General features: G+C 66.9%; 27 protein-coding genes, 3 pseudogenes and 1 CRISPR repeat array. Of the genes and pseudogenes, 16 read left to right on the forward strand and 14 right to left on the reverse strand.

Going from position 1 to position 46,917, the window contains the following annotated elements; translation table 11 throughout:
• The first annotated feature begins 49 nt into the window (after nucleotides 1-49).
• Nucleotides 50-147: direct repeats of the CRISPR family, unit length 30 nt; unit sequence GTTGGTACCCCTCCGAGGGGCGATGAGGAC.
• 6,179 nt (nucleotides 148-6,326) lie between these two features.
• From ACO1BR_RS34580 to cas3, 5 genes are all read left to right on the forward strand, one after another.
• Entirely contained in the window at nucleotides 6,327-6,965 is a 639-nt protein-coding gene (locus tag ACO1BR_RS34580; protein ID WP_426799064.1) for a CRISPR-associated endoribonuclease Cas6, read from the forward strand.
• Nucleotides 6,966-7,011: 46 nt separating this feature from the next.
• Nucleotides 7,012-8,400 carry a hypothetical protein gene (locus ACO1BR_RS34585; protein ID WP_426799065.1) on the forward strand — a complete coding sequence of 463 codons (1,389 nt, stop codon included), beginning with the start codon at nucleotides 7,012-7,014 and terminating at the stop codon, nucleotides 8,398-8,400.
• Between the two features lie 47 nt (nucleotides 8,401-8,447).
• Nucleotides 8,448-9,470, forward strand: coding sequence for a type I-B CRISPR-associated protein Cas7/Cst2/DevR (gene cas7i, locus ACO1BR_RS34590; protein WP_426799066.1), 1,023 nt, complete (start codon nucleotides 8,448-8,450; stop codon nucleotides 9,468-9,470).
• 144 nt (nucleotides 9,471-9,614) lie between these two features.
• Nucleotides 9,615-10,292: a CRISPR-associated protein Cas5 gene (cas5, locus tag ACO1BR_RS34595; protein ID WP_426799067.1), complete on the forward strand. Its 678-nt coding sequence runs from the start codon at nucleotides 9,615-9,617 to the stop codon at nucleotides 10,290-10,292.
• A gap of 8 nt (nucleotides 10,293-10,300) precedes the next feature.
• Nucleotides 10,301-12,679 (forward strand): CRISPR-associated helicase Cas3', encoded by a 2,379-nt coding sequence (gene cas3 / locus ACO1BR_RS34600; protein WP_426799068.1) that lies wholly within the window; start codon nucleotides 10,301-10,303, stop codon nucleotides 12,677-12,679.
• A gap of 1,547 nt (nucleotides 12,680-14,226) precedes the next feature.
• Here the strand turns inward: cas3 and ACO1BR_RS34605 are convergent.
• The 4 genes from ACO1BR_RS34605 to ACO1BR_RS34620 all read right to left on the reverse strand — a co-directional run bounded on the left by ACO1BR_RS34605 (nucleotide 14,227) and on the right by ACO1BR_RS34620 (nucleotide 23,320).
• Nucleotides 14,227-17,316 carry an RNaseH domain-containing protein gene (locus ACO1BR_RS34605; protein ID WP_426799069.1) on the reverse strand — a complete coding sequence of 1,030 codons (3,090 nt, stop codon included), beginning with the start codon at nucleotides 17,314-17,316 and terminating at the stop codon, nucleotides 14,227-14,229.
• A gap of 61 nt (nucleotides 17,317-17,377) precedes the next feature.
• Complete coding sequence (locus ACO1BR_RS34610) at nucleotides 17,378-20,689, reverse strand: hypothetical protein (RefSeq protein ID WP_426799070.1); 3,312 nt, start codon at nucleotides 20,687-20,689, stop codon at nucleotides 17,378-17,380.
• A complete protein-coding gene (locus ACO1BR_RS34615) occupies nucleotides 20,686-21,957 on the reverse strand; it encodes a hypothetical protein (protein ID WP_426799071.1) in 1,272 nt (423 codons plus the stop codon). The genes ACO1BR_RS34610 and ACO1BR_RS34615 overlap by 4 nt, the downstream gene beginning before the upstream one ends.
• Before the next feature lie 145 nt (nucleotides 21,958-22,102).
• A complete protein-coding gene (locus ACO1BR_RS34620) occupies nucleotides 22,103-23,320 on the reverse strand; it encodes a helix-turn-helix domain-containing protein (protein WP_426799072.1) in 1,218 nt (405 codons plus the stop codon).
• A 156-nt stretch (nucleotides 23,321-23,476) separates the two neighbouring features.
• Between ACO1BR_RS34620 and ACO1BR_RS34625 the strand changes: the two are divergent.
• A pseudogene (locus tag ACO1BR_RS34625) lies at nucleotides 23,477-23,803 on the forward strand (XRE family transcriptional regulator); the annotation flags it as partial.
• Nucleotides 23,790-24,257, forward strand: coding sequence for an NUDIX hydrolase (locus tag ACO1BR_RS34630; RefSeq protein ID WP_426799073.1), 468 nt, complete (start codon nucleotides 23,790-23,792; stop codon nucleotides 24,255-24,257). The pseudogene ACO1BR_RS34625 and the gene ACO1BR_RS34630, both read left to right, overlap by 14 nt.
• Here the strand turns inward: ACO1BR_RS34630 and ACO1BR_RS34635 are convergent.
• The 3 genes and pseudogenes from ACO1BR_RS34635 to ACO1BR_RS34645 form a co-directional block, all read right to left on the reverse strand.
• A pseudogene (locus tag ACO1BR_RS34635) lies at nucleotides 24,245-24,726 on the reverse strand (HD domain-containing protein). The gene ACO1BR_RS34630 and the pseudogene ACO1BR_RS34635 overlap by 13 nt on opposite strands.
• A gap of 43 nt (nucleotides 24,727-24,769) precedes the next feature.
• A complete protein-coding gene (locus tag ACO1BR_RS34640) occupies nucleotides 24,770-24,961 on the reverse strand; it encodes a hypothetical protein (RefSeq protein ID WP_426799104.1) in 192 nt (63 codons plus the stop codon).
• Nucleotides 24,962-25,016: 55 nt separating this feature from the next.
• Nucleotides 25,017-25,187: pseudogene (locus ACO1BR_RS34645) on the reverse strand (transposase); the annotation flags it as partial.
• 131 nt (nucleotides 25,188-25,318) lie between these two features.
• Here ACO1BR_RS34645 and ACO1BR_RS34650 point away from each other — a divergent pair.
• Entirely contained in the window at nucleotides 25,319-26,503 is a 1,185-nt protein-coding gene (locus ACO1BR_RS34650) for an IS701 family transposase (RefSeq protein WP_426799074.1), read from the forward strand.
• A gap of 830 nt (nucleotides 26,504-27,333) precedes the next feature.
• On the opposite strand, the gene ACO1BR_RS34655 is transcribed toward ACO1BR_RS34650, so the two are convergent.
• The 3 genes from ACO1BR_RS34655 to ACO1BR_RS34665 form a co-directional block, all read right to left on the reverse strand.
• The gene (locus ACO1BR_RS34655) at nucleotides 27,334-28,128 is read right to left on the reverse strand and encodes a hypothetical protein (protein WP_426799075.1); all 795 of its coding nucleotides are present in this window, start codon (nucleotides 28,126-28,128) and stop codon (nucleotides 27,334-27,336) included.
• An 8-nt stretch (nucleotides 28,129-28,136) separates the two neighbouring features.
• On the reverse strand, nucleotides 28,137-28,631 hold the full coding sequence (locus ACO1BR_RS34660; RefSeq protein ID WP_426799076.1) for an RNA polymerase sigma factor: 495 nt from the start codon (nucleotides 28,629-28,631) through the stop codon (nucleotides 28,137-28,139).
• A gap of 128 nt (nucleotides 28,632-28,759) precedes the next feature.
• The gene (locus ACO1BR_RS34665) at nucleotides 28,760-30,073 is read right to left on the reverse strand and encodes a trypsin-like serine protease (RefSeq protein ID WP_426799077.1); all 1,314 of its coding nucleotides are present in this window, start codon (nucleotides 30,071-30,073) and stop codon (nucleotides 28,760-28,762) included.
• 598 nt (nucleotides 30,074-30,671) lie between these two features.
• Here ACO1BR_RS34665 and ACO1BR_RS34670 point away from each other — a divergent pair.
• Nucleotides 30,672-31,418, forward strand: coding sequence for an alpha/beta fold hydrolase (locus ACO1BR_RS34670; RefSeq protein WP_426799078.1), 747 nt, complete (start codon nucleotides 30,672-30,674; stop codon nucleotides 31,416-31,418).
• Between the two features lie 217 nt (nucleotides 31,419-31,635).
• Here ACO1BR_RS34670 and ACO1BR_RS34675 read toward each other — a convergent pair whose 3' ends face one another.
• The 4 genes from ACO1BR_RS34675 to ACO1BR_RS34690 form a co-directional block, all read right to left on the reverse strand.
• Nucleotides 31,636-32,883 carry a hypothetical protein gene (locus ACO1BR_RS34675; protein ID WP_426799079.1) on the reverse strand — a complete coding sequence of 416 codons (1,248 nt, stop codon included), beginning with the start codon at nucleotides 32,881-32,883 and terminating at the stop codon, nucleotides 31,636-31,638.
• Nucleotides 32,884-33,443: 560 nt separating this feature from the next.
• Entirely contained in the window at nucleotides 33,444-34,331 is an 888-nt protein-coding gene (locus ACO1BR_RS34680) for a DUF5655 domain-containing protein (RefSeq protein ID WP_426799080.1), read from the reverse strand.
• Between the two features lie 98 nt (nucleotides 34,332-34,429).
• The gene (locus tag ACO1BR_RS34685) at nucleotides 34,430-35,833 is read right to left on the reverse strand and encodes a phospholipase D-like domain-containing protein (protein WP_426799081.1); all 1,404 of its coding nucleotides are present in this window, start codon (nucleotides 35,831-35,833) and stop codon (nucleotides 34,430-34,432) included.
• A complete protein-coding gene (locus ACO1BR_RS34690) occupies nucleotides 35,826-39,248 on the reverse strand; it encodes an AAA domain-containing protein (RefSeq protein ID WP_426799082.1) in 3,423 nt (1,140 codons plus the stop codon). The genes ACO1BR_RS34685 and ACO1BR_RS34690 overlap by 8 nt, the downstream gene beginning before the upstream one ends.
• Before the next feature lie 211 nt (nucleotides 39,249-39,459).
• Here ACO1BR_RS34690 and ACO1BR_RS34695 point away from each other — a divergent pair, with 211 nt between their 5' ends.
• From ACO1BR_RS34695 to ACO1BR_RS34725, 7 genes are all read left to right on the forward strand, one after another.
• Nucleotides 39,460-39,936 carry a hypothetical protein gene (locus tag ACO1BR_RS34695; RefSeq protein WP_426799083.1) on the forward strand — a complete coding sequence of 159 codons (477 nt, stop codon included), beginning with the start codon at nucleotides 39,460-39,462 and terminating at the stop codon, nucleotides 39,934-39,936.
• 405 nt (nucleotides 39,937-40,341) lie between these two features.
• On the forward strand, nucleotides 40,342-40,548 hold the full coding sequence (locus tag ACO1BR_RS34700; protein WP_426799084.1) for a hypothetical protein: 207 nt from the start codon (nucleotides 40,342-40,344) through the stop codon (nucleotides 40,546-40,548).
• 62 nt (nucleotides 40,549-40,610) lie between these two features.
• Nucleotides 40,611-42,545: an ABC transporter ATP-binding protein gene (locus ACO1BR_RS34705; protein ID WP_426799085.1), complete on the forward strand. Its 1,935-nt coding sequence runs from the start codon at nucleotides 40,611-40,613 to the stop codon at nucleotides 42,543-42,545.
• Nucleotides 42,546-42,760: 215 nt separating this feature from the next.
• Entirely contained in the window at nucleotides 42,761-43,408 is a 648-nt protein-coding gene (locus ACO1BR_RS34710) for an RNA polymerase sigma factor (protein ID WP_426799102.1), read from the forward strand.
• Nucleotides 43,401-44,150 carry an anti-sigma factor family protein gene (locus tag ACO1BR_RS34715; RefSeq protein ID WP_426799086.1) on the forward strand — a complete coding sequence of 250 codons (750 nt, stop codon included), beginning with the start codon at nucleotides 43,401-43,403 and terminating at the stop codon, nucleotides 44,148-44,150. The genes ACO1BR_RS34710 and ACO1BR_RS34715 overlap by 8 nt, the downstream gene beginning before the upstream one ends.
• Before the next feature lie 86 nt (nucleotides 44,151-44,236).
• The gene (locus ACO1BR_RS34720) at nucleotides 44,237-44,455 is read left to right on the forward strand and encodes a hypothetical protein (RefSeq protein WP_426799087.1); all 219 of its coding nucleotides are present in this window, start codon (nucleotides 44,237-44,239) and stop codon (nucleotides 44,453-44,455) included.
• A 181-nt stretch (nucleotides 44,456-44,636) separates the two neighbouring features.
• Nucleotides 44,637-46,850: an ArnT family glycosyltransferase gene (locus ACO1BR_RS34725; RefSeq protein ID WP_426799088.1), complete on the forward strand. Its 2,214-nt coding sequence runs from the start codon at nucleotides 44,637-44,639 to the stop codon at nucleotides 46,848-46,850.
• The last annotated feature ends 67 nt before the right edge of the window (nucleotides 46,851-46,917 follow it).

Genomic DNA, 46,917 nt, shown 5'->3' on the forward strand with positions numbered 1-46,917 from the left:
GGCGATGAGGACCCGGCGGATCTGGTGCAGGCGTGCCAGTACATGGCGGGTTGGTACCCCTCCGAGGGGCGATGAGGACGGTCGGTAGCAGCGCTCGATATCGACAGCGTCAACGCGTTGGTACCCCTCCGAGGGGAGATGAGGACCGGCCTTGATGAGCTCGACGGCATCCGCATTGGTGGTGTTGGTACCCCTCCGAGGGAGATGAGGACGCTGGCGATCCGCATCCACGCCATGGCCGACGTGATGTTGGTACCCCTCCAAGGGGCGATGAGGACCCGGCTGCCAAGGTCACGCGCCCGCCGCGGGACTGGTTGGTACCCCTCCGAGGGGAGATGAGGACCAGTCAACGGGACGGGCGGTCACCGCTCACCCCCGCGAGTTGGTACCCCTCCGAGGGGAGATGAGGGCGAGCGGGGACGGTCCGCACTGTCGCAATGTCAGTGTTGTTGGTACCCCTCCGAGGGGCGATGAGGACGGTCGACGGCCTGGCACCGGGCAGCTACACCCTGCAGTTGGTACCCCTCCGAGGGGCGATGAGGACTCGGCGGCAAGCGGTTCAATAACTTCTCGTTCTCGGTGTTGGTACCCCTCCCAGGGTCGATGAGGGCCCGGCGGCACGGTCGTCACCATCACCGGCACCGGACTGTTGGTACCCCTCCGAGGGCGATGAGGACGATCCAGGCCCGTCCGTCGCCTCTGGCATCTCGTCGTTGGTACCCCTCCGAGGGGCGATGAGGACCGTGGACGGGCTCCATCGCGGTCTCCGTGCCCTACGGGTTGGTACCCCTCCGAGGGGCGATGAGGACCCGAACGGCTGCTTGCCAGGGCGTCTCACCGGCATGTTGGTACCCCTCCGAGGGGCGATGAGGACGACCTTGAACGCCTGCGGGCTGCCGTATCCCTGCGGTTGGTACCCCTCCGAGGGGAGATGAGGACAACGCCAGCTGGTGGAAGCCCGGCACGGTCTCGACGTTGGTACCCCTCCGAGGGGAGATGAGGACCGGGCCCTCGCCAACGCCATCGGGGTGCACACCACGTTGGTACCCCTCCGAGGCGAGATGAGGACCGATGCCCCCGACCCAGAACATCTGGGAGCCCACTCCGTTGGTACCCCTCCGAAGGGAGATGAGGACGGCCGACACCTGTCGCGTCTCCACCGTCGTCTCGACCTGTTGGTACCCCTCCGAGAGGAGATGAGGACCCACATCACCGTCAACCTCACCCCGCCCGCCGACATGTTGGTACCCCTCCGAGGGGAGATGAGGACCCCAGGCCCCGAGGGCGCCCAAGCAGGTCCTGTACGCGTTGGTACCCCTCCGAGGGGAGATGAGGACCCGTGAAGCCGAACCGCAGGAGCTGCCTGTGGTGCGGTTGGTACCCCTCCGAGGGGGCGATGAGGACTCGGCAGCAAGCGCTTCAATGACTTTTCGTTCTCGGTGTTGGTACCCCTCCGAGGGGCGATGAGGACAGCGGCGGTCGGCCAGCCAGCCGGGCGCGGAGCTGGTGTTGGTACCCCTCCGAGGAGAGATGAGGACGTCCGTCAATCGGCCAGCCAGTAAGCCAACCGGTCAAGTTGGTGCCCCTCCGAGGGGAGATGAGGACCTGCCGACGCCCCCAGCGGTGACGTCCTGGACGTCACGTTGGTACCCCTCCGAGGGGCGATGAGGACCGCGTCATCGCTCGCGTCGAGCGCGGGCACGGCCTGTTGGTACTCCTCCGAGGGGAGATGAGGACCAGCGGGCTGCGTGGCGTCGACGTCCTGGTCGTCGAGTTGGTACCCCTCCGAGGGGAGATGAGGACTCGTCGCGGGAGCCAGCGACGTGAGTGCGGCTAGCCCGTTGGTCCCCCCCGAGGGGAGATGAGGACCTGGGGCGCTCGCGGACGTGGATGGAGGTGCCGCTGTAGTTGGTACCCCTCCGAGGGGAGATGAGGACGCGGCGGCGCCGTACTCCCAGGTGGGCTCACTGCTCAGTTGGTACCCCTCCGAGGGGAGATGAGGACTCGCCACCCGCCTGTGGCCGCTCCTCCTCGCTGTCCTGTTGGTACCCCTCCGAGGGGAGATGAGGGCCGAGCGGGGAGAAGATGTCGCCGAGCTGCTGGCACTGGTTGGTAGCCCTCCGAGGGGAGATGAGGGCGTGACGGTCGCGGGAGTGGTGGCCGGCCTCGGCATGTTGGTACCCCTCCGAGGAGAGATGAGGGCTCCCGCTGTGCGTCGGCGACCCAGGCCCGCGTCTCGGGTTGGTACCCCTCCGAGGGGAGATGAGGGACGGTGCGGCTGCGGGCGCAGGAACCGTGACCACCAAGTTGGTACTTCTCCGAGGGGAGATGAGGACCCGGCGACCATGTCGTACGGGCGGTGTACGAGTACCTGTTGGTACCCCTCCGAGGGGAGATGAGGACTCGCCAAGGCCCTCTACGCCGCGCTTGCCACGTTCGTGTTGGTACCCCTCCGACGGGAGATGAGGACGATGGATGACGACCGCGGCAACGACCGGCGGCACCGTGTTGGTACCCCTCCGAGGGGAGATGAGGACTCGCCAAGGCCCTCTACGCCGCGCTTGCCACGTTCGTGTTGGTACCCCTCCGACGGGAGATGAGGACGATGGATGACGACCGCGGCAACGACCGGCGGCACCGTGTTGGTACCCCTCCGAGGGGAGATGAGGACCGCCGACGGCGCCCCGAGGCCGACTTCGACACCATGTTGGTACCCCGAGGGGAGATGAGGACACGGTCAGCCGTGTCACCTGGTCCGGCCGACTGCTGTCGTTGGTACCCCTCCGAGGGGCGATGAGGACTTCCAGGTCCGACCTCGCCGCCCACTACCACGTCCAGTTGGTACCCCTCCGAGGGGCGATGAGGACCCGCCGGATCCATCCGGGTAGTACTCGCGGATTTCCCGTTGGTACCCCTCCGAGGGGCGATGAGGACGCGGCGGCGGTCTCGGGGTAGCGGCCGTATTCGTAGGGTTGGTACCCCTCCAAGGAGAGATGAGGACCGACGACACCGGCCACGAGGTCACGGTCTACGCCCGGTTGGTATCCCTCCGAGGGGAGATGAGGACACGTCGCACACGGCCGCGCAGCACACCTGCCGCTGCCGGTTGGTACCCCTCCGAGGGGAGATGAGGAAGGGCGGAGCCACTCACGGTCGAGGAGGTCGATGCCGTGTTGGTACCCCTCCGAGGGGAGATGAGGGCGCGAGAAGACGATCGTGCGTCTGTCGTGGAGCATTACGGTTGGTACCCCTCCGAGGGGCGATGAGGACGGTCGACGGCCTGGCACCGGGCAGCTACACCCTGCAGTTGGTACCCCTCCGAGGGGCGATGAGGACCCGTCGGCCTGGTATCGGACAGCATTGGTGGGTGGATGTTGGTACCCCTCCGAGGGGCGATGAGGGCATACGAGTCGCCGAGAGCGACTTTCGCACCGCCTTCGTTGGTACCCCTCCCAGGGGCGATGAGGGCCCGGTGGCACGGTCGTCACCATCACCGGCACCGGACTGTTGGTACCCCTCCGAGGGCGATGAGGACGATCCAGGCCCGTCCGTCGCCTCTGGCATCTCGTCGTTGGTACCCCCAGAGGGGCGATGAGGACCCGGTGGCACGGTCGTCACCATCACCGGCACCGGACTGTTGGTACCCCTCCGAGGGCGATGAGGACGATCCAGGCCCGTCCGTCGCCTCTGGCATCTCGTCGTTGGTACCCCCAGAGGGGCGATGAGGACCCGGCGACCGCTCACCGCCCAGCTCTGAGTAGGGAGTTGGTGTCCCTCGCCGGGGCGGCGAGGACAAGGGGGCCACACGATGACCGCCGCCGAACAACACCGTTGGTACCCCTGGCAGCGTCGATAAGGGCCTGCCGCGGTGATCCGCGCCGCACGCCCGACGGCAACGTTGGTACCCCTCTGAGGGGCGATGAGGGTCTGCGCCCGGTACCCGGACGGCACGCGCGTTAACTCGTTGGTACCCCAGCGAGGGCCGATGAGGGACGCCACCATCTATGCCACCTGCGCCCCGCCCGCCTAGTTGGTACCCCGCACAGGGGCGATGAAGACCGGTGATCACTCTGCGGGGTCTGGAGCTGCCGCAGGAGTTGGTATCCCTCCAAGGGCGATGAGGACCATCGTCGTGCCGCATGAGCGGTGGGAGGTCACAGTTAGTACCCCCCTCTGCGGGGCGGTCAGGACCCGCTGTCCCACAACCTCAACCTCTGCCTCATCGCGTTGTCACCCCTCCAAGGGACGATGAGGGCCCGCGGCATGAGGATCGTCATGCTGACGATCTGGCAGTTGATACCCCTCCGAGGGGCGATGAAGACCCTGGATGCTGTCCTGTTCGAGCGCATGCCACCGAAGCTGGTCCCTCCCAGGGGCGATGGGGACGGTTGCCCAGCTGCCCGGCGTCGTGGACGCGCGCGAGTTGGTACCCCGCACAGGGGCGATGAGGATCCGTCGTCGCCGTGCTCATCCTCGATGCAGGGCCGTGTTGGTACCCCTCCCAGGGTCGATGAGGGCTTGAGGAGCACCTGCGGCACATCGCCGACCCCCGCTTGTTGGTACCCCTCCCAGGGTCGATGAGGACAGACCCCGCTCTTCCATCTCGGTGACGAGCTCGTCGAACACGTTGGTACCCCTCCCAGGGTCGAAGAGGGCTTGAGGAGCACCTGCGGCACATCGCCGACCCCCGCTTGTTGGTACCCCTCCCAGGGTCGATGAGGACGGGGAGGGAACAGCATGCCTAGCCCGAGTCCGAGCGCGTTGGTACCCCTCCCAGGGTCGATGAGGACAGACCCCGCTCTTCCATCTCGGTGACGAGCTCGTCGAACACGTTGGTACCCCTCCCAGGGTCGAAGAGGGCTTGAGGAGCACCTGCGGCACATCGCCGACCCCCGCTTGTTGGTACCCCTCCCAGGGTCGATGAGGACAGACCCCGCTCTTCCATCTCGGTGACGAGCTCGTCGAACACGTTGGTACCCCTCCCAGGGTCGAAGAGGGCCCGTTGGGCCTGACAGTGGCCGCCTACAACGCCGGCCCGTTGGTACCCCTCCCAGGGGCGATGAAGACGCGGCCCGGCAGAGGCATTCGTAGCCACCCTCACCCTGTTGGTACCCCTCCGAGGAGTGATGAGCACGCGCGCGGGAGGCCGCTCACGCCGCCCTCGGCCGCACGTTCGTACCCCTCCCAGGGGCGATGAGGACAAGGGCGCCGACGACCATCTCGACTACGTGCTGATGTTGGTACCCCTCCAAGGGGCGTTGAGGACGCGGTGCAATGCTCGGCGCGGGCGACCACGACGCGCAGTTGGTACCCCTCCCATAGGCGATGAGGACCTGGGGGACGGTCATCCCGCACGGTCAGCCCAGCCGTGTTGACACCCCGTATTGGGGCGATAAGGACAAGGTCGGCCCGATCGGTCCATGCCCGTCAGCACGTTGTTACCCCGCCGAGGGGCGATGAGGACGCGTCAAGCGGTCGCGGCCGCGTGGGCGGAGGGCATGTTGGCACCTCACCCAGGAGCGATGAGCACGACCGTGCGTATGACCAGTCTGCAGCAGCTTGTCGTAGTTGGTACCCCTCTGAGGGTCGATGAGGACAATCCCCAACCGGGCACCGGGTTCCGGGCCCACACGTTGTGGACCCCTACCAGGGGCGATGAGGACGACCCCTGACCGAGAGCAACGGGCCGCGCGTCAGCATGTTGGTACCCCTCCGAAAGCGATGAAGTCTGGGCGCCTCGCAGAGCCGCCGCGTCGAGGTCTGGTGGTTGGTACCCCTCGCTGGAGCGATGCGGCCTGGACTACGCCGACACACTCGGCCAGCACGCCCGCGCGTGGTACCCCTCCCAGGGCGACGAGGAGCCGCCCTGCCAGTGTTGCTGCCCCTGTACGGGGCGATGAATGGTGTGAGGTTTTCAAGTCGTCATACGCTCCCGGACGTTTGCCCGACGCGACTTCCGTAGACGCTATCCCACTCCACCGACAGCACCCCAGCGCGCCCATTATGGATCTCTTTTGGCGCTCGACGATCGATTTTGATCGGTTGTCAGTGGCCGCTGGTAGACCTTCAACTCAGGCCGCACGTAAGGCATTTCAGTGTGATAGACATACTGCCTCGAACCGCACCATTTAGGTAAGAAACGTACCGGCATCGCCAGCCTGCGCGGGCACACGTGTGCCCGCTGACCAGCAGAAAGGAGGGGAAGCATGCGACTCCGTGTCTACGTCGCCACGAGGGCCCGCGAGATCCCGTGGGACGACGTCATCGCGCCCGGCCGCGGGATTGTCTACGCCGCACTCCGGCGGCAGGCGCCCCAGCTCGGTGCCGTGATCCACGCCCAGGGGTGGGGCCCGCACAAGATGGCGCCCTTCGGCCACAGCGCTCCGGAATTCCCCAAGCCGCAGCGCGTCCATGGCACTTACGTTGCCGGCGGGACCGGCATCTTGGAGTTCGGCAGCCCTCTGCCCGAGCTCATCGATGCTCTGGAACGCGACCTGCAGATGATCCCCATCATGGACTGGGGCGGCGTCGCGCTGAACGTCGAGAAGGTCACCCGGATCACGCCGCCCGCCTTCGCATCTGGCCGCACGAAGCTGCGCACTATCAACCCGATCACCATCAAGGCCGAGGCGGCCCGAACCCCTACTGGAGAGCTGATCCGTGGCGGCTGGCTCCTTCCGGGAGAGCCGGGTTTCGATGTCGCGCTGGCCCATAGTCTTCGCCGCCGCTGCGAAACCTTCGGCCACGACGGCGTCCAGCTCCAAGGCATCACCTGGATCGGCCCGAAGCGCTCATTCTCCGTCGTCGGCCACGGCTCCGACAGCCCCACAACCATCAAGCGCGGCAAGAAGACCGGCGCGCCGATTGAGGTCGACGTGTCCGGCACTCCGGTCGCTCTTCAAGCCCTGTGGTCCGCCGGCATCGGTGGTGCCACGAGCGCGGGATTCGGATGGGTGATCGCGTGACCTGCTCAAGCCGCCGCCAGGCATCGGAACGACGAGGGATGGCCTTATGACCACCACGGCTTTTGCGCAAGACGCGCTGGAGCTCACTGCGCATCCTCTTCAGCGCACGGGTGCCTACGCGATCGCCACTCTCGCCGGGGTCTCCGATCCCGAGGCCGTCAGTGGCGACCAGTTCCGTTCGGTCGTCAGGCGCATGATCGACGATCTCATTGCCACCAGCACCATCGCCAAGGGCCAGCCCGGCTGGTACCTCCTTGGCGTCTCCTACGTCCTGTGGCCCAACTGCGCCCTCCATTACAAGAGCAAGCGCACACCTGAGGGCATTGGCGCTTGGCGCACCTGCCCGCCGGCCGAGAAATGGCCCGGCGTCCCCTGCTCCCTTTGCGGGCGGCCTGCCGCTGCCTGGTACGGCAAGGGGGACATTCCCCTCGGTGCCTCCATCGAGCATCGCAACACCACCGCGCCCGACCACGAGGGCACCCCTTTGTGCTTCCCGTGCGTAACCAGCTTCCACGCCCTGCCCTATGCCTGCACTGCCGGCGGTGGACTCCTCAACGGCATCCACACCTGGGACGAGAGGTTCATGGCTCGCATCACCCGAAGCGAGGTCCGCGACAACCTCCGAGGCATGATCACCCGCGGTGACCTCAAAGGCGGCGGGGGAACCTTCGCGATCGAGTTCGCGGCCCTCAAGGCCCTGCGCTGGTGGGACCACCGCGTCACCGACGGCGTCCAGACCCTGCAGTTCTCCAACAACAACCAGGACCAGAAGTTCCAATCTGAGGTCATGGAGCAGCCTCTCGCCGAGTGGCTCCGCTCCACCATTCGCCGCAGCGACCGGCGTGCTGGGTTCCGTTACCTCGCCCAGGCTCAAGCCACCGCAAAGGTCTCCGGCCTGCGCATGCTCGCCTGGCGCGCCTTCCATCAGCCCGAGCAGATCCCGTCCCGAGCCATCAGCTGGATCCGCGACCAGATCATCGCCCTGCCCAAGGGGCAAGGGATGCCAGCCGCTGTGCCCCACCTCGCTCCCCTGATCCGCTCCTACCTCACGGAGGTCCTGAACGTGCTCGAATCCGACGTGACCCACGTCGTCGCCGTCGCCCGCCGCGTCGCCGACGTCGTCGCGGACGACGACAAGCGTCTGAAGAAGTTCACCGTCGCCACCCGCCGCCCCAACGACCTCAAGGCATGGCTCAAGGCGGAAATCGCGGAATGGTCCCGCAAGCGCCCCGCCGACGCCAAGAACGACCCCTTCATCTCCCTACGCCAGTGGCGTGTCCTGTTCGACTCCGGCAACGCCTCCTGGTCAGCGCGCGAGCTGTTGTTCGTCGCCACCTTCGAGGAACTCGCCACCCGCGGAGCCAAGGTCGCCGCCGTCGAAGAAGGCACCTCTGACGAGGACTTCAAAACCCTCGGCATCGACGACCAGGACTAACACCCCACCATTCCATGCCCGTTCAACGATTAGCGTAAGGAATCCGCATGTACCTCACCGGTAAGGCCGTCCTCGACATCCAGGCCGGCGCCCCCAACAACGGCCGTGGCACCGCCGACCAGGGCAACGTCACCCCCGTCAAGCAGCACCGCACCGGCGGCAAGACCTACCCCTACGGCTCCGCCCAGTGGTGGCGCCGCATGCTCCGTGACTCCCTTCCCGACACCGAGACCCCCTCCCCGGTCCTCGTCAACGGCAAGGACGCCAAGCAGCAGGCGTACACCTCCGGCCGTCCGGACAAGTACATGGACGACGACTTCTTCGGCTACATGGCCGCCACCAAGGCCGCCACGTTCATGCGCGACACCGTCCTGAACACTGGCACCTTCGTCTCCGTCGCCCCCGAGCGCCCCACCCGCGACTTCGGCACCATGAGCCGGGGGCTGCCGACCGGCGCCAATCCGATCCTGCACGAGCACGAGTTCTACACCGCCGCCCTCCAGGGCGACCTTCGCCTCGACATGCAGCGCATCGGCTTCTTCGAGCAGCAGGGCACGGTCCGCAAGGCAGCCCTGTCGGACGAAGCCGTACAGGAAGCCCTCCAGGCCGGAGCGACCGAAGCTACGCGTCGCGGCATCGCCGGCATTCTCCTCCCCATTGAGGAGCGCCGTCGTCGCACCGCTGTTCTCCTGCGCACCATCGCCGCCATGCACGGCGGCGCGAGCAGCGCGGCCCACTTCGGTGACCGGACCCCGGCCCTGATCCTTCTGGCTCCTGTCCAGGGCGGCAATCAACCCTTCACTCGCATCCTCAACGTGGTCGACAACGAGATCCGCTTCAACTCCGCAACGCTGCGTGAGGAGGTAGATGCCTGGTCCGATGTCATCGAAGGATCCGTCCGCCTGGGGTGGGCCCCTTCGTTCCTGGGTGGCCAACGCGAGATCGCACGCGAGGAGCTGTCCGACCTCATCAAGGACCAGCGGCTGATCATCGACCATCCCCGCGTGGTCCTTTCCCAGCTCGCCGACGAGTTCGAGACCGGCCAGCACGACAACTGGTTCCAGGACTAGCAAACCGCAGCCACATGTAAGGCCCCAACAGCCGCAGCTCCACGTGCCGCGCGCGAGGATTCGCACTCAACGCCCGACGTCTACACGTCGGGCGTCGGGTGCGGATTCTCGACGACAGCCACCCAACCCGCAAGGAATCAGCTGATGAGCAGTATCGAAGCCATCGAAGTAACGGTCACCGCGCCCATCGCCAGCTTCCGCAACCCGCTCTATCAGGGAATTCAAGTCGGCCTGCCGTGCCCTCCTCCCAGCACGGTCGGCGGGATGCTCGCCGCCACCATGGGCGACTGGGACTCCGTCCCGGAGAACACCCGTTTCGCCATGACCTTCACCGCCGAAGGCTCCGGCGTCGACCTGGAGACCTACCACCCGGCCGCCGCAAAGGCCGCGAGCAGGAACGCCACCATCAAAGACCGGCACTTCCTCACCCACATCACCCTCACCGCCTGGCTCCTCCAGGATCTCGACATGTGGGAGCGAGCCATCCGCACCCCGGTGTGGCCCATGCGGCTCGGGCGCTCCCAGGACCTCGCCACCGCCCGCACCCGCCGCATCCGCCTCACTCCCCAAGGCACCGGCACACAGGGGCACGCCCTCATCCCCCACGCCACCACCCCGGACCCCACAATCCGCGACAACGGCGAACAGATGCAGCTCCCCACCGCTATCACCATCGATCGCGCCCGTACGGCCTGGGGCACCTACCGCTACTCCCTCAATGGCTCCCCAGCCCAGATCACAGCCGACTACGTCACCCCCGACGGCCAAGCCGTCATTCTCCTCCCGTCAACCCACCCCAGCACCGCCCTCGCCGCTGCGTAAGGACCCCGATGGACGACGCCCACCCCCTCCGCGCCAAGAGCGCCCGCGGCCGCCAAAGGCACGGTGAAACGCTCAAAGACCACTCCCTGACCACCATGCGCCGCGGTGCCACCGTCACCACCCGCATCGGCCGCGTCCCCGTGCTCCCCGAAAGGTTCCAGGTCTGGGTCCAGCTCGCCGGCCTGCTGCACGACCCCGGTAAAGCCGCACATGGCTTCCAAATCCAGATCGGGAACACCAGCCACCCCGCCAAGGTGTGGGGAGAACGGCACGAAGTCCTCTCCCTCGGCTTCCTCCCCACCGTCCTCGCGGCCCTGCCGAAGGAAGAGGTCCTCTGGATCGCTGCCGGCGTTGCCACCCACCACCGATGCATCACCGGCGACGGCAGCCGGCGCCCGTCCCTCCTGCCCCTATACGGCCACGACAGCATCGAAGACTTCACCGCCAGGTTCGGCCCCATCGACGCAGACGCACTGCAGGACCTCACAGCCTGGATGCACACCACCGCCGTCCAAGCCGGACTCATACCGCCCGGCCCCACCCCCACCCTCACCCCCAACACCCTGCTCGAAGATGCCCACGCCCTCTTCGGGGAACTCCTCGACCGGTGGGAATGGGAACTCGAACCCGAGGAAGAAGCCGACGGCCTGGCCTCCGTCATGCTCCAAGGCGCCGTCACCATGGCCGACCGGATGGCCTCTGCCCACACCCCCCTCCACACCCGCCATCCCCTCACCCCCGTATACCGGCAGCGCCTCGAAACCCGGCTCGCCGCCAAGGGCCACCAGCTACGACCTCACCAGCTCCAAGCTGCCAGCATCAGTGGCCACGTCATCATCCGAGCCTGGACAGGCAGCGGAAAGACCGAGGCCGTACTCCTCTGGGCGCTGCGCAACCTCACCGAGATGACCGAGGCCGGCCAGGGAACCCCGCGAATTTTCTACCTGCTGCCGTACCTCGCCGCCATCAACGCCATGGTCCGACGCCTTGAAGAAGATCTCCCCGCAGAAGGCCAGATCGGCGTCTCCCACTCACGCGCCGCCTCCTACTACCTCGCCCGCGCCCTCGCCGACGAGTGCACCACCGACGCCGAAGCCGTCGCCGCCGCCCGCAAGTCCCTCTCCCAGGAGAACGCCACCCGCCTCTTCCGCGAGCTGATCCGCGTCGGCACCCCCTACCAACCACTGCGCGGAACCCTCGCCGGCCCCGCCCACTCCGCCGTCCTCGCCGACACCGCCAACAGCCTCTTCATCCTCGACGAGCTCCACGCCTACGACCCCAAGCGCCTCGGCATGATCCTGGCGATGATGGCCTTCTGGGAACACCTCGGCGGCCGGTTCGGCATCGTCTCCGCCACCCTTCCAGACGCCCTCCAGAACGCCATCTGCCAAACCCTCAACCAGCCCGCCCACCTGGTCCAGCCGCCCGAAGGCACCGCATTCCCCAAACGCCACCGACTCTCAGTGCGCCCCCATACCCTGCGGTCCGACACTGCCATCGCCGAGATGGAAGCCCGACTCCAAGCCGGCGAAGCCCTGCTCGTCGTCGCCAACAACCGTCCCACCGCCCGAGCCCTCTATCAGCGTCTGGCCCCCACGGCTCGCCGCATCCACGGCCACCGCGACGCCGCGATCATGCTCCACTCCCGCTACCGCCGCGACCACCGCGCCGACATCGAAAACCGCATCCGCGACCGCTACAAGAACGGTCAGACCACCCGCGTCGGCGGACTCCTCGTCGCCACACAGACCGTCGAAGTCTCCCTAGACGTCGACTTCGACACCATCCACACCGCCTGCGCCCCCATGGACGCCCTCTGCCAACGCTTCGGCCGCGTCAACCGCTCCGGAACCCGACCGCCGGCCGACACCATCGTCCACGCCCCCCAATACATGCCTCGCAAGAGCGAACCCGGACTCTTCGCCGACGGCGTCTACCCCAAAGCCCCCGTATCACTGGCCTGGGACATCCTCCAACGCCACGACGGCAACGTGATCGACGAAGCAGTGATCACGTCATGGCTCAACGAGATCTACGAACCCACAGGCACATGGGGCAAGACCTGGCGAGCCGAACTCGAACAGGCCAAAGAGAAGTTCACCGAAGCCTTCCTGACCTGGACAGAACCCTTCAAAGACCGATCCAAGCTCCGGAAAGACTTCGACGCGATGTTCGACGGCCAGGAAGTCATCCTCGCCACAGACCGCGACGAATACGCCGAACGACTCGCCACCGACAACGGCCGCCGCCCAGGCCGGCTCCTCGCCGAAGACCTCCTCATCCCCGTAGCGGGCAACATCACCGCTCAATGGGACGAACGACTGAAAGTTGGCCTGATCAACGCCGACTACGACGAAGAAAATGGCCTCGGCAAAATCGGACACTGACCATGCCGATATACTCGACACCCCACGAGGGCCCGGCGCTTGAGAACCAAATAAACCTCATCGACTCCGCTTAGGGGTCAAAACGTACGCGCCTTGCCTTGCGCTCATCGCCCCTCGGAGGGGTACCAACACGGAACCGGCCGGCGCTGATGCCGCGCTCCTCCACGTCCTCATCGCCCCTCAGAGGGGTACCAACAACTCAGCAGGGTTGGTGGTCAACTACTGGTTGCGTGTCCTCATCGCCCCTCGGAGGGGCACCAACTGGATGGTGACGGTGTTGGCGGTGCCGGTTGCTCGCAGTCCTGATCGCCTCTCGAAGGGGTACCAACGGGAGGTACGCCAGGACGCGTCCGGCGGCCTCGGCCGTCCTCATCGCCCCTCGCAGGGGTACCAACCGGCGGGAGCGGTAGTCGTTGCGGCGGATGTGCACCAGTCCTCATCGCCCGTCGGAGGGGTACCAACCTGGTCATGGACGGCGTGCTCCTGGTCGGGGCCGAGTCCTCATCGCCCCTCGGAGGGGTGCCAACCTGATGACCTCCCAGGTGTGGCCCACGGCGCGGTCGGTCCTCATCGCCCCTCGTAGGGGTACCAACGCGCGGAGGTACTGCCCGACCATCGCGAGACGATCGTCCTCATCGCGCCTGGGAGGAGTTTCAACCTGGCCACCAACAGCGAGTCGATGCCCCCAACGCCCGTTCCTATCGCGCCTGGCACGGGTTCCAACGCCATCACCGCCAGCGACCACATGCCGGTCGCCTCGTCCTCATTGCCCCTGGAAGGGGTACCAACGCCTGCCACCGGTAGGTCTCCGGTCGCACCCACACAGTCCTCATCGCCCCTGGGAGGGGTACCAACTGCAGGGTCGGCGACTTCCTGAGCGGGGCAAGCTCGCGTCCTCATCGCCCCTGGGGGTACCAACGCGTCCTTCTCGCCTTCCACGAGGTAGACGGTGCGCGTCCTCATCGCCCCTGGGAGGGGTACCAACATACCGACCGGGACCCGGGCCGCCAGGCCCGGGGCGTCCTCATCGCCCCGCGGAGGGGTACCAACATGCTCACGCCGGCTATTCAGCAGATCTGGTCGAAGGGTCCGCATCGCCCCTCAGAGGGGTACCAACACATCGCCGACGACGGCCTCCCGGCCCAGACCTGGCGTCCTCATCGCCCCTCGGAGGGGTACCAACATGAAGAAGTCCAGATCAACAGGGGAGGCCATCGTGTCCTCATCGTCCCTCAGAGGGGTACCAACGTGATCGCGGCCGGGCTCAGCAGCATCGCGCCGAGGTCCTCATCGCCCCTGGGAGGGGTACCAACTGGCGATGGCCTGCTGGTCCCCGGTGATGACCCACGGGGTCCTCATCGGCCCTGGGCGGAGTACCAACGGGCGGCCTCGTTGTCGCCGATCTGCACTCAGCCGGCTTCCTTCGCTTCCTCGTCGGAGGCGGGGAGCCGGTCCGTCGGTTCCTCGCTGTGGGCGATCACGGAATTCGTGATCGGCCCGTTCCTGGAATGCAGGATACGGGTCGATCAGTGCCTTCTGTCGTTCTTCTAGCTGGGGAACTCCAGTGGGAGCATTTCCTGGATGGCGCCGGCTTTCCCGCCGCTTGCTTCCGCGATGATGTGCTGCTGCTCGGGATCGTCTTGAGGAGCAGACCTGCGGTACTGGGGGTGGTCGAGGTCCATTTGGAGTGCGGCGTGGAGGGGTGCTGGGTAGCGAGTGCGGTCGCACCAGGTGAGGGCCTGGTGACTGAGGCGGGCTGCAGCGACGGCGAGGGCTTCCCGGTCGTAGCCGCCCTGGGTGTACATGGGGGTGATCTCCCGCGTGGTCATGGTGTACCAAGGGGAGTTCATTTCGTTTTCTTCGTAGTCGCCGTTGGCGCCCGTCTTGGCGAGTTCGGCGCGCCAGCGGGTCTTGTGCTGGCCGTACCGCTTCTTTCCGTAGTTCCTGGGTTCGGTGAACAGGAACCACGGGTGTCCTTCAGGTTTGCCCTGCGGGTGGTACAGGTCGCTGGAGGTCTTGATCATTTCCTGTTCGCCGTTTTTCTTCGTCCTGGTGACGTAGGCGAGGCGCGGCATCTCCGCCTGGAAGCAGTTCATGCGGATGATGCTGGCCGGGTGGGTTCCCAGGCCCTGGGTGGGGAGCCAGAGGCGGTCATCCTGCGTGTTGGCCGAGGTTCCTTGCTTGTTGTTGTGCAGGCCCGGCCACGCTCGGCGGCAGGCGTGCCCGTCGACCATCAGGGTATAGGGCAGGCCCATGAGTTTGTTGGGTAGTTTCTGGAGGGCGTCTCGGACATCCCTGCCTGCTTGGGCCCAGCGCGCGGTGTCGTCAGCGCCGTCTTCCTTGTGGAGGGGGTAGTTGAGGGAGTGGAAGAGGCTCTGAGCCTCGTTGTAGTCCCTCCATCGGCCTTCGGGGTCCAGGTTGGTCCAGGCGATGTGGCGCCACGTCCCGCCGGGTGTGCGTGAGGGGATCAGGCAGGAGGCGGTGATGATGCGCTTGGGCTGTCCGCGGAAACGCCGGTCGGCCTGTTGTTTGCGGATGTGGATGCCGCAGAAGGCCATGCGCGGGATCCGGTAAGGATCGTCGGGATCGTAGAGGGCTTCCTCGAAGCGGTGGTCGACGACCCCGATGGAGCGGTGGAGGTCGAGGAGGCCCATGAAGACCGGGTGGTCCTTCCATGGTGTGCCTGGGGCGCTGATGGGTTTGATCTCGTAGGGGAGTTCGCCTTCCGTTCGCTGGTCTTTCTTCTTGTAGGCGCGTTTGGCGCCGACCAGGTACTGCGAGGGGGAGCCGGTAGCGGACAGCGCCCGCCGGGTCTGGAACTTCGCGTCCCCGGTGGCCAGCTCCCTGGTGATCTCCGTGGCCTTCTTGGTGGTGTTACCGTCGTTCTCGGCTTCGGGCATTTGGGTCTCGCACCAGGCTGCGAGCAGCCAGCCTTCCTGGGCGACCTCGTTTCTGATCTTCTCCAGCTCGCGGATGCGGTTGATGTCGGTTCCGTGCTGGAGGAAGGCGTCGGCCTTGTGGAACACGACGTCGATGCCTTCGCCGAGGGCGATGGGCTTCTTCGGCTTGGGGTCGAGGGTGTGGGGGTTCAGGCCGTACATGTGGGCCAGGCCGTTGAGCATCCGGATCCGGGTCTGCTGCCGGTACCACAGGCACACGAAGCGCACGCCCTTGTAGCCGGCCGCCGTCAGCGATGCGCGGACGCTCTCGGGCGAAGGGAGGCCGAAGATGTCGACAAACGGCATCGTCCCCTGGTGCTCTTCCTTCTTCGCCTTCTTGGCTTCCTTGGCCGCCTCGTCGAGCTGCTCGAAGGTGCGCTCGGAGAAGATGTTGCCGTCCGACTTCAGTATGACCTGCTCCGCGACGCCGTTGAACACGGACTTCACGTGGTCGAGGAGCATGCGCAGGTGGTGTGGGCCGGCGCCGTCGCCGACGGCGAAGCTCCGCTTCTTCGGGAGGATCGGCCGTACCCGGCCGGGCGCGGGCAGGGTGAAGGATGCCTTCCTTCCCCTGGCCTTGGCGTCTTCCAAGGTCTTCTTCTCACTGTCGGCGCGTTCTTCGATGGCACGGAGGGCCGAGCGGTCGGCTTCCAAGGCGGCCAGGATCTCCATGGCGTGCCGGTTGGTGCGACGCAGGCCGCGACCGTCCAGGGGGACCGTGAGGACCGGTTTGTTGTCGGTCTGGTCGACCATGACGGTCTTGGAGTAGATCAGGGCGTTGTTGATGCGCCGCATGTGGGCGTCGAAGAGGAAGACCGGGTTGGTGAACGCGGGGTAGGTGACCATCTTGGTCGACAGGTAGGAGAGGGCGTACTCGACGTCCTGCGGCGTGGGGTCGGCCGGCCAGTGATCGCCGATGTTGGCGATGGTGTCGGGCTTGATGGGGTGGCCGTGGCCGGCGAAGGCGGGACCGATCGGGTTGTTCCAGGCGATGAGTTCACCAGTGCTCGTCGGCCGGTAGCGCACCGCGGCAGGGGTGTCCCCGGTCTTCCAGCTCTTGGTGTATTCCTGGGTCTCGCCCTTGTCGTTGAGCTTGGGGCTGCCGTCCTTGTGCCTGCGGATGTCCTTTACAGGCTCCACCGGGTAGTCCAGGAAGTTTTGGGTGGCCAGCTTGATGGCCAGGAGCCAGCGAATGGCCTCGTAGGCCCAGCCGGGCGGGTCGGGGACCTCTTTGCCCTCCTGGAGGGGGAGATGTTCCTTGAGGGGCAGGCGCTGCGGTTGGGTCGCGACGACCTTGGCCGCGACGTCGGAGCTGACGGCGAAGGGGATGTCGGCGAGCGGCACATCCCGGCAGATCCCCTCCAGGTAGGTGAAGATCGTTTGCAGGTCATCGGCGTCGACGGGCTCAAGCGTGACCATGTAGCGCAGCTTCCGGTCTAGGTAGACGTATCCGCCGGTGAGCTGCTTGAGGACGGTTGTGACGATCGAGTACGGGATGAGGAAGTAGTCTTCTTCCTTCCCTACCTCTTTCATGCTCTTTTTGGTCTTCTTGACCGTCTCGCCTAGTGTCCTCCACGCTTCCTGGGTGTCGTCGCTGAACTCCCACACGTGGGCGTGCATGCCGTCCAGTATCTGCTCGGTGCAGTGGAAGGCCAGGGTGTGGGCGGTCAGGTCGCGTGATGTGGTGCGTGGCGCCATGTGAGCGCTTCCCTCGTTTCTTTCCCCGCCTTGCCCCGCCGGGGCAAGGGCGGTTGGCTGGTCACGTCTGGTCGGGGTTGATACCCGCGTAGGACAGGAAGGAGGACAGGGCCTCGCCGTACAGCTCGTTCATGAACGCACGCTGCTCCGGCGTCCAGTTGCCGTGGATGCGGCGAATGATCGTCGCGAGGTCGGAGCTGAACTCCGTTCGGTGGAGCGCGTAGTCGACGATGTACAGGTTCATGTCGGTGTCACCGCGGCGCGCGCGGCCGGCAAGCTGGACGAGGTCGATGAGCATTCCTGCGACCAGCTCTTCTTGAAGCTCGTGCGCCATGTTCGTGAATCGGCTGGGCGAGCGCAGGATCCGTACGATCTGCTGGCGAGAAGCCCTCTCCGCTGTCTTCAGGGCGGCCACTGGGTCGCTGTTGCCTTCCCCGGGGAGGGCGTTGATGCCCGCGGCGTTGATGCTGCCGTGCATCCACTCGATGTCCTCGATGCTGAGGACCGGCCGAGTACATAGGTAGATGTCGCGGACCGCCGACCGGGTTTCGACCAGGATGTTCAGCCCGCGGGCGATGATCGCCAGAGGGACGATCAGGATCTCCCCCTCGTCCGGGAACCTCTCCAGCTCCTCGCGCACCATCTTCCGTACGAAGGAGGGGATGTGCTGTTCGTAGTCCTCCGGTCTGCGGCCCTTGACCACCACACACACGCGGTGCCGCAGCCCCTCGGCCTGAGCGAGGCCGGCGGCCAGATAGGCGGCCTGAGCGTAGGAGTTGACGGCGAGGATGCACCGTGCCCGCTCTTGTTCGACCTCCTCCAGGAGTGCCAGCCGGTCGTTGAGCACCTGCTGGTAGAGATTCTTGCCCAGGGTGCGCAAGGCTTCGGGTTTCGCTTCGGAGTAGATGCCGCCGATGCTGATCGGCTCGCCCGCGCGATCGCCCGTGGTGTACCGGACGGGGCAGGCTTCGGTGACGATGGACTTCGGCCTCGTGTCGGGGATCCACCATTTCACCGGCGCGTGGATGTGCTCTTGCACGGCCTGTGGGAAGTACGCGGTCGCCGACAGGCCGAGCACCGGACGTTCCACTCCAGCCGCCATCAGCGCTGTCAGCCCGCCGAGTTCGGACGTGAAAGTGTGCGGGTCGCCGGCGACCGTGCGGACCAGGAGTTCCGATTCGGTCTCCCTGTTCTCCAGCCCTCGGGCCTGGTAGCCGTTGATGGTGTGCCCGAGCATCGCCAACGGGTAGAGGCCGACCACCGGAGAGTCCTTGATGCTGTCGAGGATCTTCCGCACCGATCCCAGGTCCAGGTGGCGAAGGCTCTGCGAAGACTGGCGCGTGTGGCTCAGGGCTTCGTCGATCTCCTTCAGCACGGTGCGGGTGACCAGGAGGTTGACCGCAGCAGCCCGTCGGTCGCTGTCGGGTACCGCGGTCCGCAGCAGGCTGTTCAGCTCCTGTTGGACGAGCTGAAGGTGGTCTTCGCCACGGGGTGCGGACAACGCGTGCAGCGCTTCCCGGACCGCTTCCCAGTCGGCTCCGTCTGGTAGTCCGGATTCCGTGGGACCGTCGTGGAGGCCGTCGTCGCGCCACCGGTGGGGCATGAGGGCGTCCAGGAGCCGGAACATCTCCTTGCTGATCTCCCCGTCGTCGACTTCTCCAGGGAAGAGGGCCTGCAGCAGTTCACGGTCGCGTGAGCGGGCCAGCCGCCACCCGTCGTTACCGCCCCCGCCGGCCGGGTTGTCGCGGGTGTCCCGGGGGTTCATGCGCAGCCGGTTACCAAGGGAGAGAAGGAGGAACTCCGACATGAAGCGGGCCTGGCTGACCGGCGACAACAGGCTGCGCTCGTAGGTGGTCGGCAGCCGTTTGGCATCTCGGTCCAGTTCCCGCAGATCGCTCTCGCGTTTGCGGGAGGCGAGGGTCAGCTCGCTGGTGCACCGGCTGATGGCGTTCTTTTGGAAGGCATCCACCTCGTCGATGACCACCAGGTCGCAGGCGCGCAGGATCATCTCCAGCACCGACAGACCCCGTGTGCCGCGGGCGTTGCCGCGCCACTGGGCGCCGTCGAGGACCGCACCGATCCGCAACGTGCCAGAGATGAGGTTGGCGTGGTTGGTGACGATGACGGCTGCGTTCGTCGCCTCGTACAGGGGGGTGAACTTGCCGCACACCGGGATGTACGGGCAGGCGTACGAGGATTCGTCGGAGCCTGGGCGGCTGAGCGTGAGGCAGTTCTCCTCACCGGCCCGGTAGAGGCTGGGCGGGTCCATCAGTGGACGCTGCGCGCAGCCGTAGGCCAGGTGTGCGATGTCGGCCTTCTCCTTCGGTCCCCATGCGGTGATCAGGCCGGACGTCGCGTAGGCGGCGTAGTCCAGGGCGCGCTGGTGCCGGCTGGAGGGGGACATCAGGGGGACGCAGGAGGTGAACTCCTTGAGGTGGCCTTCCTTGTGCAGGTGGACGAGGTCGCCGTTGATGTCCCAGGCCATGGCGAGGGTGGCTTTAGCGTCGGTGACGCCCATGGCCACCTTGATGCCCTTCATGGCTGCCCAGGAAGCGATGGCGCGTACCAGGACGGTCTTTCCGCTTCCGGTGGGGGCGTTGATGATCTGGAGGAGCCCGGAGGTGATCTCCAGCTCGGCCACCGGTCCGTCCTGGCTTTTCAGGGCGGACAGGAACTTCTTGAGGACCTTGTGCAGGTAGCGGAACTTCTTCCCGCGTCCTTTCAGGAGCTTGGTGACGTCTTTGAGTTCCTCGACAGGAATGGAGATGTTCTCGCGGTGGGGGCGGGTGGTGAGGTGCGGCAGCGCCTCGTGCCCTGCGGGGCCGGTGAACAGCGGAGTCTTGGCGAACTCGATCTCCCGGTTGGTGGTCCCGTGCTCCTTGCCGAGGTAGGCGGTCCGGGTGCGGTAGCGGCCGGGGCCGGCGAACGGCAGCGCCCGGGGCCGCTTGCCGAAGGAGAAGAATCGTTCGGTGATGTCCGTGGCGTAGTCGAGGAGGTCCTCGCCGACCCGGGGGATGACACCTTCGGCCTGGTAGGGATCGTCGCTGGGAAGGAGGAAGGACCCGCCGGACTTGTCGGCGCCTTCCTGGTCGAGGTCCATCACGCCGAGGAAGGTCAGGGCGGCGGCCTTGAACTTGCGCGGGTCGGCAAGGTCAGCCGGAAGCAGCCGCATCACCCGCGCTACGGTGTGCCGTTCCCGCATGGTGCACTTCGCCCAGGTATCCCACGCCTGCGGCTTGCGGTACGCGAAGTATGCGGCATCTTCGAACGCGGCGATGATCCTGCCCTCGCCGTCAGTGCGCGGAAGGAAGTGTGCTGCCAAGGCCAGGGAGGCCAGCAGTCCGGCCTCCTCTGCTTTCAGTTCGTCGCTCACCGGGCAGCACCCCGCGTGACGGTCTCGACGACCAGCTCCAAGAAGTCTGTAGCAGTGGCGGCCTTCATCCCGTGCCGACGGCATTCCTCGGTGAGCTGGGGTATCTGGCTCTTGCGGTGGTCCGGCACGACGATCCATCCAGCCTTGCCTTTGTCGCCACCATCCGCCCGCAACTTGCTGACCAGGTGGTTCGACCACCGGTAGTCCTTGAAGTCCACGGCGAAAAGCGTCTGTTGCGTCTCCTGTTCTCCGCGCGCGACCAGCAGGTCGTAGATGTCGTTGTCGGGCCACAGCCTCACCCAGGCACCCGTCCCCTCAAGACGCTCACGCAGGACCTCATATAGGCGGACCTCAGGTAACCCGGGGATGGTGGTGTACCGCCACACGTCCCGCACGAGTGCCTTGTAGCCCTCCACCGGAAGAGCCTCCGGGATTCCGGGCACGGTCCCGGTATACAAGGGCCGGTGCCGGGCGTCCGGCGTGCGGAACTCGATGGCCTGATCAAGCACAGGGATCTGTCCTCTGACGGGAGTGAAGATGTAGGACGCACCCGTCTCCGCATGCCATGGGTACAGGCACTGCATACTCCCCTGGGCCCTTTGGCCGTGCCCGTGCACTTGGATCTTCATCGGCCACTTGCAGGCCGGGCACCGGAACCAGTAGCCCTGGTAGGACATGTGAGCGGGGATGTCTTCGTAGAAATCCATCGCCGGCGGAGGGAGCCTGAGTTTCTTCAGCTCATCGATGGTCACCGCCGGGTGCTTGACGAGGTTTCCCCGGTGGACGTGGTAAAAGTTGCCCTTCAGCGAGGCGTAGACCGTCTCCTGCTTGTACTCACCCTGCAGATCAGTGACCGTCACCCGACCACGGAGCCGGCCAATCTTCTGCGCGGCTCGGATGACCTGAACCACCTCATACCGGTAGTCGTAGGCGTCCTCGGTGGTGTAGCCGTCCTTGTCTAGGAACCGCAACGCGTCGAGCCCGGGAGGCGAGGCCCAGTCGGGCATCATCCCCTTGAGAGCTCCGGCCTTCTCACCGTCGAGCCGGTCCACCAGATCGCCAAAGCGCACCGCATGGCCGGGACCTGCGGCAGCCATGAGAAGCCCCTGCGCCTGCATGATCTGCTCAAGCCGACCAGCACCGTCCAGCTTCGCGTTCGTCAAGGCATCGCCGCAGACAGCGAATGCCTGCGCCGCATCCAACCCCGGCCCCACAAGCCGCTCTTGCTCCCCGGCCTTGTTGCCACCGTCGTCTTGCTCATCGGTCACGATCGACAACTCTATGACAGTGTTCTGACGTAACTGCCATACAAGTAAGGGAAATTGCCATAACCGGCTAGAACGCAAGCGCGAACTCTTCGCACTTCAGGGCGACTAACCTTCTCCAGAAGGTGTAGCACCCCCTCAGCAACCGTCAGTCAATGCGCGTAACATCGACATCCGGGTACAACTCCTGGTAGGTGGCCAGGTAATCGCGGATGTGTCGCCATCCCGACTCGGTGGCAAACCACCTGTACGGCCCGTGGTCGACATCGGCCGGATGTCGAAGCTCAATGAAGCCGCGCGACGGGGACCGCCCGGCAGGGCTCCTGCCGACCGCAAGGAAGTGAGGCCCCCGGCCCGCAAGTGAACCGTCCACCCCTTCCTCGCCGGCGGCAGCTACACGCACCAAGATCCGCCACAGCCACCGCGACAGCAGCGGAGGCGGAGGACCCGCCTCCCGGGAAACGCCGAGTGCGAAGCGCGCCACAGCCCTTCCCTGGCGCGTCAGTTCCACACGCGTCCGAAGGACCTCCCCCACTCCCTGGATATGGACGCGGTCCCGGTAGGTCACCACCAAGCACCGCCTCTCCAACGCCGCGACGGACGATCCCGCTCCTGGGTCGTGGACGCCCTCTTGCCGCAGCCGGTTCTGAATGCGCGTGTGCCCGACGAGCGCCGGCGATGCGTACAGCGCCAGGTCCATGCGTCGCCATTCCGTGGCTTTACGCCCTGCTCCACCAAGGAACCGGCGGCGCTTCTGGTCTTCCTCAGCCTCTTGGTCCTGCCAGAAGATGCATGTCAGATAGGTCCGCTGTCGGCTGTTGAGAGCGTCCCATGCCTGCTGAAGTACCAGGCTGCTCCCCCTCTTCTCCCGATCCGGAAGCACCGGGACAACGTCATCGGGCCGCGTGCGACGCCAGGCGTCCATCACCACGCGTTCGTGCACCCCGTACGCCTGCGCCATGAGGCGAACCAGTCGACCAGCCCCTTCCGGTGACATCCATGCCCGGTTTCTCACGGCCTCACCGCGCTCCAGATCCCGCAGTTTGCGCCGCTCAACATGAAGCCTCTCAGCGCCACGCTTCCGGCCCATCAACCGGCACGCCTCGTCTGCGCTCAGCCCCGCGTCCCGTCGAAGGTCTTCAAGGGTCTCCGTTCCCCTCTGTCGCTCCAACAGGTTCTGCGCATCACAACGCAGAACCCGAAGAAGCCCTCCAAAGGCCCGGCCGCCGGGCGCATGCACGCCAGCCTCCCAGTACCGCACGGCACGCTCTGAGACACCGACAGCAGCAGCAAGGTCATCCAGGCTCAAGCCCCTCAGCTGGCGCCACTGGGCCAGCGCTTGAGGAGAGAAGGAAAGCTGCGCCATACCCCCTAGCGAAGCGCGACGAAGACTTCGTCGCAACTAACAAGACGCCTATGGTCCAGGAGATGTCTCTGTCTCGTCGGTCGGCGGCAGGCCCGCACCCGGGCCGTGACGAAGGAGGACGACAGCGATCGATCGAAGTAGGAGCCGTCCCCGGCCCGTGGGCGGGAGCCCGGCTCGACCTCATCAAACGCGAAATCGCCCCCGGCACGGCGGCTCCGGGCACCCGCTGGTCCAGAGGCAGGGTGCGACGTGAGACTGCACGACACGACGCTGTACGCCTCCCTGTTTCGCTACGACGACAACCTGCTGGTCAACCCGCACGTCTGGGGTCAGCCGGCCAGCGCCAATCCACTCCTCCACCTCAAGAGGACTGACGCCACAGGGTGGTTCGACAACTACGCTCAAAACTTCAAAGCAGTGTGGGCCGCCGCGCGGTCCTGGACTCCCGACCAGGAGGGGACAGCCACCCATGGGCAGGACTGAGTACTACAACGACCCCAACGCCCCGAAGGCGAACACCCTCATCCCCGCCAGCAATCTGCTCGTCGTCGACCACGACGGCGCGATCCTGCTGCAGCGACGCCGCGACACCGGCCACTGGGCACTACCTGGCGGAGCACAGGACATCGGGGAGACCGCGGCACAGTGCGCGGTACGCGAATGCCTGGAAGAGACCGGCATCGTCGCCGAGATCACCGGCTTCCTCGGCGTCTACACCAACCCCCACCACATCGTCGCCTACACCGACGGCGAGATCCGCCAGCAATACGAGAACACTTACATCGGTCGTCCGGTCGGCGGTGAGCCCACCATCAACGACGAGGCCGACGGCGTCCGTTTCGTCCAGCCCGCGGATCTCGACCAGTACGACATCCATCCCAGCATGCGCCAGCAGATCGGCGACTACCTCGCCGGCACGTACCCCTATCTCGGCTGAACCGCCAACGCCGCATCCACCCGCTCCACAGCGGCGAAGATCTCCGGCGCCGCCTGACGGATGAACCGACCCACGACGCTGTCCGCCCCGTAGCGGCCCACGATCTCCTCCACCCGGTCCTGGGCAGTTGTCGGTTCTCCGTCGGGCGTTGTCGACATGTCGCAATAGACCAGCGCATCCACCAGCAGAGGCTCCTCCAACAATGGGAACTCCTCCTCCAGTGCCTCACGCAGCCCGCACTCCTCGGCCTCAAGCAACGCAAACGAGTGGTTGGCCGCCAACCGCACCAGCCGTTTCATCGGCGCCGTGCTCATCACGGAGGAACCAGGCACCATCGAGCGGATGGAAGCCCGTCGCCGCCAGCCGGCGGCGCATAGCCCACGTCGTGAAGCGTTGCCGCAGCCACCAGCAGGTCGGCGTCCTCGCCGAGCATCCGCCCAAGATCGGCTGCCCGACGCGCGACCCCCATGGTGTGCGCCCACCGCCGAGGAAGCACCCCTCATCCCGGTCGGCTACCGGCGTGTTTTGCCCTTTGGAGAAGCCCCCTTTCCCTCAGCGACGTCCTTCTCCAACGTCTCCAGCAGCTCCGGGTCCAGGACCAGTCCGGTGGCGTGGTGATGAGCGCGGGCGGACGTGGAGTCCACGCTCACCAGGTCGAGCTCCGCCTGCCCGCGCGCTGCGGCCTCGGCGATCAGTGCTTCCATCAGCTCCTGGAAGACTCCCGCTCGGGCCCACAGGTGGAACCGCCCCGTAGACGGTGGACCAGGACCCGTACTGCTCGGGCACGTCCCGCCACGGACTGCCCGTATGGAACCGCCACATCAGGCCGTTCACCGGTCGCCGCAGGTCGGGAATCGGGCCGCGTTCACCCAGCGGCAGCAACGGCTCGATCATCGCCCACTGGTCGTCCGTGAGAGCACCCCGAGCCATCCCGCCTGTCTACCGTCCCGGGCCCAGCCGGGACAGCAGAACAACAAACTCGTGATCTGGACTCAGCACACGCCCTAGTACTGCAACGGTCTTTGGCGTGACGGTTGGGCAGGTTGGTCGTTGGTGTGGTTGTGGGTGGGGATCTTGCTGATGTGAGGGTGTGGGCGGGTGAGTTGGAGACAGTGCATGGGCGGTTTGTGCATCGGTTCTCCAGGTCGGAGCCGCGGGAGTCGGCACTGGCCTACATGCGGGGGTTGATCGCTCCGTTGGAGCGGAAGAACGGGTGGACGCTGGCCGAGGAGGCCGGCCATGCGGGCCCGGACCGCCTCCACCGGTTCATGAACCGGATCGAGTGGGATGCCAACGAAGTCCTGGCTGACGTACGGGACTACGTCGTCGACAACCTCGGTGACCGGGACGCAGTCCTCATCGTCGACGACACCGGATTCCTCAAGAAGGGAGTGCGGTCGGCGGGAGTGCAACGGCAGTACTCCGGCACGGCCGGACGGACGGAAAATTGCCAGATCGGGGTCTTCCTCGCCTACGCCACCGACCGCGGCAGAACGCTGATCGACCGTCGCCTGTATCTGCCCACGTCCTGGACGGATGACCGCGAACGCTGCCGCCAGGCCGGCATCGACGACACCGTCGCCTTCGAGACGAAGGTGGCGATGGCCAAGAAGATGGTCCGCCAGGCGATCGCGGACAAGATCCCGTTCCGGTGGGTGACCGCCGATGCCGCCTACGGCTACAGCAAAGGCTGGCGCTTCGAGCTCGAGCAGGCCGATGTCTTCCACGTCATGGCCACCACCCGCCACGACACCGTCGTCACCCGCTGGGCCATCGACCACCCCGTCCACGACCTGTTCACCGACCTGCCCCGGCAGAAGTGGAAGCGCCGGTCCTGCGGGAAGGGCGCCCACGGACCGCGCGTGTTCGACTGGGCACGCATCGAGGTCCGGCCCTGGCACCGCCCAGACCGACGGCACTGGGTCCTTGCCCGCCGCAGCGTGAGCCGCCCGCACGAGATCTCCTACTACATCGCCTACTGCCCCGCCGAAACGACCCTGGACAAACTGATCCACGTCGCCGGCAGCCGTTGGGCCATCGAGGAGTGCTTCCAGACCGCCAAGGGCGAGTGCGGCCTGGACGACTACCAGGTCCGCCGCTACCCCGGCTGGCACCGCCACATGACCCTGGCCATGGCCGCCCACGCCTGCCTGACCATCCTGCGGGCCCGCGCACTCGACGCCGGGAAAGCAGAAACGGATCCTCCCCCCTCATCCACCTCAGCCTCGCCGAAATCCGACGCCTGATCACCCGCCTCACCCACCGCCAACCCCCACCCATCAGCCACGTCCTGCACTGGTCCCACTGGCGCCGCAAACGCCAACACCAAGCCCGCACCAGCCACTACAAACGACGAGGACACAGCCCATAGAACTGCCCAACCATCAGCACAAACACCGTTGCAGTACTAGCCCGCCTGCTGCCCGCGTCGAAGCGGCCCGCTTCCGCAGCCGCGCTCACCTCAACCACGGCGCCCCGGCGGCGACATCAGCCGCAGCTCTGCACTCCGCCACACCTGACCGTCACCGTCACCGGAGCCCGTAATGAACGATCACACCGGCCGCGCCAGCCTGTAAACAGCCGAAGTGTACGCCGTAGCCCATGAGTTCGTCCGGCTGCGTGTCGAGATCAACGCCCGATGCCTCGAGCGGTCTTGTGGATCTCACGGCCGCGCCCAAGCAGCTCGCCACCCTGAGCGGACTGATCCAGAACTATCCGACGAGTTAATCGAACGCGCCGTAGACAGCGACCCTGGCCTCGGCCAGTCATCGACGCCGACACCTCGGCGACCGTGCCTGCTGCCCAGGCCATGGAGAACTACACAGCCGCGTAGCAGAGCTGGGCTCCCCGCGCTGCTGGGCCGAAGCCGCCGCGACGGTGAACATCCGGGACGCCCGAGTGACCGCATTCCACATCGCCCACGAGCAGGTGGAGATCGTGCGTGGTGATAGTCGACGAAGGTCGCGAACTGCGAGACTCGGGCGACCGCTTGGACAACGCGCTGCCACGTATCGCGGCCGCCGCGATGCGAGTCATCACGGCTCACGGCGCGGCCTTGGCCTTCTCCGCCGACCACTCATGGTGCGGGGACGTTCTGCAGAGGCTGCTCCTGTACTACGAGAGGATCCGGGTTCAGCGCGTGTGGGTCCAGCGGATGCGTGCGTCCAAGGGCCCTGTCGGACGCGATAACAGCCAGCGTGGTCTTCTCGCCGGGGGACCACAGTTCCGACCAGGAGTGACCGTCGCACACGGCGTCTGCGGGGAGTGTGACCGTCACCGAGTAATGCTCGCCTGGCGCGAGCCGGAGCGCGTGCGCCACGCCGAGCTGGGTCCCGCTGAACGTGGGGGTGGGAACCCCGGGAGAGGGGGCTGTGTTGCTGTCCTGGCCCGCGACGATCTTTCCGTCCTTGAGAAGCAGGATCCGGGGAGCGGTGGGGGTCAGGGGCACCGGGATACTCGCCGCCTTCCTCGCCGTGAGCGTGACGGTGATTTCCGGCGCTCCGCTGGGTGTGCGTCGAGGGGAAGTGACACGGAAGTCGAGGGCGTCATTGCCGGTCTCATGCGCCACGGGAGGCTGGATGGGGTTACCGCATGCATAAGAGCGGGCTTGGTGCGGGAACGGTATACCGCTCGGCGTGGTCTCTTGGCCAGCTGGGCGGACGTTCGGAGCCGCGGCAGGGGAGAACATGATGGCGGCCCCCCATGCTGCGCTGCCAATAAGGATGATCCCGAAGGATGCCGCGGTGCCTCCAAGCAGTCGACGGCGGTTCCTGATCTTTCCCGCCACCGCCTGCAGGGAAATGTCCAGCGGACCGATGTGGTGGGCGGCGTCGGTCACGCCGCGCCGGATCTGCTCTTCTCCGGTGTCCATCGCGGTACCTACCCTTCGGACGTAACGTGCCATGCGGCGGCCAGCCGCTTCCTGGCGTCATCGAGGTGACGCTTGACCGTGCCGACGCCGCAATCGAGGAGGGTGGCTATCTCCTGCAGCGGCCGGTCCTCGTAGTAGAACAGGACGACGCACGCCCTTTGGCGCGGCGAGAGCTCTTGGAGAAGCTGGACAACGTCTGCCCGTTCGGTAGACGCATCGGCGGCGGGGCTATCTCGCCGATCCGCTATCCGGGGCATGATCTCAAGCCAGCGTCGTCGCCGCGCCGTCTGGTCCAGGTGATAGTGGAGCATTGCCTTGCGCACGTAGGCTTCCAGCGCGGGCAGGGCCCAGTCCCGGCGAGGACGGGCGAACACTCTGATGAGCGCCTCTTGGACGAGGTCCGAGGCGTCTGCCTCGGAGCCGCACAGTAGGTAGCCGTAGCGCTTGAGGGCGGTACCTCTGCCCTGCGCGAGCAGCTCAAGCGCCTCCTCCCAACTGGGCACCAGTCCTCCTCAGGTTCGAGCTCACACGAGTAATACGAGTGAGAGACGGGAAAGGTTGGGGGCACCCGGCATGCTGGTGGCCGTTCTCTGCTGCTGCGGAGGAACGGCCACCAGCATGCGGGAGTGTCTCAGGTCGCAGGGTTCAGCTGGGCATACCATTTGCTGAGAATGTCCGGCGTCTCGGTCCAGTAGACGGTCGGGCCCCCCTCAGAGTCCTCGGCGGACATGATGCCGCGTGACTGCCGCTCATTGGAGCCTGAGATGGAGAACACGGCCCCACCGCTGTCGCCCGTGTGGATAGCCCACCCTCCGTCGGTTTTCGTCCCTTTGACGCCACGAACGGTGACCGTCTCCCCGTCATCGTATTTGAGGTTCCAGCGTATGTCGTCGTCAACGACCTTGATGCCGCAGGGAACACCATGGCCGGAGAAGTACGACCACGCTCCGTCCTGGCACACAAGGTCCCCAGCATGGGAGTAGGCCGAGCTGGTCATTGGCACGTACGAGTTGAGGTCGCCTTCGTCTGAGTTGCTCGTATTCCCATCACCCGAGTCAATGATCTCGCTGTCGGTCTCCGGTTCTTGGCCGACGACGTCACCCACATAGTTCGCGCCAGTGGTGTTCCCATCGAACTGCCCCTTGTCCCCACCTCCCGTATAAACTTGAACTCGATCGGGACCTCGGAAACAGTGGCCGGCAGTCACGAGGAAGTCGTGCCCTTTCGAGACGATCGACATGCCCGCGGTGCAATAGTGGACGAAATTGCCATCGACGCTGCTCAGTACATCACCGGCGATGAACGGCTTCTTGTCGTTCCATCTTGCGTCCGACCAGGTAGCGGGCTTCTTGGGAACCCCCTTCTCGAAGGTTATCTTCACGTGGGATGCGTTATTGAGAAGAGAGCTATGCCCTTTGGCAGCGAAGGACTGCTGCAGCGCGCTCTGGGCCGAGGCAGGATCAGCAACGGTGGCCTCAACACCGGACCCATCCGTCGCTACGGCGGCGGCGTAGATATCCACGGGGATTTGGTGACGGAGGGATGCCTTCATCATCTGGTCTGCCGCAGCATCGAGTGCCGCATGGCTATAGGAGGACCGTTCCAGTCGCGCCAGTCTGACGTCACCCCCTGCACGTCTAGCCTCCTGAAGAAGGCCCCTGCCTGCTTTGAGATCGGTGACGTACACGACTACTTGGTTGCTTGGGGCGTCGATGTAGACGTTCGAGTAGGTACTCGCAAATCTCCGCTTCCCTGTGCCGTCTACAGCCCCCGCTAACGCACGCAGAGGGTTGAGGAGCTTCTGCTGAGCCGCAAGCGGCATTCGAGCGATTTCCTGGATCGACTTGACGTTGTGCTGGCGCGATTCGGCAGAGACTGTCGGCGCAGCAATGCTCGTAAACGTCAGGCCGAGTGCGACGGCAGCAGCTTTACCTCGGAAGTGCATCTCATTCCTCCGGTTATGAACGGGTGCATGGATAGAACAGTTGCTCTCTTGCGCGCCACAAGCTACACGCCGTCACACTGGTTACTCGCACGAGCATTCGAAAATTTTGTCCGCCCTTTACTGGATGTCTCGCCTCGTGCCGGATCCTCCAACTTGGCTGGTTTTGAACCAGATCCACGACTCGATGTGGGCGACGCCGCCACGCCCTGACTCCGGGCTCCGACCTCTCGCGGGCCCGTGCATAAAGGAGTTGCGCACTTCTTGCCGCTGTTCACCGGCCTGTTGGTTGCAGAACTCCAGCAGTGGGCTGAAGACCATCGCTGCGCGCTGTCGTCGGCTAGAGCCTGTTCCAAGTTCAGTTCGCAGGGCGGGTGGTCAGCGATCCGGCCAGTGCTGGAGCAGTGCCCCGACCGCCGCCGGGAATCAGTCGAGGCGATGGATGGGCCAGTCAACTGCCGTGGCATTCCTCCTATGTGGGGCGTAGGGCTCACCCGCCTCCTACCGATCTAGGACGGCTTGCGTCCTAGATCGGGTCTACCTTCGTTCGACCTTGTTGGAAGGCGCTGTCCGTACAGCACCCGACTGGAAGATGAGCGAAATGGCGACGTATGTACTGGTTCCCGGCGCCTGGCTGGGCGCGTGGGTCTGGCAGGACACAGCCCACGCATTGACGAAGCTCGGTCACCGAGCACTGCCGCTCAGCCTGACCGGGCTGGGCGAACGAACGCAACACGGCAGGCCCGACACCGACTTGGACACTCATATCGGAGACATCACCGCTTTTGTCGAGGCGCTGAACCTGTCCGACGTGACGCTCGTGGCGCACAGCTACGCGGCAGCGCCGGTGAGCGGCGCCGCCGGTCGGCTCAGCCGACGGCTGCGGCGGCTGGTCTACGTCGACAGCGCGCCGTTCAGTGAGGGCATGAGCTTGCTCGGACTGATGCCGCCGGAGCGGGTGGCGAGGATCCGACGACAGGTAGCCGAGGACGGGGAGGGCTGGCGGCTGCCGCTGCCTCCGTTTGAGGAACTGGGATCCGAGCGCACCCTCGACGGGCTCGGACCCGCACAACGCCGGCTGCTGCGGGCCCAAGGCATGCCGCAGCCCTTCCGTACCTTTGAGCAACCGTTGGCCAGCGTCGCCACGCTCGGCCCCGAGGTGGACCGTGTGGTCGTCGCCTGCCATGACTTCACCGCGATGCTGGACGCCAGCGAGCCGCTGCTTGCCGGTCTGAACATGTCGCCGTGGCGCCGGTTCGACCTGGCGACCGGGCACTGGCCGATGCTGTCGGTCCCGGGCGAACTGGCGGCGATCCTCAACGAGGTCACGTGCGACCACGCCGACTGACGTCGTCTCGACAATACGTCGGGGATGACCAGTAGAAGTGCTGTGTGCGGGGTGATCTGAGCGAAGCCGAGTGGGAATTGGTCGAGCCGCATCTACCGTTGGGCGAGCGCGGGCCGATCTCCAGGCTGCGTCGGCACTTCAATGCGGTGATGTGGCGGTTCAGGACGGGGAGTCCGTGACGGGACATCCCCGAGCGGTACGGGCCCTGGTCGACCGTCTACGGTCGGTTCCAGATCCGGGTCGCCGCCGGGACCTTCCTGACGCTGATGGACACGATGATCGCCGAGGCGGCGAGTCGCGGGCAGGTCGACTTGTGCCTGGTCGGCGTGGACTCCACGGTGTCCCGCGCGCACCAACACGCTGCCGGGATGGCCGTCGGCCCGGAGCTCCTGGCGGAACTGGAGAAGACCGCCGCAGAGGAAAAGGGAGCTTCACGAAAGTGGCGAAACGCCCTGACGGCCGCGGCGGCAGCCGACGCCGCCGACCCTGAACGGGAGCAACGCCGCCGCAGACGGCGGCGCCGAAAGGCCCGGCTCCGTGCAGCCAAGCTCGGGCGGTTGCGTGGCGGACTCAGCTTCCGCCACGCGATGGGTGGCTGTGTCGTCACGATGACCAGTTCGCCCCTCCATTCCAGGTTCTTGGGTGCCCGGATGCCGAACGCCCACGCGGCGTGGTGAGCGGTGTGCTCCTTACCGCCGTCCCAGGGCTCCTGCAGGTTCATGCCGCAAGGGCAATTGCCGCTGCCCAACGTCTCCACAGCACGGAATTGGACTGGGGCCGCGCCGTAGCTGAGGCCCTGGTCTCGGCCGCCCGCCCAGAGCCGGATGGGCGATTCTCCCGACTCGACGTAGCCGGTCCAGCGGTCCGCCCACCCCGGGGACCGGTCGGGGAACATCTCCCGTCGCTGCCTCTCGGCAGATGACAGCGTGGGGCGAACCCACACGCTCCCCGCGGTCGCCCGACCGTTGAGGCGCACTCCGCACCCCTTGGCCTTGCCGCGCAAGAACCTCAGGAACGCGGCAGGCGGCGAGCCGAAGTCGACGCCGCGGACCAGCTCCCGCTCGCCGGGAGCAAGCCAGTCGTCGATGGGCAGCGCCAGCCGGTCGGCGAGCGCATGGAGCATGGTGTAGTCGCGATCGAGTTCGGCTACGCGCAGCGCCTCGACCGCCGCCTCGACGTGGGGGAACTGGACGAGCAGGTCGACATAGCGTGGACCGTTCCCCCACGAGAAGCCTCCCGGGTAGCCGTCGTACCGAATGCGGTCGATAGACGCGTCACGCGCCCTGTCGTGGGCTCCCGTGTAGGCAGCGGGCAGCTTGGGGGCATGTCCCAGCGAGATCGCGGCATCGACGTACCCATCGCGGTCGAGGTTGACCGTGGCGTACCAGCGAGAGGCTCGGACGCAGATCTTCCGGGAGCGCCAGTCCCGTGGGTCGGGGTCGAGGTAGGTAGTTCGCTCGGTCATGTGCTCTGCTACTTGTGCTTCCTCGCCACCTTGCGTGCGATGGCCGCGGGCTTCGGGGACATACCCCTATGCTGCCCCTACGGGGCCCGCTGGGCTGCCGCTCCGGTTCACCTCGTCCGTCTCTTCCATATCCGCCTGGCCAACGCGGTGGTGTACGTGAGCAGTTGAAACCTCTTGGGGTACTGCGAAGGCCAGCAGGCAATCACCGCTTCCAGTGGCCTCGATTTCATGACCGAAGAGACGGTTACCGTGTTGAAGAACTACGACTGGCAGATCCGCAACAGGGGTTGATCCAGGTCAAGTTGGACTGGTCAAGCGACTCGCTCGTCATGGGCGATAGCGGCACCGAGATCACGCTTCTGACCGAGCCGCGCCGGTACGGTCCCGCCACGTGAGTGCGGCAATGTAGCGGCGGATCCCCGGTTACCGAAACCGGGGATCCGCCGCATCCTTAGAGATCCACCGCCATTCCCTGACCGACACGACGAAAGGCAGCACGGCAACTACCAGCCCACAACTGCACATCCCTGCCACGCGCGACCGGGCCAGCCGCTGATCTGCTACGCCGCGGCGTAGCTGAGCTGGAACAGGTGCTGTGCATGCTCCAGGTCCCGCTCCGTACGCAGCTGCACTTCTAGGTCGCCGGTGCCGTGGTGGCCGAGCCCTGTCACGTCCCGAGTGAAGCCGGGAACGAGGTCGACCTCCTTCGGATCGGCCTTGAGGTAGACGAGGAGCTTGGTCTGCTGCGGTGGGCACACGCACGCGAAGTTCCGCAGCCGCTGGTAGGCCGTGTACTGCTGGCGCTGGACGCGGGTGATGTCGTGCCCGAGGCCAAGCAGCACCTCATCGGTCGCCTCGGCCAGCTCGGCCAGGGCTCCGTCCTGCCTGCGGTCGGGTGGCAGCGAGGCTGCGCGCCGGCGGACCCGTTTGGCCGTGGCCGAGTGTCCCGCGACGGAGGCCACGGTCTCAAGGCCGATGTGGTCGCTGCCGAAGTATCGGTAGCGGACCAGGTCGATCGAGCGCCGGTGCTCGCGTACGGCGTGCGCGTCGTAGCGGGTGAAGTCGCCGGCAACGCAGATGAGCCTGGGGCTGCTCCACACGACCTGGGACGCGGCCGTGGCCCCGAGCCGGTCGCGGACCAGGTTCCGGAAGGCATCCTTATGGGCCGTGAGCCACGCCATGTAGTAGAGGCCCTGGTTGATCACGCCTGCGTCTTTGTCGCGCTTGTACTCGACGATCACCGGGGCGTTGTTCTCGTCGAGGCCCAGCGAGTCGATCCGTCCGCCGTCGACGCAGTCGATGACGTATTCGCTTGCCAGGAACCGCACCCCCAGCATCGTGTCCATGTGCGTCTCGATGAGGTTCTGCACATCCGCCTCGACCTCAGCAAGTCGCGGCGCGACCTCCGTCACGCCGCCTCTCGTGTTGAACAGCTTCAGCCCCGACACCGTTCCCTCCTCGGCTACGGGCGCTGCAACAACCGACGGTGTCCGTTGATTCCCGTCACTGTCCTGGGAGGTTGTGGACGGTGGCGGGGTTCGCTCGGCTACTTGCGCTGTTGCTCGATCAGTTCGAGATAGCGACTGTAGTGGGGATCGGTGACCTGTTTGTCGTGGACGAGAGTGCCCTCCTCCATCCGGTAGGTGCGGTCGCGGTCGCCCTTGAAGGAGAGCCAGTTGAAGCTTGTGGTGACCCATGTGTCGTCGAAGACGAGGACTTTGGCATGGGTGCTTTTGAGCCGGCTGAAGACGAACTTCTCCTTGTAACGGGCGGCGAGGTTCTCCAGGCGCCGGATGGCGAGCGGGTCGGACTTGTTGTCATTGTCTTCGTAGCCGTACGCGATGTGCACGGTGACGCCGCGCTGGAGGCGAGTCTCGAGCTTGCTGAGGAACTCGGTAGTAATGATCGCCTTCTTAATCCACGGGGAGATGATGAGGAGCCGGGCCCGGGCCTGGGTGAGTGCCTGGTCGAGGAGGTCGGGGTGCTCAAAGACACCGATCGCCCGGATTTCGTGAGCAAGGTCCGCTGGTTCGGCAGGGTCCCTCTGGCGCGGGATGGGGCCTGGCGCTGAGAGATGCACGGCTGCCTGTTCGGTGCGGTGCTGTGTGATGTCAGGCAGGGCAGTGCGGGCCTCTTCTAGTTCCGGTTCCAGGACCGGGCGTTCGGGAGCGGGCTCGACGGTGATGCCGAGGGCCTTGGCGCCACCCTGTGAGATGAGGGCGAGTTCGTGGGGATGGCTGAGTTCTCCGTCGACCACGATGCCGAGCTGGATGTCGGTGCGGTCGGCGTCGGCATAGACGAGGATCTTGGCTGGCATCACCCGTCGGGCCTTGTCCTGGGTGAGGTTCTTGATGAGCAGGACGTCGCGCCGGGTGTTCCCGCTCTCGCGCAGGAGCGTGTTGATGTCGTCGGCGGAGATGTCGCCCGTCTCAATGGGGCCGTGGTGGGCGGCGGGCAGAAGAAGGACGCCTTCTTCTTCAGCCTGGCCACGGGGACGGAGAATGTTGCGTTCGTAGGGCCGAGCCTTGCGCAGCAGCTGGTCGTAGACAATGGGCTGGTTGACACGGGCGGGGGTGATGGCCGCATGATCACGTGCGGCTTGCTCGCCGCGCCGGGTCAGCCGCAGCGGCCTGGCTGCGGATTCTGTTCCGGGGTAAGGGCGGCCGTAAGCGAGGTAGTCCTGGGAGAAGTGCTGGGCGAGGGTCTGGGTGACCATGCGGTCTGGAAGTCCCAACAGGCCGGTAATGGCCGTCTCGCTACTGACACCGTTGTTCACCAGGCGGAGCAGGAATTCGTCGAGGAGGGGCAGGTCCTTGCGCTCCTGGGCGAGGACGTCTGCGGTGATCAGGGATACGGGCAGGCCGGCATCGACGATGGCGACGAGCTCGAGTCCGGGGCGGGCCTGGTGGTATCGGACGGCCAGGAGGCTATCAGCGCTGAAGTCAGGCATCGCGAATCTCGCACTCCTCGGGATGGTCGTTCAGGTAGCGCAGGACGTCGCGCAGGGCCCCGGGCTTGCTGTGACAGAAGGCGGCGTCGCCAATGACGGTGAGGCCGAAGCGGGCACGGGACAGTGCGACGTTGATGCGCCGCCAGTAGGACTGGCCTAGGAATCCGAACTGGGAGCGGTCGTTGCTGCGGGTGACGCAGAAGACGGCGAGGTCGCATTCGCGGCCCTGGACGGCGTCGACGGACAGGACTTCGTAGTCGAGGTGCTTGAGTTTGACGGAGGCCAGGCGACGGGAGAGTTCTTCAACCTGGCGTCCGTAGGGGGCGATGACCAGGACGTCGAGGGTGCGTCCGTCTGGCGGCTTGATCACGTTCTTGGCGATGGCCTGGTCGATGACCTCGAGCCGGCGGACGGCGAGCTGGGCTTCGGTGCGGTTGGAGATGCTGGTCTCGGTGGACGTACGGTCAGACTCGCGCCGATCGGGCCGCTTGGAGGTATCAAGCCACAAGACGGGCTTGCCGATCACGTCGTAGCCGGGCAGCACATGGTCGTTCAGGGAGAGCAGTTCCTCTTTGTAGAAGCAGGCTGAGATCATCTTCCCGATAGCCGGGGTCATCCGGTACTGCTCGCGCAACAGATGCCTGACCGGCGGCTCGGTATGGCGGACCAGGTAGTCGAACAGGGTCGTCGTGACCAGTTCGGGGATCAGTTGGTGGTCCGCCATGATCTTCTGTTCGCGCAGCAGGTCCTCGTCGACCGGCGGAAGCTGTTTGGTGTCGCCGACCAGCACCCACCGTTGGGCGCGCGCGAGCGGAACAAGGGCTTCGGTTGCGGTGGCCTTGCTCGCCTCATCAAAGATGCACAGGTCAAACTCGATGTCTCGGGCCGCGGGGTGGCCCAGAAATCCCAGGGCGGTGCCGCCGACGACCTGCTGGGTGCGCAGGAACGTGGTGATCAGGTTCTGGTCTGTGCCGATGCGCTGCAGCCATTCGCCTTGCAGGCTCAGCAGCCCCATCAGGTCGCGTCCCGCTCCTCCGCTTCCGAGCAGTGCCTCGACGGCGTCGCGTGCGTCGGCGGGGGTGAGGTCTTCGCGCAGGGTCAGCTCACCGGTGATCATGCGCTGGGCCTGGGTATAGAGCTCGGTGCGCTGCTGGAGGAGGTGGTCGCGCCGGTCCCGGAGGGTAACTGCCTCTTCGCCGAGTTCGCGGGCAGAGGTGGTGCGTTCGGGGGCGGGCTGGCTGGTGAGGTCGGTGAGCCTGTCGGTGACGTGGTCGAGGGTGGCGGCGAGCACGGCGAGCTCTTCCAGGAGAAGGGCGGCCTTGAGGTGGCGGCCTTCGAAGCCCTTGCGGGCGGCGACGGTCTCGAGGTAGCGCTCGGCGCGGGTGCGGACCTGCTGGGTCCAGCGTTTGACCTGCTTGTCGAGCAGGAGGGACCGCACGCTGGCGGCGACCTTCGGGTCGTCGGGCTTGCCTAGGCGCACGATCCCGTTGATGCCGGCCTGTTGGAGGCGCAGCAGGGCGTTGTCGATGGCGATGTGGGTCTGGCTGACGATGAGAATGCGGGCGTGGGCGTTGCGTTTGAGGGTCTGTTCAACGATTTCGGCGATGACGGTGGTTTTGCCGGTGCCCGGTGGCCCCTCGACCAAGAGCAAGTCCTGGCTGCCCAGGGCATGGGCGACGACCGCGCGTTTGCTTTTGTCGAGGTCGTCGCGGAACCAGGTGGTGATTTCTGCCGGTTCGCGCACGCTGATGTCGGCCGGGTTGTCGATGATCTGGCGCAGGGTGCGGTTGGCTGTCTGCCCGGCTGCGACACTGGACAGGGCGTCGCGCTGGCGGTTCAGCGCGGTCTGGCTGGGGCCCAGGAAGGGCAGCAGCACCCCGTGCCGGGGCAAGACCGCGTCGGGGCGGTTGAAGCGGACCATCAGGGTGTCGTCGGTCTGGGCGGTGACCTCGCCGCGCTCGACCGGGCGGCTGTAGGGGTAGTGCGCGACCGACCACTCCTCCCCCACCAGGTTCGCTTCAGTGGGCAGGGCGAGGTGGAAGACGCGGGTGCGACCGCTGCCAGTGACCCGTTCGTAGTCGAGGTTCTGCCGCCCGCCGGCCGCCAGCTCCTCGCGGGCGTCGAGGAGGCGGCGCCAGCCTTCGAAGAGGTTGCCCAGCTGGTGGTCCTCCCGTGCCTTGGCTGCTTCCTCCCGCGCGGCCAGGTGAGCATCCAGGCTGTCGAGCAGCAAAGTCAGGCCGCCGTAGGCGGGGTCCTCGCCGGGGTCATCAAAGGTCCAGGTAAGCACCGGTCCCAGCTGCAGTGACCGTTCCCGCCGCTTGGTCATCCACTCTTCGGAGCGGGCATCCGCGGAAACGATGACGCACCGGTCGCTGTATGCCTCGTCCTGGACGAGGCGCAGGAACCAGGAACGGCCGAAGATCCGCAGGGTCGTCCTGTCGCTCTCGCCGGTCTGCGGAATGTAGCCGTAGTCCACGTGGACGATACGGGACAGGTCGTCCAGCACGATCTGCTTGGCTCGGTCCCAGGGGATCTCTGCGCCCGGGACGACCTCGCAGAGCGCCTCGGCGGCCTTGCGGGTCAGCTTGAGCCAACCCGCATTGGCACGGCGCGCCTGGCGGTTGTCCTGTGCCTGCTCGGCGTCGAGCAACCGCTGTTCAAGCACGGCGGCGTTCGCAGGGCGCTTCTTGGGGTCGAAGTCGACGCAGGACTGCAGCACGGTGCGCACGTCGCTGTCTAGGTCGAGGTCGGCCAGCACCTCGAACAGGTCCGCATAGTCACGGGCCTTGCCGCCGGACAGGACCTGGAGGGCCAGTACCCCGTAGCCGTAGACATCCCGCACATAGGGGATCGTGTCTTCCTGCTCGGGTGGCGCGTACAGGCTGGAGCGGAACTCCGCCACTGTCTCGTCCGTTGGGTCAACCGCCTTCGAGCGGAGCTTCGCAATGCCGAAGTCGGCGAGCTTCGGTGTGCCGTCCTCTGTGAGCAGCACGTTGCCGGGCTTCAGATCACGGTGCTCGATCTCGTGCGCGTGCGCGTGCGCCAGGGCAGCAACGAGGGGCTTGCCGGTCCGGGCGAAGAAGGCCGGCCAGCCGATCGGCCGTCCCTGTGCCATCTCGTCCTTGAGGCTGCGGTCGACCCACTCCAGGGCGATGAAATAGCGACCGAGTTCCGCGTCGAAGCCTGAGTCAAGCATGCGTACGATGTTCGGGTGCTGAAGCGACTTGAGCGACTTGGTCTCGCGCTCCAGGAAGACCTGGATCACCTCGTCGTCCCGCTGCTTGAGCAGCTTGACCGCCGCGTAGTCGCCCGAAGACCTGCTGAGGTCAACCGCCTTGCGTACCTCGGACAGGCCGCCGGGGCGCGGATCTTCGGGGAGCAGGAGAAAGCGCTCGTTGATTGTCCGTTCCCCCACGCACTACTCCTTGCTCAGCACCCTCAGCCGGTGCGCCCCAGCCGGAATAGCTATCCTGTCACCGCTTGGCTTCTGGCGTGGCAGTTGCCGTCAATTCCTTTCCGCAGCCGGTGGGATGGGTGCTGCTGACGTGGACAGCGGCCGATGTTGAGTAGTTGCCCGCCGACTTCCAAATGGCTGGTGACGAGCAACAAGCCTTACTACCAGTTGTGTGCGCGTCCTCGAGATGTGGGTCGACCCTGAGCAGCGCGGCGCCGACGAAGGGCGCATGTGGGACCTGGAGACCGAGGAACCGGCCGCCGAGATCCCACTGTCGAGGCCCGCCGCACCCCGCGCAGCGTGCATCGTCCCCCTGCCCGATGGCCACCACGCTGTGGCCATCGCCACCGCCCGCGAGATCACTCTGTGGAACCCGCACACCTGGACCTGTACAAACCGCTTCGACGCCCTGCAGACCGACGCGATGACAGCGTTCCCGCAAAGTGACGCCACCTGGCTGCTCGCCACCGGCAGCGGCACCGGCTTGCGCCTGTGGGACCCACGGTCCGGCCGCCTGGTCCACACCTTGCTCACCGCCGCCCCAGTTACCGATATCGTCCACACGCTGGCCGATGGCCCGCTGCTGCACATCGGCGGCCCCGCAGGCAGGGCCTCCCTGAGGTGGCGGCCGAGGACACACGCTTCGTAAGCAAGCCGTAAGTCCGGTGAACACCGCGGTGCGGTCAAGGTCTCTCCCCCCCGTGTTCACGCGATGCCCTCACCCGTATCGCTCTCCGCCCCCGGGCTCAGGGCGACGCCCACCTAGGCCCCAGCGTTCAGGGCACTGATGCCAAGATCCGGACCACACACGGACCAGCTCCCTACCGGTGACGGTCCCTGGCTGTCATATCGGCCGGTCAGAGCCGCTACGAGCGCTGTACCACCAGCAGACCAAGAACCTCCTCGTCTCCTACTCGCCGAAGAAGCTCGGGTTCTTCTAGAGGCCGTGGAACGCGCGACGGGCCACAGGTGCCGGGCCGAGGTGAATCCGTTTCACGGCTCCTCTCGTATACGTGACTGATGGATGGTTGGGGGACGCGAGGAAGGGGCGAGCATGGGAGTTTTCGCAGACCTGACCCCTGCGCTGGGCCGTGGCCGTCACGACCGTGGGACGACCGGCAGGCGCCGGGGCAGCGACGGGCATGACCACGACCGGGATCGGCGCGAGGGTCGGCACCACGACCGGGACTTCGACCGGGACTTCGACCGCGACTTCGACCACGACAGGGGCCGTGGAGAGGGGTTCGGAGGGAGGTACTGAGCACTCGTGCGCTCTGTGCGCGGCCGGGCTTCCCGCCCGGCCGCACCAGTCCGTGAGGCGACATGAGCGACACACGGCCGTACGCGCCCTCCCACGGGGACGCCCCGGGCGACGGCACGGGCAGGGCGAAGACGCCTCCGTCCGCGGCGAGTCGCCTGACGCGCACGGTGCGGCGCCTGCTGTCCGTCGCCGAGGACCCCGTCGGAGCAGACGGAATCGTCGAGGCCGCGCCGCCGGTGGCCCTGCGCGACATCTTCCGGCGCTTCTGGCCGTACACGCGTGGCGGCCGGCGCTGGCTCGTGGTGATCCTGGCCTTCGTCGTGCTGGGGCCGGTCGTCGACGCGGCCGAGATCTGGCTCTTCAAGATCGTCATCGACGACATGCTGGTCCCGCGCGACCTGCGCCTCTTCGTGCCGATCGCCCTCGCGTATCTGGGGTTCACGTTCTTCGCGGGAGCCCTCGCCTTCGCCGACGACGTGACCTCCACGTGGGTCGGCGAACGGTTCCTGCTGGCCCTGCGGTCGGATCTGTTCCGCCACGTCGAAGGGCTCTCACTCGGCTTCTTCGAGCGGCGGCGGCTCGGCGACGTGCTCTCCCGGGTGACCGGTGACGTCGACGCGGTCGAGACGTTCCTGCTCTCCGGGATCGTGAGCGCGATCGCACAGGTCATGCGCCTGGGCATCTTCCTCGGCGTGCTGTGCTACCTGCGGTGGGACCTGACGCTCCTGGCCCTGGTCATCGCGCCCCTGTTCTGGTTCACCGCCCGGCGCTTCTCCCGGCGGGTGCGAGCCGCGTCGCGGGAGCGGCGGCGCCGCAGCGGCTCGATCAGCGCGATCACCGAAGAGGCACTGGGCAACATCGCCCTCGTCCAGGCGTACAACCGGCAACGGTGGGAGCACGGCCGGTTCGAGCGCGAGAACCTCGGCAGGTTCCGGGCCGCCATGGCCTCCGCCCGTATCGGGGCCGTGTACACCACGGTCGTCGACGTCATCGAGCTGACCGGCGGCCTGCTGGTGATGGGGCTGGGCACCTGGGAACTGGCCCGCGGCCACCTCACCCTGGGCGGCCTGATGGTCTTCCTCACCCTGCTGAGCAGGCTCTACGGCCCGATCCGCGGCATCTCCGGTCTCGGCAACACCTTCTACTCGGCATCCGCCGCGGCAGAGCGGATCATCGAGCTGCTCGACCAGCGGCCCCAGGTCGTCCAGGCGGCGGCTCCGCGGAAGCTCGGCCGTACCCGCGGTGAGATCGTGTTCGACGACGTTTCCTTCCGCTACCCCGGGACCGCCCGGCCGGCCCTGTCGGATGTCTCGTTCGGCGTGGGACCCGGCGAGACGCTGGCACTCGTAGGAGCCAGTGGTGCCGGGAAGTCGACCGCCGCCAAGCTGCTGCTGCGCTTCTACGACCCGGACCGGGGAGCCGTTCGCCTCGACGGGCACGATCTGCGCGAACTGTGCCTGGACGACCTCCGGGACAACGTCGCCATGCTGCTGCAGGAGACCCTGGTCTTCCACGGCACGGTGCGCGACAACATCGCCTACGGCCGCCCCGGCGCGAGCGACGAAGAGATCGTCGCGGCGGCCCGCGCCGCCGACGCACACGACTTCGTCAGCCACCTTCCCGAAGGCTACGACACCGTGGTGGGGCAGCGCGGCCGGCTGCTGTCCGGCGGACAACGGCAGCGTCTCGCCATCGCCCGCGCCATGATCCGCGACGCCCCCGTTCTCGTCCTCGACGAGCCGACCACCGGCCTGGACGCGGAATCGGGCCGGCACATCCTGCAACCACTGCGGCTGCTGATGAGCGGACGCACGACGGTCCTCATCTCCCACAACCTGCTCACCGTGCGCGATGCCACCCAGATCGTGCTGCTCCAGCACGGCCGCATCGCCGACCACGGCACACACGACCAGTTGCTCGCCCGCAGCGCGGCGTATGCACGGCTCTACCGGCTGCACGGAACCGGCGGCACATCGCGGATCGAGGTTCGGCCATGAGCCGCGCACAGGCCCCGGGCCACCGCCACCGCCACCGGCGGCCAGCGGCCGGCGGCCGGCGCGACATCCGCGCACGTTCCGTAGGCCGGCCATCACCCTTGGCGTGCGGAGGCGTGCGGCGCATGCGCCGGGCGGTGGCACCGAGGGAGAATGGGTGCGTGGTCTTCCGTAGCCGCCAGGCAATCCCCTGGCCGGGGCGGACCGTACTCAAGGGTATGCAGAGGTTGCAGCTCCCCGTCGGACGCATCCCGGACGCGGCGCTGCTGGCTGGTCTGGCCACCGGTGATCCAGAGCTCGCCGACACGTTCGTCCGGCGATTCCAGCACACGGTCTTCGGCGTGGCCATCGCGGTCACCCGCGATGCGCAGCTCGCCGAGGACATCGCCCAGCAGACGTTCGAGCGCGCGTGGCGGCACGCCCAGGTCTACGACTCCCGCCGCGGATCGGTGACGACGTGGCTGACGACCATCGCGCACAACCTCGCCATCGACGCCGTCCGGTCGCGCCGGCCGGAGCCGGTGGCCCCCGAGGACCTAGACGCGCTCCTGGAGGCGGTGACCGAGACCCCCGAGCAGCAGGCGCTGGCAGACGAGGCGTCGTCCACCCTGCGGGCCGCGGTGGCACAGTTGCCCGGCGAGCAGGGCCGCGCCCTGGTGATGGCGGGCATCTACGGGATGACCGCTCAGCAGGTCGCCGACTGGGAGCACATCCCCCTGGGCACCGCCAAGACACGGATCAGGACCGCGATGGGAAAGCTGCGGACCACGCTCACCTCGCCGAATCCCCCGTATCCGCACCATCCCACCCCTGCGCATCCCACGGATCCGCCCCCCGCGTCTCCGGAGCGAGGCCGCCATGACTGAGGACCTGACCTGCGCACAGCTGCACGAGACCGGTGCCGAGCTGGCACTGGGCGTGCTCTCGGGCCGGGAACGGGCCGAGGCGGTCGCCCATCTGGACTGCTGCGCGGACTGCCGGGAGTACGTCCAGCAGCTCGCCCTCGTCGGCGACGGGCTGCTCGGCCTCCTGCCCGGCAGCGAGCCGCCGGCCGGCTTCGAAGCCCGGGTGGCGCGGCGGCTGGCCCTGGCCCAGGTCGCGCGCGACGGACGCGGGACCGAGCACAGCTTCGCGCGGCGGCGCGCGCGGCTCCGCGGCGGCGTACGGCTGCGGGTGGCCTCTGCCGCCGCCGCGCTCGTGCTCGGGGTGGGGTTCGGCGGTTGGGCCCTCGGCACGGCCATCGAGAACGTGGTGGCCGGCCCCGCACGGCCCGTCCAGGCCGGGGCCGGGATGCTGCATGCGAATCTGATCGGAGCCGGGGCGGCGCACCGGCAACCGGCCGGGGAAATCTACGCCCATCCCGGGTCGGATGGCTGGGTGTTCATGTCCGTCGATCTCGCCGACGCCGGGAATCCGTACACCGGTGACGTCATCTGCCGGCTGGAGCGAACCGACGGCACCACCGTCGGGCTCGGAACCTTCCACCTGCACGACGGGGACGGCTACTGGGGCGCCCCGGCCTCCGTGGACCCCGCCACGCTTTCCGGTGCCGTGCTGACCTCGCCCGACGGCCACGTCCTGGCAACCGCGCACTTCACCACACGGTGAACGCCGCCCATCACGAGGCACTCCAACGGGGTGCCGGGCACCTCCCGGGACCCCGTGCCGGCTCGGCCGGACGCCGATGACGACCCGTGCAAGAGCCGACGGCCGCGGACCACTTCGAAGGCTTCCTCACCGGCATGGGCTTCGCGGACGGGGATGTCCGGCGGGCGATGGTGGCCAAGCAGGTCGCCGAGATCGTCATCAAGCAGGAGCGGAACGAGACCGCCGAGGAGCTGCTGAGGAGGTTCGACCCCCCGGCGCGTTACACACCGGATGACGACATAACCGACGGGGCACCCGAGACCTGACCTTCGTGAAGGAGTAGCCCTGCCGTTCGCTTTGCGTCGCCCTGGCGCAGGTAATGAATGGCGCCGCGCGGATTAAAGGCGGAATCAGTTCGGTAAAAGGTTCCCCCGTATCCGGTGAGAAGTTCCTTGAAACTGTCGGGTGCGGCGTAGTGGGCCCCGAACATGCCGAAGACTGCTGCGCATGGCTACGACAGTCCTCGACACAACCGCCCCCGCCGGCGCCGGCGTCCGCCGCGCGCCCTGGCGATCGCCGGTGGGGCAACCTGCATACGCGCGACCGGCGCTGCTGGTCATCACCGTGCTGGCCGCCGTGCTCTACGCGTGGGGGATCAATCACAGCCAATACCACACCTTCTACGCGAACGCCGTGCGCAGTATGACGGAGAGCTGGAAGGCGTTCTTCTACGGTTCCTTCGACCCCGGCAATTCCATCACCCTCGACAAATTGCCGGGATTCCTCTGGCCGCAGGCGATTTCCGCCCGGATTTTCGGATTCCACCCCTGGGCGCTGACACTTCCTCAGGTATTGGAGGGTGTGGCGAGCCTTCTGGTCCTGTACCGGGTGGTGCGCCGCTGGGCGGGCTACAACGCGGCGCTGATCGCGAGCGGTGCGTTCCTGCTGACGCCGGTGGCGGTCGGGCTGTTCCGGACCGCCGTCGAGGACCCGCTGTTCACCCTGTGCGTGCTGCTCGCGGCGGAGGCGACCCAACGCGCCGCGGAGGCGGGCCGGTTGCGTCCGCTCGTCATGGCCGGCGTGTGGGTCGGCATCGGCTTCCAGTCGAAGATGCTGGAGGCGTGGGCGGTCCTGCCCGCGCTCGCCGCGGTGTATCTGATCTCGGCGCCGGTCCCGCTGCGGAAGCGGCTGACGCGTCTCGGGCTCTCCGCGGTGGTGATGACCGCCGTCTCCGCCTCGTGGATGGTGGCCGTCGCCCTCACTCCGGCCAACGACCGGCCGTATGTCGACGGCACCACGAACAACTCCGCGTTCAGCATGGTGGTCGGTTACAACTTCCTGAACCGCTTCTCGTCCCTGGGCATCAGTGCCGCCTCCACCGGCAGCATCAGCGCGACGCGGGGCGGCGGGGGCCACGGCGGGAGCCAGGGCGGCGCCGCGTCGCACGGTGCCGGGACGACCGAGGCGGCGGGTGCGCCGCGCGGCGGCGCACAGCACCCGCGGCAGGCCGGCGGCAGTGGCACGCCCGGTACGCACGCCGGAGCGCAGCAGGACGCCGCCCATCTGCCCGACCGGGCTCAGGGCGGCGGGCCCGGCGGCTTCGGGGGCGGCAGCCAGGACGGCTGGTCGAAGATGTTCGGCTCGGCGCTCGCGTCGCAGACCGGCTGGCTCTACCCGTTCGCCGCCGTCGCCGTCGTCTGCGGCCTCCTGTGGCGCCGCGGCAGCCCGCGTACGGACCGGATCCGCGCCGGGTTCGCCCTCTGGGGCACCTGGCTGGCCACGTACTTCCTGGTCTTCAGCGCGGGCAGCGTCGGCGGCCACACGTACTACATGGGCGTGATCGCGGTGCCGCTCGCCGCACTGACCGGTGGCGGCACCATCATGCTGTGGCGCGCGTACCGGGCCGGTGGACGCCGCGCCTGGGTGCTGCCCGGTGCGGTCGCCGCGACGGCGGCGTGGGGCGCGTTCCTCGCCGGCGAGTTCCCGTCCTTCCTGCCGCGGCTGGCGCCGGCGGTGGGCGTGCTGGGGCTGGCCGCCGTCGTCCTGCTGGTCGTCGCCCGGCCGGGCGGCGCCCGGTCCGGCGGACGGCTCGCCCTGGTCGGTCTTGCCGCGTCGCTCGCCGCCGTGCTGCTCGCGCCGAGCGCCTGGGCGGTGCAGGTCTTCAACCCGGCGTACGGCAGCTCCGGGATGGGCGCGGTCGGTCCGTCCGGCATGCGCGGCGGCCGTGGCGGCCATGGCGCGGCGAAGTGGCCGGGCGGTGCGCACGCCAGGGGAGGCTTCGGCGATTCCGGTGGCCGACTCACCTCCGACCAGCGCAAGTTGCTCGCGTACACCACCGCCCACCGCGGCTCGGCCGAGTACGTCTTCGCCACCGACGGCTGGAACAACGCGTCCCCGTACATCCTCGCCAAGGGCACCCGCATCCTCCCGCTGGGCGGCTTCAGCGGCCAGGTCCCGTTCCCCACCGAGGCCGACTTCCGGCAACTGGTGGCGTCGGGCAAGGTCCGCTACGTCCTGCTGGGCGGCGGGCGCGGCATGGGCGCCATGTTCGGTGGCGGTGGCCGCGGTTCGACGTCCGCCACCCGGATCGCCGGCTGGGTGCGGTCCGACTGCACCCGCGTCCCGGCCTCGGCCTACGGCGGTACGCAGTCCCCGAAGACCGCGACCACCGGGGAGGGCGGCACCGCGCAGACCCTCTACCAGTGCGGTCCGGCACGTTAGCCGGCCCCCGCACAAGGCACCGCCCCCGATCCGTGGAAACGGTCGGGGGCGGTGCCTTGTGCGGTGC

Origin of the sequence: Streptomyces sp. YGL11-2, assembly GCF_050054615.1 — a bacterium.
In the GTDB taxonomy this organism is placed as follows: Bacteria; Actinomycetota; Actinomycetes; order Streptomycetales; family Streptomycetaceae; genus Streptomyces.

What these genes read in the sequence shown, in the direction of transcription:
- ACO1BR_RS34585 (WP_426799065.1), top strand. Translation starts at nt 7,012, where the DNA reads ATGACCACCACGGCTTTTGCGCAAGACGCGCTGGAGCTCACTGCGCAT.
- cas7i (WP_426799066.1), top strand. Translation starts at nt 8,448, where the DNA reads ATGTACCTCACCGGTAAGGCCGTCCTCGACATCCAGGCCGGCGCCCCC.
- cas5 (WP_426799067.1), top strand. Translation starts at nt 9,615, where the DNA reads ATGAGCAGTATCGAAGCCATCGAAGTAACGGTCACCGCGCCCATCGCC.
- cas3 (WP_426799068.1), top strand. Translation starts at nt 10,301, where the DNA reads ATGGACGACGCCCACCCCCTCCGCGCCAAGAGCGCCCGCGGCCGCCAA.
- ACO1BR_RS34605 (WP_426799069.1), bottom strand. Translation starts at nt 17,316, where the DNA reads ATGGCGCCACGCACCACATCACGCGACCTGACCGCCCACACCCTGGCC.
- ACO1BR_RS34620 (WP_426799072.1), bottom strand. Translation starts at nt 23,320, where the DNA reads ATGGCGCAGCTTTCCTTCTCTCCTCAAGCGCTGGCCCAGTGGCGCCAG.
- ACO1BR_RS34630 (WP_426799073.1), top strand. Translation starts at nt 23,790, where the DNA reads ATGGGCAGGACTGAGTACTACAACGACCCCAACGCCCCGAAGGCGAAC.
- ACO1BR_RS34640 (WP_426799104.1), bottom strand. Translation starts at nt 24,961, where the DNA reads ATGGAAGCACTGATCGCCGAGGCCGCAGCGCGCGGGCAGGCGGAGCTC.
- ACO1BR_RS34655 (WP_426799075.1), bottom strand. Translation starts at nt 28,128, where the DNA reads ATGGACACCGGAGAAGAGCAGATCCGGCGCGGCGTGACCGACGCCGCC.
- ACO1BR_RS34665 (WP_426799077.1), bottom strand. Translation starts at nt 30,073, where the DNA reads ATGCACTTCCGAGGTAAAGCTGCTGCCGTCGCACTCGGCCTGACGTTT.
- ACO1BR_RS34670 (WP_426799078.1), top strand. Translation starts at nt 30,672, where the DNA reads ATGGCGACGTATGTACTGGTTCCCGGCGCCTGGCTGGGCGCGTGGGTC.
- ACO1BR_RS34675 (WP_426799079.1), bottom strand. Translation starts at nt 32,883, where the DNA reads ATGACCGAGCGAACTACCTACCTCGACCCCGACCCACGGGACTGGCGC.
- ACO1BR_RS34685 (WP_426799081.1), bottom strand. Translation starts at nt 35,833, where the DNA reads ATGCCTGACTTCAGCGCTGATAGCCTCCTGGCCGTCCGATACCACCAG.
- ACO1BR_RS34700 (WP_426799084.1), top strand. Translation starts at nt 40,342, where the DNA reads ATGGGAGTTTTCGCAGACCTGACCCCTGCGCTGGGCCGTGGCCGTCAC.
- ACO1BR_RS34705 (WP_426799085.1), top strand. Translation starts at nt 40,611, where the DNA reads ATGAGCGACACACGGCCGTACGCGCCCTCCCACGGGGACGCCCCGGGC.
- ACO1BR_RS34710 (WP_426799102.1), top strand. Translation starts at nt 42,761, where the DNA reads ATGCAGAGGTTGCAGCTCCCCGTCGGACGCATCCCGGACGCGGCGCTG.
- ACO1BR_RS34715 (WP_426799086.1), top strand. Translation starts at nt 43,401, where the DNA reads ATGACTGAGGACCTGACCTGCGCACAGCTGCACGAGACCGGTGCCGAG.
- ACO1BR_RS34725 (WP_426799088.1), top strand. Translation starts at nt 44,637, where the DNA reads ATGGCTACGACAGTCCTCGACACAACCGCCCCCGCCGGCGCCGGCGTC.